Raw genomic sequence first — 57,671 nt, forward strand, 5'->3', positions numbered from 1 at the left:
TCCAGAATCGTCGTTAAATGTGATATCAACATCTGCATCTTCACCAGTATAAAGATAAACTTCTTTTTTGTTTGGAGTTGGATCTGAATAAGGAATCTCTACTGTTGGAGCTACGTTATCACGTGCAGGAGTTACAACTACAGTAACTTCAATCTCACCTGACTCTTTACCTTGGCTATCAACAGCTTTATACTTAACTGTGTAAGTGCCTTGGGTATTTGTATCAACTGTCTTAGTTGCAGTGTTTCCATTTACTGAGACAACTTCAGCATGAACCTTATCACCTAGGGTTGCTTGGGCATCATCTTCTTTATCTGCTACTGTAACAAGAGATGCAAGGTCAAGTTGAGCACCTTGTTGAACAGTTTTTGTGTTTCCTTCAACTGCTGATGCAATAGTTGGAGCTTGGTTTTCTACTGAGCGTGATTGCCAGTCAGCCACACTTGAGAAGCCACCTTCTACCACGTTTGAAATAGCTGCTACTTCAACACCTGCAATCTTGTCAGCCATTGTAAGGACAATCGTGTCTTGGAACTTACCGTGCTCAACTGATTTGACAGTTGCTTTGTCTGATTTTTGTGATGTCCATGCAGCTGAGGCACTGTCACGTTTAACTGGGATTTCTAGAACTTGACCTGAAGTATCTGTGTAGCGGAAGTAAGCGATCCCTGCATCGTGAGGAACCTTAAGAGTCACTTCTTTTTGTCCTGCAATAACAGCGTCTTGATTAGTAGACAAGCTTGAAGGTTCAACAGTTGTCACACCGACAGATACTGGTACTGTACGACGGCCACTTTCAGTACCGTTGACAGTTTGACTCACCTGTACTAGTTGACGTGGTTTAATAGTTGTACCATCACCTTGGTTGTTGTTCAAGGCTGTTGGAAGCTCACCAGTAGTCCAGTTTCCAGCGCTGTCAACAGTGACATTTCCGATATTTTGCTCCTGACCATCTACATAAAGCTTGATAGTTGCACCTGGAACCCCTGTTCCTGAAAGAGTGCTTGAAGTTGAAGCTACTGTTTGAACAGGAACATTAACAGAAGTTTTGCTCAAGTTTGGAGTCACACTTGGTGCATCAACCTGACTAACCAACTGCTTGTCATACTTACCTGAGATCGCATACCAGTTGTACATCGCTAAGTTTTTTACAGATTGCACACCTGCAATATAAGAAATCGTTTGTGATGGGTCTTCAACCACTGTACGGTAACGAACAGTGAACTTGCGAATACCTGAATAAATACTTGTATCAAGAAGGTAGAGTTTCTTAGAGTTATCCTTGACACCGTTCAAACCAGGAATCTTATTGTATTCACTGCCACCAGTAGTACCTATTACATATTTCTCAACCTGACTGTTATCATAAATATACTGCGTACCTTCTGCTTTTGCGTTTCCGTTACCATTACTCCATTCAGTTCGAGTATTATAAACGCCATCATACTCTGTTACTACATTATATGGGTCAGATACGTTTTTAGGAATTGAGAAATACCAGAAGGCACCTGCTTTATCGTATTGAGCCTCGTTAAAGGTTACCGTCCATTCCAAGACTGGACGTCCTTGACCGGATGGGTCTGTAGGAACTGTTTTCCCATTGACAACTTCATAGTCATCCAGCTGTCTGTACTCAATCTTAGCACGCTGAGTTGGATCTCCGTTCTCAATTTTTTTACCACCCTTGTATTCGAACTTAATATCCTGCCCTTCCATAGAGCGATCTTGAGCACGTTCTTGTCCTGCTGCTCGACGGCTTCTTGACTTAGGTTGAGTGGCTGAAGTTTCTGCTGGAGCTGCCACTTTGACAGTTTGAGCTGCTGACAAGTTTGCACTTGAACCATCTGCAAAAGTCACAACTACTGATCCGTCTGCTTGGATTTGAACATCAGTCGCAGTAGGATTTACCCCCTTAACAGCTTCCACTACATTTGCTTTTTCTTCATCTGTCAAAGCTGAAGAATTTGCAACTACTGTCAATGAAGGAAGCTGAACTCCATCTGCTTCCTTAGCTGTTTTTGCTGAAGTAGCTTCTGAACTTGTAGGATTTTCAGCAACCACAGGTGAAGTTGTTGACACCTCCACTGCTGGTGCTTTATACGTTCCTACTTCGTCACTAGAGCTTGCTTCAGCAGCTGAGTTGGCAGTTTTAGTCTCTACCTCCCCAGTATCAGCTGTGTCGGCCTTAACCGTTGGAGCTACCAAGGCTGCACCAACTGCAAAGACAAGCGAACAACCAAAAAGGAAATGTTTTCCTTTTTTAATCATACGCCAGTTCTTCTGCTCTGCATTTTTACGATTAAAATACATCACATTATCTCCTTTGTTTAAAAATAACTGCATGTCTTTTACATACAATTCAATTATACATCTCTTCTAGAAAATAGTCAATTAAAACAATTTTTGAACTTTCAAGTATTTTATAAACCCAAAACTACATATACACTGCCTTTTATCACTTAATATAGTTATCTAAAAATTAAGTAAAACAGGATTCTACACACACAGTTTTCTTCACTGGACCTTTTAAGACACAAAATTTCAAAAAAACAGAAAATTTACATTAAGTTTTCAGAATGAAAGAAAAAATATATGAATGGAGTTTTTATCAAAGAACATGAGTAACCCTAAATATTCTTGAATCTTTTACTACTCAAGAAAAATCAACCTACACTTTTTATTGACAAACCACTTAAGAAAGATGCTAGTCCAAGTATATATTTTTAACAAGACAATCGATAGACCTTCTTATGTTCTAGGAGGGTAAGGAAAGAGTTTTTAATGAATCCCATACTATAGGTGATCGCACACTAAAAATTTTTGCTTTTTTTGATTTTATAGGCTTAAAATGGTGTTTTCTTTTAAAAATTATGAGATAGCACCGAGGGATGCCATCGATTACACCTGTGAGAGTCAAATATAGTAGATTGAAATAAGATATGAACAAAGAGATTAGAAAAGTCAAAGTAATTTCTAGAAATATTTTTAGCAGTCATAGTGTACTATTCCAGATTCAATCCACTATAAAAGGACTTATACTCTTCGAAAATCTCTTCAAACCACGTCAGCTTCACCTTGCCGTAGGTATGGTTACTGACTTCGTCAGTTCTATCCACAACCTCAAAACAGTGTTTTGAGCTGACTTCGTCAGTTCTATCTGCAACCTCAAAGCAGTGCTTTGAGCAACCTGCGGCTAGCTTCCTAGTTTGCTCTTTGATTTTCATTGAGTATTAGTCTTCTAGCATACTGAACTAAATCCTTGGTCTAAATCATTTGTCTCTTTTTGCAGTCTGAACAACAGCGCTAGGCTCATTTGACAGACATCCTTCTCGAGATGATACTCTCTACTATTCTTGTTGTTAACAAGTTCTACTAGCTACCGCCTATTATGGTTTTTTCAAGTCAGAACCGAGTTTTCAGGACTACTTGAGATACTTGATGTACTTGTTAATCCTAAATTACTGTTTTTTGCTAAAAGTATCCAATTTACCGAATAAACCTTAGTTTGGCTCCAAAAGATGCATCTAGAAGTTCTCCTGCCCTACCAAGTGATGTTGAAAGGCATAAACTGCTGCCTGGGTGCGGTCGCTAACCTGAAGTTTAGCAAGAATGTTGGAGACGTGGGTTTTAACTGTCTTAAGGGAGATGAAAAGTTCATCAGCAATACGCTGATTTTCATAGCCCTTGGCGATTAGTTGAAGGACATCTCGTTCACGCGCAGTCAGCTCTTCATGTAATTCAATATGATTGCGGTTGTATTCTACCTTTTTACTCACCTCTTGTTCAATAGCGAACTCACCGGCTGCTACCTTACGAACAGCGTGTAACAATTCATCTGCGCTCGAAGTCTTAAGCATATATCCTCTAGCTCCAGCATTCAAGACTGGCATGATTTTTTCATTATCTAGGTAAGATGTCACAATCAAGATTTTAGCCTCTGGCCATTCTTTGAGAATAGCTAGTGTCGCATCAATCCCATTGACTTCAGGCATGACAATATCCATGACAATCACATCTGGACGAAGCTCCAAGGCCATGGAAATTCCTTCCGCACCATTGGTTGCTTCTCCTACAACCTCTACATCATCTTGTAATTCAAAATAACTTTTCAAACCAAGACGCACCATTTGGTGGTCATCTACCAATAATAGTTTCATCTTACTTCCTCTTATCTATCCAAATCAAGCAAGGGAATACGAATATCCACTGCCAAACCTTGCTTGGGAGCTGTTAATAATTGTATAGTCCCAGCCATATCTTCCACTCGTTCTTTGATATTTCGCAGACCATAGCTCAGTTCATCAACATCATCCAGCTGAAAACCACGACCATTGTCTGCAACCTTCAACTGTAATTCCGTTTCCGTTTGATAAAGGTAAACATCTAGACATGAAGCTTGTGCATGCCGAAGTGTATTACTAATCAATTCTTGTACAATTCGGAAGACATGCTCCTCAATCTTTTTAGGTAGTGCAGTTACCTGATATTTAAAACTTACCTTCAGCTCACTTTTTTCTTCTAGCTCTTTGAGGAGTAGCTGAATCCCCTCCACCAAGCTTGTTTGTTCCAGTTCAATTGGACGTAAATGCAAAAGAAGAATACGCAAGTCTCTTTGGGCTGTCTCCAAAATGGCAGTCACACTTTGGAGTTGTGTTTGCATCTTCTCTCTGTCTAATTTGGAAGCTTGTTGACTGAGTCCCGATAAAATCATATGGGCAGCAAAAATTTCTTGGCTGACCGTATCATGCAAGTCACGTGCGATTCGCTTGCGCTCCTTTTCAACAATTTCTTCTTCTTTGACCAAGGCCTGATTGTCTGCTTTTTGAATAGCTTCTGTCAACAAACCAAGCTTTCCTGACAAGTTTCTAAAACTTGCGTCTAAGTCAGCATCTCCTAGACTTTCAATATCTTTGCCAGCTAGCAGACGTTTGAGATTTGCTTGGATTCTTCTTTTTGAAATTTCATCAACAATTGTCCAGAATAGGACTAATAAAAAGGCCAGGGCAAGACTAAACATTAAAGCCAGAAATAAGACTTTTTCTGTCTTTTCTAAATCTTGGAAGAGAGAAGTCCACTCCAAATCTAAGACCTTAAAAAGGCTTCGAAATAGAAAAGCAACAAAGAGAAATGAGGTGAGTCCAATTAAAATATAGGGTTGCTTTTTCATCCTCTCACCACCTCAACATCTCCAACCATAGTTGTCAAAAGAATCTTAACACTCTTTGGACTCTTGAGATAATCTCTGGTTTCTTGATGAAATTGCTCATTACGTAAAGCACGTTTAGGCTGGTCAAAAAAGGTTAAATCTCCGTACAGAGAATTAACACTAAGACTGACTTCTACATCCACTGGTACAATAATTCTAGTAGTGCCGACTAGCTTTCTCAAGATGATGACATTATCATGATTGCTCAAAATCACGTGCTCTAGATGAATGGTATCCTTCCCCATGAGACGAAAAAGATTGATATCATCAAAGCGACAAGTCTGGTAGCTTGAGAAGTGGTGGAGATTTCCAAACCAGCGATTTTTCTCCCTCTTCACCGTCACTACTTCTTCAAAAATCAGATTGGTGTCTTCTCTTTCCTGGTTCATCATAGGATAAAGCAAGAACAGGCTGTATATCAAGGCCACAAAGATAGCCATAATGACAAAGGGATTGAGCATGATGATAAAGAAAAATAGGATGCTCACTGCCACTAATATGAGGTTATTTCCCTGTCTTCCAGTATAGTATCGAATCATCAGTAAAAACAAGAGCAAGATCAGCAGAAAACGGGAAAAATGCTCTGATACCATCATAATCAGAGCTCCTGTTAATAAACAAGCTTCAATAAATAGAAAAATTTGAAATTTTCGCATGTATCCGTCCTCTCTATTTTATTGTATCACAAAACCAAAAAGTCACATCAGTCTGAGGAATGATAAAAAGACCGGGACCAAAATCCCGACCTCCTTATAGTTGATCTTTTGCTTCTTTTAATTTTCCATACAGGAGATAGTCGACCTCTTGCAAATCCTCAATTTTTGAACAATTAAGGGCACACATAATCAAGCGTAGGTCTTCCTTCCAACCTTCAACAATGGAAATAACGACATCCACTGGGTAGTTTTCAACCAACTCTAACATGGTACGTGATAGTCCAACAGCCTTGGCTCCAAAGACCAAGCATTTGATGATATCTAGTGGATTGCGCACCCCTCCACTTACCAAAAGCTCCATCTTATCTTTCCAGTCTTGGGCATTGATAAGAACCTGCATGGTTGATTGCCCCCAATCATTGAGGTAGTCCCGTTGACCGCTACGACGATTTTCGATATAGGCAAAGCTAGTTCCCCCACGACCAGACAAATCAACCGTACGTATCCCCATCTCATATGCCTTAGCAATAGTCTTAACATCCATACCAAAGCCGACTTCTTTTAAAACAAGAGGAACAGAGATTTGCTTAGCATAATCTTTCAGATTGCTTTGCCACAATCTAAATTGACGTTCACCCTCTGGCATAAGTAATTCCTGCATGACATTAACATGAACTTGCAAGAGGAGAGGATTCATCTCTTTGACCGTTTGTAATCCTAGTTCAACAGGTTTGTCCAAGCCAATATTGGTTCCAAGTAGTAGGTCAGGATGATTTGACTTGACAGAGAAAGAGTCATCCGCTGGATCCTTGAGCGCCGCACTGTAGGAACCCGTCACAAATAAAATTCCACATGCCTCTGCCACCTGAGCCAATTTTTGATTGATTTCTCTGCCCTTGTCACTACCGCCTGTCATAGCATTTATATAAAAAGGAAAGTCCCATTTGCGCTCTGCAAATTCTGTCGAAAGATCAATCTCATCTAAGTCATATAAGGGTAGTGAGGAGTGGATTAACTCCACCTCATCAAAACTATTATAAGTACTTTTTTGTTCAAGGGCATAGTGGATGTGCTCAGCCTTCCGATTCGTCGTCATGTCCTATCCTTTCTTGATACAAGAGCTCAATCCCTAGATCAGCCCAGCGTTTTTTCAGTAATGTGGTCGAATCTTGGTCAAAACTGAGGGCTATCCCACAGTCTCCACCACCAGCACCACTACTTTTTGCAACAGCTTTTAAGTCTCGGCTGGCATCTTTTAATTGTCTGAGCGAAGGTGTGTAAATATCTGAACTCAAGCCTTCTAAAAGTTGGCTGGCTTGTTCTAGCAAGTCAATAATGGTTTCTTCTTGACCTTTCTGCAAAGCCTTTACCAAGTTAGCTACTGTTTCTTTTGAAGCTTGCAAGAAGCTAGCGTTCATATTATCCTTGATTTGCTTGACCATGTGACTAGACACCGCTACTTCCTTGGTCCAACCAACCAAAAAATCAAATTTCAATGCTGGTTCAACACTAGAAATAGAAAAGCCCCAATCACGTGCCAATACAGTTGGCAAGTCTTCCTTTTCTAGCCATTGTGCAACTTTTTCCCGATCAAACGACTGATAGAGGACTAGATCCTCTGAAACGATACAGGCAATGTCACCCATGGAACCATTGTCTCCACGTTTGAGAAGGACTGCACTCGCCAGTTTAAACAAAAGGTCTCTATCGGCTGGTCTTTCATAAAAAGCAAGCATGGCCTTGATAACCAAGACAACAACGCTGCCACTAGAACCCAGTCCAAACTTCTTGCCTTCACGTTCCATTTTCCCACGAATGTCTATGGAAAAAGGACGCAAGTCAACTCCTTGGGCAGTTAGATACTCCTCCACCAAGGCAACTGTTTCTTGAATCAAGGCATACGAAGAATCCGGTTGCAAGTCTACACTATAGAAAAACATATCTGAGTAGAGTCGATAATCATCAGACGCTTTAATCTCAGCCGTCATATAGATGGGAATAGCTTTTATTAGTGCCAACTGTCCTGGTTCTAAAATGGCATACTCCCCAGCCCAATAGAGCTTCCCACAAGTTTTAACAATCGTCATCTTGGCTCAAATCCTTTGTCTTTGAAACGATTAAGCGATAGCGTTGACCTAAGAGTTCTGATAGATGTTCCAAGTCTTTTTCTAAACAAAGAACCTTGACATTGGGCCCCGCATCCATGGTGAAGTAACAAGATTCTCCTTGTTCTCTAAGTTGACGAACGAAATCCATAGCCTCATAACTCGCATCTGTCAGATAAGAGAACGGCGGATTGGCAGTTTTTGTCGTAGCATGCATGGCAAGAGCGTTCTTTTCTGTTAATACTCCAACTTTCTTAAAGTCATTCTCCTTGAGGTAGACCAGCATATCCTTGTAGTCTTGTTCAGACTGACGAATCCACTCATCAAATGTTGTCGAAGTTTCCACACAGAGTTTCATACCATCCCGACTAGAGATTGGTTTTTTCTGGTCTTCCAAGACCAACATGATCATAGCTAGTTTCAAGTCAGTCTCGACTGGATAAATCTCTCCACTATCCTTGTCCCAAGCTGCTAAGGGACCATAAAAACTACGAGACGAAGATCCTGATGCAAATTTAGCTTCCAAAGCCAATTCTTTACGATCTAATCCTAATTGGAAATAGGCATTACAAGCTTTGACCAAGGCAGACAAACCGCTAGAACTTGAGGACAAGCCTGCTGCCGTAGGCATATTATTTTGAGTATCAATACGAACAAAACCCTCACCAGCTGGACGGTAACGGTCAATAATCTTGCTCATCTTGGCATGCTCCGCCTCATTTTGTAGCTGACCATTGATATAAAAGGCATCAGCTGTCGCATCCGTCGGTAGAGATGACAAAGTCGTCTCCGTGTACATATTTTCCAAAGTCAAAGAAATACTGCTAGTAGCAGGCACCATCTCTTTTTCTTTTTTCTTTCCCCAATATTTGATAATGGCAATATTGGCATAGGAACGTACTGTTACAGGCTTTCGATCCATGTCTGAACAGCTCCTTTCTCTTCTAATCTTTCTGCTAGTTCTTGCGCTTGGCTCTCATTAGCAACCAAGGCAATGATACAGCCACCTAGACCACCACCACTCATCTTGGCACCTAGAGCTCCATGTGCAAGAGCAGTTTCAACCAAGGCATCTGCCTCAGGACTGCTAACTCCAATTTCCTTTAGATTTCCATGAGCTTTGGTAAGAATCTCTCCCAGCTTCACGGCATCTTTTGTTTTTATCGCTTCTTCTGCTTCTTGGGTCAACTCTCCTAGCGCATGCAAGAAAGGTAAGGCATCCTTGCCCTTGCTCTCAACAACTTGGATAGCTTCACGAGTATGTCCATAAACTCCAGTATCTGCAATAACCAGATAAGCTGACAAATCCATGGTTAATTCTTCAAAACCAACATTCTTGATAAAACGAATAGGCTGGTCACTAAGACAGGTCTTGGCATCTAAACCACTAGGATTCATATGGGCAATCATCTCCGCCCGATTGACCAAAATTTCTAAAACATCATGTGGAAGTTCTGCTTGGTAATAATCAAATACCGCTCGAATGGCCGCAATACTTATGGCTGCTGAAGAACCCATCCCACGTTTTTCAGGAATAGCCGAGTCAATTTGACAACGGATGCAAGCATCCTGGATATTTAAATACTCAAGAGAAGCATACACAGCCATAGACAAGGTGTCCTCTTCAAACAGACGCCATGGTGTCGCTGCTGGAACCACCCGACAAGTCACCTCCACCTCTAAAAGAGGTAAAGAGATGGCTGGGTAGCCATAAACCACCGCATGCTCTCCTATTAAAATAATTTTACTATGTGCCTGACCGACACCAACTTCTTTTGTCATTTAATCCTACTATCAGATGAAAATCATCTTTTTCTAGATAAAATTTTAGAACTTTATTCCTTTCTATTTTATTATATTTTCACAAAAAAAGCGATTGTTTCCTTCACAATCGCTTGTTTTCATTACTGAACCCACTCGCCATTATAGTTGACGTAGTAGCCACCTACAGTAGTATTCACAGCCAAGGCACCTGAACTATAGGCATAGTACCATTTACCATTAACTTGGAACCAGCCTGTCACCATAGATCCTGACGAACGAAGATAATACCAAGCATTATCGACATAAATCCAGCCAGTTTTCATATCACCGTTTTGAGCATCTAAATAATACCAAGTTGAACCTTCTTGATACCAACCTGTAGCCATAGCACCTGATGAACGGAGATAATACCATTTATTACCGACATAAATCCAATCTGTTTTCATATCACCGTTTTGAGCATCTAGGTAATACCAAGTTGAACCTTCTTGATACCAACCTGTCGCCATAGCACCTGATGAACGAAGGTAGTACCATTTGTTACCAAGATATTGCCAACCTGTTTGCATTGCAGCAGTTGTTGGATCGAGATAGTACCAAGTTGAATTGTCGTTAATCCAACCAGAACGTTTCTCACCACCAAGGTAGTCTTTCCCTGAAGAACCTGTTTTTGCTAGGTAATACCAGTTAGACTGATCGTAAAGCCAACCTGTTTTTAAAGAATGGTCTTGGTCAAAGTAATAGTTTGCTAATTTAAGAACTTCTGGGCCTTCAAATCCTTCACCATGTTTTTTGCCAACATTTAACGAATCCTTAGCCTCTAATTGTTGCCAACCAACAAATTCTTGTAGGACCCCATCTTGATTAAAGTAATACCATTTTGACATTGGCATATATTCTAATCTGATACCATTGGGGTAAGGACCAATGGTACTACCTTCATCTGGCATAGGAATATACTGCCAACCTACTACCATTTCTCCCATATAGTCAAAAAAGTAGGTTTTCCCATCAATCACTCGCCAGGCCGTTTCTTTGATGTCACCCTTCTTGTAGTAGGTTCTACCATTTTCTTGAACAAATTTCCAGCCTTCAGAATCTGAATCATCCGCAAATACTGTACTTGTTGCTAACAGACCAAAGAAGAAGACTGCGAGTCCAACTTGCATCATTTTTTTCAGAAATTTCATTCTTGTTTCCTCCAAAATGATTCTAGCAAAGTTCAAATCATATGTCAACATTTCAACGACTCAAAAAAAAGCAGTTACAAAACTGCAACTGCTTTTCTATTCTTGCATGGTATAACCAACACCACGCACGGTTTTAATGTAGCTTTTCTGACCTTTTACATCCAGCTTGCTACGTAGATAACGGATATAGACATCCACGATATTGGTTTCGGTCGCACTTTCATACTTCCAGACACTTTCCAACAACTGCTCACGAGTCAGAACTTTCTTGCTTCCCATTAGAGTAGCCAAAAGGTCATACTCACGACGCGTCAGAGCAATCATCTCTTCGCCACGATAAACGGTATGATGTTCTACATCCATACGCAGATTTCGGTAAGACGTTGGAACCTTCATCTGACTACAGTGTTGGTCGATAAAGTCCCGACCTCGGAAAATGGCTGAAATACGAGCTACCAGATTCTCAATAATAACTGGCTTATAGATGTAAGAAACGGCAAAGCGTTGGATTGCCTCAATCTGATTTTGCAAGTCTTCGCGATGGTCCAAGACCATGATCACTGAGGCTGGCTTAGTCCGACTCAGCTTGTCTGCAAAATCCTGGGCTGTCATATCCCCCAGATGAGCATTCAATAAAATCAAGTCATAGTCTGTCTGAAGAGCCATGGAGAGGGCTTTTTGCCCCTCCTCAACCTGATCAACTCGGTATTGCTCTTTTTGGAGTTCCAAACTTAAAAAATGAGCTAGATTTCGTTCTTTCTCAAGTAATAAAATCCGTTTCCCCATGGCAGACCTACTTATTTTTCGTCATACCAAGAGTAGTGGAAGGTTCCTTCTTTGTCTTTACGTTGGTAAGTGTGGGCACCAAAGTAGTCACGTTGCGCTTGGATCAAGTTAGCTGGAAGGTCAGCTGAACGGTAGCTATCAAAGTAAGTAATAGCTGCTGAGAAGGTTGGTACTGGCACACCAGCTTGAACAGCAAGGGCTACGATATCACGTACTGCTTGTTGGTACTTAGCAGTAACATCCAAGAAGTACTCATCCAAAAGAAGGTTGGCAAGGTCTGCATCACGATTGTAAGCATCTGTAATCTTTTGCAAGAAACGAGAACGGATGATACAGCCATCACGCCAGATAGATGCGATGTCCGCAAATGGCAAGTTCCAGTTGTTTTCTTTAGAAGCTACACGCAATTGAGCAAAACCTTGTGCGTATGAAATGATTTTTGAGAAGTAAAGGGCTTGACGGATTTTTTCAATCAATTCAGCCTTGTCTCCTTCAAATTTGAAGGCAGCTGGTTTTGGAAGAACCTTGCTTGCATGTACACGTTCTTCTTTGTAAGTTGAAATGTAACGTGCAAATACTGACTCAGTGATGAGTGACAAAGGCACACCGAGGTCAAGTGATGATTGGCTAGTCCATTTACCAGTTCCCTTGTTTCCTGCAGCATCCAGGATGTAGTCTACGATTGGTCCATCTTGACCTTCATCATCTTTACGTCCAAGGATATCAGCAGTGATTTCGATCAAGTAGCTGTCCAATTCACCCTTGTTCCACTCAGTAAAGATTTCAGCCATGTCTTCTGCAGAAAGACCAAGCAAGTGTTGCATAAGATCGTAGCTTTCTGCGATCAATTGCATATCACCGTACTCGATACCATTGTGGACCATTTTTACATAGTGACCAGCTCCATCAGGACCGATGTAAGTTACACATGGTTTACCATCTTCTGGAGCTTTAGCAGAGATTTCTTCAAGAACATCTGCTACCAAGTCATAAGCTTCTTTTTGTCCGCCAGGCATGATAGATGGTCCTTCAAGGGCACCTTTTTCACCACCAGAAACACCTGTACCGATAAAGTTGATACCTGAGTTAGCCAACTCTTCATTACGACGAATAGTATCTTTATAGAAAGTATTTCCTCCATCGATCAAGATATCACCTTTATCCAAGTGTGGAAGAAGGGCTTGAATGGTCGCATCTGTACCAGGTCCTGCTTGAACCATAAGCATGATACGACGTGGTTTTTCAATTGAGTTTACGAAGCTTTCGATATCATAGCTTGGCACGAAGTTTTTATCAGGGTGGCAAGCAATCACATCTTCAGTTTTTTCTTTACTACGGTTATAAATAGCAACTGTATAACCACGAGATTCAATATTAAGGGCAAGGTTACGACCCATTACGGCCATACCAACAACACCAAAGTTAGCTTTTGTCATGTGACACTCCTCTTGTTTAATATGTTTTATTTTATCATGTTTATCTGTGAAAAGAAAGAATTTTGTAACAATTTGACTAGTAGTCTAAATCATCCGCATGTCCAGAACCATTCCCTACAAAGTAACCTGTCTTACAATTAAGGGTAAAGAGATAGGTTCCATCTGGTTTATAAAGATTATAGTAGCCATTGCCATTAACAATATTCACAGGTTCCAAAATGTATTGGTTACCCGTAATGTAGCCACGCGCACGTGAGGTCGCAAGGATTTGCTCCAGAACACCATCCGTAAATTCCCAAGCAGGATTACTGCTATCATTAATAGCTGATTGGTTATAAGGAACACGACTGACACTTCTTTGTAGATTCACACCATTGCTTGCTAGTCCACTATTAAGGATATTATTTGCTGAGGCTGTTTCACCCGCTGAAGTTGATGCATTAGCAGAGCTGCTAGCATTGCTTTCAGTTGCTGAGTTTGACTCTGTTTGGTTTGATGAACTTGATTGACTACTGCTTGAGCTTGTAGAACTTGAAAGTTGACTCTTACCGAGACTAATGGCCTTATCTAGCAGTTTATCAATTTCAGTATTCCCAGTCTTAACTTCGGTAAATTTAGCATCTGCCTTTACTTTAGCATTTGTATTTAGAACACCATCTGTGATAGCTGGTGTTTCAAATTGAGCATTAACATCTTGTACCGCTTTGATTTGTGTTTCAAGACTATCGTATTTTGATTTGGCAAGAGTATGCTCACTAGCTCCCTCAAGTTTATCTAAAAGTTCTTTGAGCTGACTCAGCTGACTAAACTGACTATTTTTTAGGGCAGTTTTATTCTCATCAGTATAAAAAGTATCATAGAGACTGTTAAATTGATTGAGAATTGCTTGATTACTTACCAAACCTGCATCAGATGACTGAGACTGAATTTCTTGGGAAGAACGCGTAATTTGACGATAAACATAGTAGCTACCCCCAATAATCAAGACAACAATCGCTAAAAGAGCTGACAAGATGACCCACAGCTTTTTGTTTTGTGGCTCATCTTCTGCTTGAGCAGAGCGAGATAAGGATTGATGTTCCTCTTGCAAAGCTTCATCATCGTCTGCAACAAGGGGCTCAGTTACAGGTTCCACTAGATTTTTATCCATAACCAAGGTTTCTTCAAGGGGTGGAAGGAGAAATTCTTCCATTGCTACTCCCTCTTCTTCAGCAGCAATCTCTAAGTCAGGGACTTCTTCTACTGGTTCAACCTCTTCATCAATTGTTTCTTTGGCGTCTTGAAGCAAATCATCTAGACTTCGAAGTTCCTCTTTCTTCGCCTGAATGTTAGTAAATTTATCAGCTTCGATTTCTTCACGGTGTTGTTTAATGTATTTGTCCAAAATCGTATCATCAGGAGTTACTCCTGCTTCGATTTCTTCATTTTTTCGAATAACTTGTCCAACCGTTAGATCCTTAGCTTCCTCAAAATCAAACTGAGGTTCCTGAGATATTTTCTCAGGTTCTAACAACTCTTCTTTTTTATCCTTTGGATCCATGGCAACTCCTTTCTAATCTGTCAAATTTCTTTTGACACGTTGACCAAAATATTGATATAAATCAACTTTCAAAGTACCATTGTAGAGTTTTCGTTTTTTGTCCGCCTGACTACCATATTTGCTTTCAAAGGCTTCATCACTAGTCAGGATAAACTTACTCCAAGTCTTGAGTGGTTCAAAAACCTCACCCATTTCAGCATAAAGTTTAGTTACTCCTGCATCATCTGACAGACGTTCACCATAAGGCGGGTTAGAGATAATAACTCCATTAATCTTATCCGTACGCAAATCCTGTACACGCATCTGCTTAAAGAGAATATCTCCAGATACTCCTGCAGCCTGGGCATTGGCCTTGGCAATTTCCACCATGCGTCCATCGATATCACATCCCATAATATCCAGTTCCAACTCACGATCCACTTTCTTAGCTGCCTCTGTGCGAACTTCTTGAATCAAACGATCGCTAATCCAGTTCCATTCCTCAAATGCAAAGGAACGGCGCAGACCAGGCGCCATCTTTCTAGCAATCATAACTGCCTCGATACAGAAAGTTCCTGAACCACAGGTTGGATCAATCAAAGGCTTATCAGGGTACCAGTTAGAAAGTTGCAAAATCGCAGCTGCCATATTTTCTTTGATCGGAGCTCCACCTTTTTCAGTACGATAACCACGTTTAAAGAGACTTGAACCAGTTGTATCAATCATAACAGTCGCTATATCTTTCAAAATGGAAACTTCAATCTTGAACTCTGGACCATTCTCCATCAGGGGAACACCTTCTGGTCGGGCATAGTGTCTTTGTAGTTTCTTAACAACTGCCTTCTTAGAAATCGCCTGCACACTTGGCTCATTGTGTAATTTTGACTTAACACACTTAGCCTTGGCAATTGGGAAACGGGCTCCAAGTGGGAGATAGTTCTCCCAATCTAGAGCAAAAACACCTTGGAAGAGTTCTTCAAATGTTTTTGCAGGAAAAGTTCCCACAACGATTTTGATTCTATCCGCAGCTCTTAGCCACAGGTTAGTTTGGATAATCGCTTTAACATCGCCTTGAAAACGAACACGCCCATTTTCAACTTGACAATCATAACCCAAATCTCTTACTTCACGTCCAACTACAGCTTCCAAACCCGCTGCAGCAGTCGCAATTAAATTAAATGTTGTTTTCATTTCAGTCTTTTATAGACCTTTCTTTATTCACTTTAAAAAATGAGGTTGAGAATATATCTCAGCCCCAACCTATATGCAATTTTCTATAAGCCATGTTTTGTTCCAGAAGTGACTAGGACCACTTCCTTCGATAATCATCTGTCTACCACTAGCAGCTCTAGCTGATAGCAGTCAGAGTACTACGTTCGTTTCCGCGCACTCCATGCCCCGACCAAAATTTGGGTTGCTAGCTTGAGGGGTTTACCGCGTTCCACTCTCTCCGTTTCCAGAGAGACTCCGTCACTGTGGCACTTTCAAGCCTACTCTGACCTATCAAAAGACTTAGCCATTTCAACTGCCGTAACGATTTCTCGTCCCTAGGCTTATGGTTTCGCCTAGCACAAACACTACAGGCATCACAGCCTGTGCTAGCATGGACTTTCCTCATGAAAAGAAATTCTCTTCACGCGATTATCCAAAAATTGCACAACAAAATCATTCTTAGAAATCAGAATTATCCAAGATTTGTTTGCCAAATACTTCTTTTTCAAGACGATTCAAACGTTTCAAAATATCAAAGTTTGTCATAGAAGTCGTACTTCCATGATCTGCTGATTCAGAAGTTGCTGGTGCCACTTGAGGTTTTTTCGCCAATTCTTCTTTGAGCTCCGCGATTTCTGAACGCAATGATTTTACTAATGCTGCATAAGTTTCATAATCCTTGATGACATCATCCAAGAATTCATCAACCTCTGCTTTACTATATCCACGTACTTCTCTTCCAAAATCCTGTTCAAAAATATCTTTTGCTGTAAAAATAATACTTGCCATGTCTCTCTCCATTCTCAGTTGCTAGTATTATTATATAAAAAAAGGCAAACAAAAAGCAAGGTCAAAGGCTCAATTTTCGGAAAAATTTTCAGCTACTTCGTTTAATTCCTCAAATGTTAATCTTTTTGTAATATAGTTGTCTTTCTTTTTCATCAGTTCGTAAAAATACTTCAGTTTTGTTTCATTTTCTTCATCATAAAAAAGATAGGCTCCATCTGTATTTTCAAGTAAGAAAAGTTGATAATCTCGTAATTGACCCTTGTGTTCATAGTTTGGATAGGCGTATTTTACAAAATCAACTTGTTTAAATTCACTAAGTTTAACCTGATTTCCCTCATTCCAGTTTTCCCCATGAGTCTCGAAATCAAAGATAGTTGCAAGTTGGAAACCAAAGTCATCTTTCATATCTCTGGCCACCTCTAAAACCCAGTGTTCAAATCCCAGTGTTCCCGTAAATACCAACCATTTCAAACCTTCGTCAGCCATTTTTTCCAAATCACTACGAATGGCTTTTTTAATAATTTTTAAACGAATATCTTTATCATTAAACAATCCTAAATCAAAGCTAGAATAGCCTAAAACCAAGGCTGTATGCATTTTTTCACCCTTTCTGTGCACTTTTATGGTATAATAGAGTGATGTTATTGTACCAATAAGGAGAATTATGGTCAACTATCCTCATAAACTTTCATCGAAAAAAAAACAAGAAGTCACCTCACAAACTAAAAATTTCGCAAATCGTGGGATGACCTTTGAAAAGATGATCAATGCTACAAACGATTATTATCTGACACACGGTTTAGCTGTTATCCATAAGAAACCAACTCCTGTTCAGATTGTCCGCGTAGACTATCCGCAGCGTAGTCGGGCTAAGATTGTTGAAGCTTATTTTAGACAAGCATCGACTACCGATTATTCTGGAGTTTATGAAGGGTTTTACATCGATTTCGAAGCCAAGGAAACCAAGCAAAAACATGCGATTCCGATGAAGAACTTCCATCCTCATCAGATTCGGCATATGGAACAAGTCCTTGAACAAAAAGGAATTTGCTTTGTCCTTCTTCATTTTTCTTCTTATCAAGAAACGTATTTATTGCCGGCACTTGACCTCGTCCGTTTTTATCATCAGGATATGGGAAAAAAGTCAATGCCGCTTGACTATATCAAAGAATTCGGTTATGTGATTGAGCAGTCTGCTTTTCCACAAATTCCTTACCTTGATACAGTCAAACAACATTTACTAGGTGGTAAAACAATATGAACAAACAAACTATCTTGCGCATCGTTAAATACCTCAGCATTGTTACGATTAGCTTATTTATCGTAGCTTTCCTACTTGGCGGTGGTGTATTTCTTTACTATGCAAACAAGGCTCCTGAACTCTCTGAAAGCAAACTTGTTGCAACCACATCAAGTAAAATTTATGATAGCAAAAATGAACTCATCGCAGATTTAGGTGCTGAACGTCGTGTCAATGCTCAAAGTAGTGACATCCCTACTGATCTTGTCAATGCGATTGTCTCTATCGAGGATCATCGCTTCTTTAACCACAGAGGAATTGATAGCATTCGAATAGCAGGAGCTTTCCTACGTAACCTTAGTAGTAATGGTGGTCTTCAAGGGGGATCAACCTTGACCCAGCAGTTGATTAAGCTGACTTATTTCTCAACATCAACAGCTGATCAAACCCTATCCCGTAAAGTTCAAGAGGCTTGGTTGGCTATCCAGCTAGAGCGAACTGCAACTAAGCAAGAAATATTGACCTATTACGTCAATAAGGTCTACATGTCAAATGGTAACTATGGTATGCAGACAGCTGCGGAAAACTATTATGGTAAGGACCTCAAAGACTTGTCCATTCCACAGCTTGCACTCTTAGCAGGTATGCCACAGGCTCCAAACCAATACGATCCCTATTCTCATCCTGAAGCAGCCCTTGAAAGACGAAACCTCGTTTTGTCAGAAATGCAAAAACAAGGCTACCTTACAGCCGAGCAATATGAAACAGCCATCAATACTCCAATCACAGATGGACTTCAAAGCCTGAAATCTGTTAATAGCTATCCACAGTACATGGATAACTATCTTAAAGAGGTTATTGACCAAGTGGAGCAAGAGACAGGTTATAATCTATTAACAACAGGTATGGAAGTCTATACAAACGTCGACCAAGAGGTACAAAAACGCCTTTGGGATGTTTACAATACAGACGAATACGTTGACTATCCAGATGATGACCTTCAAGCTGCTTCTACTATCGTTGATGTTACAAATGGTAAAGTCATCGCTCAACTTGGTTCTAGACACCAATCAAGTAATGTTTCATTCGGTATCAACCAAGCCGTCGAAACAAACCGTGACTGGGGTTCTACTATGAAACCAATCACAGACTACGCTCCTGCACTTGAGTACGGAATCTTCGACTCTACTGCAGCAACGATTAATGATGCCCCTTATAACTATCCTGGAACAGACATTCCTGTCTATAACTGGGATAAAGCCTACTTTGGAAATATCACTCTCCAGTACGCAATTCAACAATCTCGTAACGTACCAGCCGTTAAAACACTTGAAAAAGTTGGATTAGACCATGCCAAGACCTTCTTGAATGGTTTAGGAATTGATTACCCATCAATGGTATACGCAAATGCTATCTCAAGTAATACAGTTGAATCTCATAAACAGTACGGAGCAAGCAGTGAAAAAATGGCTGCTGCCTATGCTGCCTTTGCCAACGGTGGTATCTACCACAAACCAATGTATATCAATAAAGTTGTCTTTAGCGATGGCAGTTCAAAAGAGTTTTCAGATCAAGGTACTCGCGCCATGAAGGAAACAACCGCCTACATGATGACAGAAATGATGAAAACCGTATTAACTTACGGAACTGGTCGTGGAGCCTACATGTCATGGCTTCCACAAGCTGGTAAAACTGGTACTTCAAACTATACAGACGATGAAATTGAGAACTACATTAAGAACACTGGGTATGTTGCTCCAGATGAAATGTTCGTAGGATATACTCGTAAGTATTCAATGGCCGTTTGGACTGGTTACTCAAACCGTCTTACTCCAATCGTAGGAGATGGATTTAGAGTCGCTGCAAATATCTACCGCTCAATGATGGGATATCTGTCAGAGGATGATCATCCTGGTGATTGGACAATGCCTGAAGGTTTGTATCGTAACGGAGAATACGTCTTTAAGAACGGTGCTCGTAACAACTGGATTCCACAGTCAACTCAAGCAAGTTCGACAACAGAGAGCTCAAGTTCAAGTACAACTTCAACAACTGAAAGTCCAAGCTCTTCGAATGATAATACGAATGGCACTACCAATCCAAATGCCTCAGTACCAAACACAACTACAAATAGTCAACAACAAAATCCAGCCCCACAAAATACACAAGGGCAGCAATAAAATATAAAAAACTGAGGATTTATTCTCAGTTTTTTGTATGCAGTTTTTTATGGTGGAATCTTAATGTCTACTAGTTCAAACTTTTTAAAAATATGTAGAGAAACAACTGAACAGGTTAAATATTTCAATCGCAACCTTATCCCCAACACAAATCAAATAGTCGGGAAAACTGTTTAAAATTATAGATAAAAGATACCTTGTGTTTATGTAGTTTATCTATGAACTGGGGCGTGACTTAGAAAGTCTGTTCTACTACTTCAATGCAGTGCTTAAACCAATAACCAAAATGTCAAACTGATGTCTCAGGAATGATATCAAAAGGCCAGACTTTTTGTCCGGCCTCTTTTTTCTTATTTGACATGATTTGCAAGATCTTCTTGCGCTTTTTTATTAGATTCTTCTTTTTCTTTCTTCCATTTATCTTGAGCTTTTTGATATTCATCAGCAGTTACTGGCTTATCTTGAAGGTCAAGGTATTTGTACAAGAGTGCTTCACTTGTTCCCTTGTTACCTGAGTAAGCAAATGGAAGTGTGAATGGCACCATCTTAGACAACATTGGACGTCCAGTTTTAGAAGTTGTTGGAATAATCAATGCACTATCTGTCAACCAAGCTTGGGCAGCAGCATATTTATCATAACGTTTTGAAACGTCAGTGTCTTCATTTCCAGCTTCAACAACCATCTTTTCGTAATCTTCTAAACCAACTTGTTTAGCAGCTGCATTGTTTGTGCCTGAATCAAATCCTAGGTAAGTCTTAGTATTTTCACCTACTGATGGTTTGATGATATCAAGGTAAGTAGATGGGTCGATATAGTCTGGAGACCAACCAACGTTATCTGAAAGGTCCCAATCTTCACCGGCAGCCGTCTCAGCAAAGTAAGTAACATTGAGGACTTCATCTTTTTGAAGTTGTTGAATGTCAATGACAACATTGTCAGTTCCTAACGTTGCTTCAAGTGATTGTTTCAATGATTGAACACGTTGAACTTTTGTAGTATTAGTTTGGTCAACTGGCATATCCAAGTGGATTGGGAATTGAACACCCTCTGCTTGGAGAGCTGTCTTAGCCTTAGCAAATTCTGCTTTCGCTTTTTCGGGATTGTAAAGACCATCTTGGGCGTCGTCTAGATTAACATCTTTCCATTCATCACCATAGGTCACCAATTTTTCCTTAACTAATTCACCAAAGTTTTTACCATCTGCTTGAACAAATGTTGGTGGTACGAACAAGTTACGAAGGAGTTTGCTTGCTCCACTTGCTCCATTAACTTGAGAAGCATAAGCTGTTCTATCAAAACCAAAGGCGATGGCTTGACGGAAGTCTTTGTTAAGAAGAGCTTTCTTAGTTGAAGTCTTTTGCTCGTCTGTAGTCTTAGAAGTATATTTGTAAGACTGACGGTCAATATTCGTACCGACTAAGAAAGTTGTAGAATCTTGTGTTGTATAAACGATGTTATCCTTAAACTCTTTTTCAAGTTCAGAGTAGCTTCCACTTGTTGGGAAGAGAAGGGCCATTGAGAAACCACCATCTTTAAAGGTTTCTGCAAGTTTGTTATTGTCTTGACCATCCCAGAATGAAAGTTTTACTTTATCAATATGAACATTGTCCTTATCCCAGTAGTTTGGATTCTTTTCAAATTCTACTGAAGATTTTGCTACTAATGATTTCAACAAGAAAGGACCATTATAAAGGATACTGCTTGGATCTGTTGCTTTAGCAAAGTCACTTCCTTTAGAAGTAAGGAATTCTTCATTGACTGGTGCAAGAATTCCCATGGTTGTCTTAGAATTCCAGAAGCTTTCTGGTTTGTTCAAAGTGTATTGAACTGTTTGATCATCTACAGCCTTGATTCCAACTTCTGAGAAGTCTTTGACTTCACCTTTTACATAAGCATCAAGACCTTTAATAGATTCTTGAACAAGATAAAGGGCTTCTGACTTATTGTCAGCAGCATACTTAAGACCTGTTACAAAGTCTTGAGCTTTCACAGGTGCATACTCTTCGCCTTCAGAAGTGTACCACTTAGCATCTTTACGGATTGTATAAGTGTAAGTCAAACCATCTTTAGAAACTGACCAGTCCTCTGCCAAAGATGGCACGAAGTTGCCATAGCGGTCGTTTTCCATCAAACCATCAACAACATTACTTGTGATATTAGCAACCGCAGCCTTACCAGTTGTCAGATAGTTGAGGCTATCTGGATCTGTTTCATAAACATAAGAAAAAGTTTTCTCACCCTTTGCACTAGAGCCTGAACCTGAACAAGCCGCCAAAACACCAGACGCTAACAGAGTCACCCCTGCTAGGGCCATTACTTTTGAAAATTTCATAATAAACTCCTTTATGACTTTTTATACATTATAATCCCTTTTCAGCCAAGTGTCAATACAATTTTCAGAATTTTTCAAATTGATTTAAAAACATTTTTATGAGAAACTTTTCTAAAAACCAGCTGAGAAAAAGTTCTTTTATTGACAGTTCTCAAACAAATCTTTATGATATAATGAAAGAAGAAAAATGAAAGGAAATACCATGTCAAAAGAAGTTATTGTTGAAAGTTTTGAACTCGATCACACCATTGTTAAAGCACCGTATGTCCGTTTAATCGGAGAAGAAACAGGTCCTAAAGGAGATATCATTTCTAACTTTGATATTCGCTTGGTTCAACCAAATGAAGATTCTATCCCTACTGCGGGGCTCCATACTATCGAGCACCTCTTGGCTAAGCTGATTCGTACTCGTATTGATGGAATGATTGACTGTTCACCATTTGGATGTCGTACAGGTTTTCACATGATTATGTGGGGGCGTCACACTAGCTCTGAAATCGCAGCAGTCATCAAGGATTCACTGAAGGAAATCGCTGAAACGACAACTTGGGAAGATGTCCCAGGAACAACTATTGAATCTTGCGGAAACTACAAGGATCACAGCCTATTTTCAGCCAAAGAATGGGCAAAATTGATTCTCCAACAAGGAATCTCAGACGATGCCTTTGAACGTCATGTCATCTAATAATAAAAAAAGAAACCAGCTTTTGAACTGGTTCCTTTTTATTTTCAAATTTTTGATTTAAGCTTTTTCACGAATGACCAAGACACCATCTTCCATATCGGCTTCAAGGTGTTTAGAATCCAAATTATCTAAGTGGAAGTCTGTTACTTTGTCACGAATTTGTTGTTCAACTACACGACGGAGAGGACGAACACCCATGACTTCATCGTAACCTTCCTCAGTCATGTATTCTTTGGCTGATTCGCTCACTGCCAAATCGATCTCTTTCTTGGCAAGTGTCTTATTGACATCAACCAACATCAAATCAACAATCTTAGAAAGGTCTTCCTTGCTCAAATGTGAGAATTCGATAACAGCATTGAAACGGTTGAGGAACTCTGGACGGAAGTATGGTTTCAAACGATCCATGAGCTCTGGTTTGTCCGCATCTTCTGTCAAGTTAGCTTCATAACCAAATCCTGCATTTGAAGTTGCGATAATCACCGTATTCTTGAAGTTGACAGTATTCCCTTGACCGTCTGTCAAACGACCATCATCCAATACTTGGAGAAGAAGAGTAATCACTTGAGGATCTGCCTTTTCAATCTCGTCAAGAAGGACAATTGAGTATGGATTACGACGAACACGCTCAGTCAAGGTATTGTTGTTGTCATCGTAACCAACATAACCTGCAGTAGTACCAATCAATTTAGAAACGGCTGTACGATCGCTGTATTCTGACATATCCAAACGGATGATAGCATCCTTAGTTCCGAACATATCAAGAGCCAATTGTTTAGCCAACTCAGTCTTACCAACACCAGTAGGTCCTACAAAGAGGAAGCTACCGATAGGACGGTTTCCTTCGTCAAAGCCTGCACGATTCCGACGGATTGCACGTGCCACTGCTTCAACAGCCTTATCTTGACCGATAACCTTAGTTTGCAAACGGTGACCCATATCTTTCAAACGTTCGATATCAGTTGCACCCATTTGTGACACTGGAATACCAGTCATACGTTCTACAGATTCAGCCACATCGTTGATTGTTGCTGTTACTTTATGGTCTTCAGTATGGTTAGCAATTTGCTTTTCAAGCTCTTCGATACGAATTTTTGCATTAAGGGCTGCTTCGTAATCTTCTTTAGCAGCTGCAGCTTCTTGTTTAGCTTTTTCTTCTTCAATTTCATGTTCCACAGCATGTACATCTGTCACTGGGTGTTGTGCTGCCAAGTGAGCAGCTGTCACATCGACCAAGTCGATAGCCTTATCTGGCAAGCTACGTTGTGGAATATATTGAACAGAGTAATCAACAGCCGCTTTCAATACTTCATCTGGCAAGATAACATTGTGGTGTTGTTGATAAAGATCACGGATCCCTTGGAGAATCTTGAAAGTATCTTCAGCAGATGGTGCATTAACTTTTACTTCGTTGAAACGACGAGCAAGAGCAGCATTTTTCAAAATAGTGTTGCGATATTCATCTTGAGTTGTTGCACCAATCACTGTCAATTCCCCACGTGAAAGAGCAGGCTTCAAGATATCCGCAAGACCTTTAGATCCTTGACCATCCCCTGTGCTACCAGCACCAAGGATTTGATGAATTTCGTCGAAGAAAAGGATAATATTTCCAGCTTCTTTAACTTCTTTTACCAAGTTTTGAATATTTTCTTCAAAGCTACCACGGTATTGCGTACCAGCTTCAAGTCCAGAAATATCAATTGAAATGATTTCTTTGTTCTTGATTGCTGCTGGAACATCACCATTCACGATAGCTTGGGCAAGACCTTCTACTACTGCCGTTTTACCAACACCAGCATCACCGACTAGAACTGGGTTATTCTTTGTACGACGAGAAAGGATTTCAGATGTTTCTTGAATCTCCTTATTACGTCCAATAACCGGATCTAGCTTGCCTTCACGTGCTTCTGCTGTTAAGTTACGTCCAAGTTTCGCAAGAATCCCATCTTGTTTCATGGCTTTACCTTGAACGTACTGAGCTTGGTCACTTCCTTCACTTGGAAGTTGCCCTGTTTGACGATAAATAGCAAATTCTTCAGGTGTTACTTCACGACCGTTAATCAAGTAACGACGGTTTTCTGAACTGTATCCACGCATACCGCCCATTAATTGGTTAAATAAATCATCCATGTTGTTAAAGTTATTAAAGTTGTTGTTCATATTTCATACCTCGTTTGTTTTCAAAATTAGTTAGTCAAATTAATTTGACTTTCTCTGACCTTTGTTTTAAAAAATTTAGACTAGCTATTTGCTACTCTACGTATAATTTCAGGTTTTTCTTTATCCAATACAGGTTTTGTGATTGGACTTCTAAAAATACTAATGTTCATCATAGGTTGTACCTCTTTTCTAGGTTTTACCCATACTTTGACCTTAAGATAAATTACACAATCACCTTAAAATCAAGGTTTTCTAAGGATTTCCTTATCCTTATGTTCTTAGTATATCACTTTGGTCAGTATTAGTCAATAAATTTGACCAATTTTGACCAACTTTTTTTAAATATTTTTTTATACCAAAAAACCAGTCAAAATGACTGGTTTTTATTTACTATTTATGAATCTTAGCTCAATGCATCATCCATTGAAAGAACTTCGTGGAAGACACGTTGTGTCAATTCAGTTTTTTGTTCTGGAGTGAGGTACTTAGTATTTACACAGTATCCTGATATACGTACGATTACGTCTTCACCTGACATGATCTTTTCGTAAACATCGTTCAAGTCCATAACGTTCAAGTTAACGTGTTGTCCACCATTTTCGAAGTAACCATCAAGAATTGTTACCAAGTTATCAACTTGTTCGTCACGAGTTTTACCAAGAGCACGAGGTGAAACTTGAGTTGTCAATGAGATACCATCAGCTGCGTAACCAAAGTCAAGGCTAGCAAGTGAGTTCAAGTTTTGCAACCATCCACCTTTAGCTTTGTTAGATGGGTTAGCACCTGGTGAGAAGAATTCAAGTTTAGACAAGTTCACTGAACCATCTTCGTTGAGGTATACACCTTTGTGGACTGGTGAGTTACCAGTTTGTTTAGAGTAAGCAACGTTAGATGTGATTGTCAAAAGTGAAACTGTAGCTTCTGCGTTCTTGTATAGTTTGTGGCTACGTAGACGAGTTGTGTAAGCTTCGATCAACCATTCTGCCAATTCGTTTGAACGTGGGTCATCTTCACCCCAACGTGGGTATTCACCGATTGTTTCGTAATCGTAGATGTAGCCATTTTCGTCACGGATTGGTTTAACTGTAGCGTATTTGATAGCTGACAATGTGTCAACAGTGTTAGCGAATCCACAGATACCGAATCCCATGTTAGCACGTTGTTTAGTTGGCAAGAAGGCCATTTGAACAGCTTCGTAGTTGTACTTGTCAGTCATGTAGTGGATGATGTTCAAAGCATCTACGTAAGTGTCAGTCAACCAGTCAAGAGATTTTTCAAAGTTAGCTTTAACTGATTCGAATTCAAGAACTTCATCACGGATTGGTTCGATGTCAAATACTTTGTAGTCTTTATGAACATCATCGTAACCACCGTTCAAACCAGTAAGAAGAGCTTTAAGAACGTTAACGCGAGCACCGAAGTACTGGATGTTGTGACGTTGTTCTTCGTTTTCTGGGTCAAGTGGAGATACACAACATGAGATACAGCTCATTTCACCATATCCATCTTTAGCCATTGTTGTAACACCTTCGTATTGGATTGAAGAGTGTTTGTGGCTCATGTGCATACAGTAGCGACGGAAGTTGTATGGCAATTTGTCAGTCCAAAGAACTGTCAAGTTTGGTTCTGGAGAGTTACCGATGTTGTCAAGAGTGTTCAAGAAACGGTAGTCCATCTTAGTAACACGGTGACGACCGTCGTTACCCATACCAGCCATTGAAGTTGTGATGAAGGTTGGGTCACCTGAGTACAATTGGTCGTAAGCTTTTGTACGAGCAAATTTAACTGTACGAAGTTTCATAACGAAATCATCAACAAATTCTTGGATTTCTGATTCAGTAAATGTACCACGAGCAAGGTCACGTTCTGCAAAGATATCCAATACGATTGGCACACGTCCAAGAGATGTAGCCGCACCGTTGATAACACGGCAGACAGCCATAAAGGCAATGTTTACCCATTGGATAGCTTCTTTAACGTTCATCGCTGGTTTACGAACATCAACTCCGTAAAGGTCACCTAAGCGTACAACTTGTTGCAATGCTTGATATTGAAGGTTGATTTCTTCACGAAGACGGATTGTTTCTTCATCGATTTCTTCGATTGAGTTCCAGTCGTTAACTTTTTCTTGCATCAAGTAGTCTGCACCGTAAAGAGCAAGACGTGCATAAACACCGATGATACGTCCACGTGAGTATGCATCTGGAAGACCAGTTACAGTGTGAGCGTGACGAGCACGACGAATGTTTGAAGTGTAAGCACGGAAGATACCATCGTTAACAGTTGTTACGTATTTAGTGAAAATTTCGTGAACAGCTGGATCTGGTTCGTATCCATTTTCTTTCAAAGTAGTTTCAGCCATACGGATACCACCTTTTGGCATGAAGTTCAATTTGAAGAGTTCATCGTTTTGGATACCATAAATCAATTCGTTTTCTTTGTCGATAAATCCAGCAGGAATATCAGCAATAGAAGTTGGACGAGTGTCCATTGGGAAACGAGTTTCTTCGTAGTGTGCTTTAGTTTCTTCTACGATTTTTTTGATGTGGAGTGAACGTTCTGTTGGTCCTGCAAGGAAGCTTTCATCTCCATCATAAGGTGTGTAGTTAGCTTGTACAAAGCGTGATACACTTGCTTTTTCTTTCCAGTCAACACCTTTAAAGCCTTCCCAGGCTTTGTCAAAAATGTCCTGTGCTTCAACAACTGTCTTAACAACCATGTTAATTCCTCTTTTTTCTTTCTAGTAACAGTCATCTGTTACATTCATGTATTCAGTATAACACACAGTAAACGATTTCAACAACTAAAAACTCACTTTTTTAACACTTTCTTTTCTAATACAGTTCAAAATTTGCTACAAACTGTATTATATTTTTGAAAGAGGTTATTTTGATTTTCATTTTTTCAGAAAAAGAGTATAATAAAATTAAACAAACTAGCACTGAGAGGTTTCTCCATGTTGATTTTTCCACTAATGAATGATTTATCTCGTAAAATCATCCATATTGACATGGATGCCTTTTTTGCTGCTGTTGAAATTCGCGACAATCCCAAACTTAAAGGGAAGCCAGTTGTGATTGGCAGTGACCCTAGAAAAACTGGTGGTCGAGGAGTTGTTTCTACCTGTAGTTATGAAGCGCGAGTCTTTGGCATCCACTCAGCTATGAGTTCTAAAGAAGCCTATGAACGTTGCCCTCAAGCTGTTTTCATTTCTGGAAACTACGAAAAATATACTGCTGTCGGTCAACAGATTCGAGCTATTTTCAAACGTTATACGGATAATATCGAGCCTATGAGTATTGATGAAGCTTATCTAGACGTGACTGAAAACAAACTCGGTATCAAGTCAGCTGTTAAAATCGCTCGACTAATTCAACAAGATATTTGGCAAGAACTTCATCTGACCGCTTCTGCTGGTGTGTCTTATAATAAATTCTTAGCTAAAATAGCCAGCGATTACCAAAAACCTCGAGGTCTGACAATTATTCTCCCTGATGAAGCTGAAGATTTTCTCAAACAAATGGATATCGCTAAATTCCATGGTGTAGGTAAGAAAACAGTTGAGAAATTGCATCAAATGGGGGTATTTACAGGTGCTGATCTTTTAAATATTTCTGAAATTAGTCTCATTGATCGTTTTGGTCGACTCGGTTTTGACCTGTATCGCAAGGCTCGTGGCATTGATAATTCTCCCGTCAAATCCAATCGCATTCGTAAGTCTATCGGAAAAGAAAAAACTTATAGTAAGATTCTCAATCTAGAAGAGGATATCAAAAAAGAGCTAACTCTCCTTTCGGAAAGAGTTGCCCTAAGTCTTCAAAAACATGAAAAATCTGGAAAGATTATTATTTTAAAAATCCGCTATGCTGACTTCTCTACAATGACTAAGCGGAAAAGCTTATCTCAAAAGATCCAAGATGCTGAAACTATTTCACAAATGGCTATCCAACTTTACGAATCTCTGACAGATAAAGATAAAGACGTTCGCTTATTGGGTATCACTGTGACTGGATTTTAAAACCTTGAAGGAAGCTTCCCTCAAGGTTTTTTTCTTATACAAATAATCGTACAAAGCTATAAAGTATCAAGATACTACCAAGGACAATACGGTATTTACCAAACATCGTAAAGTCGTGTTTTTTCACATAGCTGGTCAAGAAACGAATAGCGATCATGCTGACTGCAAAAGCGACTACCATGGCAACTAAAAGTAAGAAAAATTGACCAAAGCTCAAGACTTCTCCTGCTTTGATGAATTTAAAAATCTTCAAAGCACTGGCTCCAAACATAACTGGAATTCCTAGGTAGAAGGTAAACTCAGTTACCACCGAACGACTGGTTCCATTTAACAAACCACCGACGATAGTTGCTCCCGAACGGCTAGTCCCTGGTAAAAGAGCCAAGACTTGGAAAAGTCCGATATAGAGGGCCGTTTTATAAGGCAACTTGTCTAGCTCTGTGACTGTTGGCTCAATTGCTTGCGCTTTGTTGCGTTTTTCAAGATAAATAAAGGCAACCCCATAAACAATCAACATAATGGCTACTGAAACCATATTATGGAAGTGAGTATCAAACCAATCATCAAACTTAAAGACTAAAAGAAGAGGAAGAGTCGCTACAAAAACTTTGGACCATAACTGCCAAGTTCTACGGATTTCCACTTTATCCTTACCTGGTTTGAAAGGATTAAGTTTGTTAAAGTAGATAACCATAACGGCTAGGATAGCACCCAGTTGAATCACTACGTTAAACATAGACATGAAGGCTTCACTCTGGTCTTTATATTGGATAAATTCTTCTGCTAAAATCAAGTGACCTGTACTTGAAATCGGCAACCATTCCGTAATTCCTTCAACAATACCAAAAAAGATAGATTTTAAAATTTCAATAAGATACATAGATAACTCCTTTTTCTATCCTCCATTATATCATACTTTTATAAACTGTGTTTAGTTTTCTTTAAAAGGCACCGATGCTACCGCCACCACCGCCTCCAGAGAATCCACCACCAGAACTTCCACTACTAGAAGATACTGAGTAAGTACTTGCCGTATTTGCGACACTGGCATAATGGCTCATTTGCGCTGTTGAATGATAAAACATACTGTGCCAGCCATAAGCTACATAGAGATTGATATCTGGATTTTCCACTTGAATCTGATGCACCTTCATCAAACGGCTAACCTTATCAGCATAGCCAAATAAGGTTGCATATACCAATAGGCGATTCCAGACAACAATACTTTCCAATTCAACCTGATCAAGTTGTGCAATCTCACGTAACATATTTTCAAAACTGGTCCAGAGATAGTAGACTTCTGCTCCTGCTTCATTTAGGACACCATCACGATTATCTAGTCGAATCTTCCAATAGTAGAAAGCAGCCAAAACTAAACCTATTAAGCCAAGTATTGGCAAGGGGAAATAAAGATAGCCATGAACGTCCAAGCTGTACAAGAACAAACCAAATCCGATGATTAGTGGGAAAATAGTAGAAACACCCATGCTCACTTGTAAGACCTTTTCCACGCTAGTCAAGGGACGATAATAAGCTGGTAGCCCCAAGAAAGAGACTCGGTCCTTCACCCCTTCTTGCATCTCTTTCAATGCTCTTTCAAAAGAATATTTGAGCTTACAGCCTTTTGTTTGAATCCGTTTTTCATCAGTAGCTTTCGCTCCACGGTAAAGGCTCTCAGAGACCCTATAATCTGCAAACAAATCGGAAACAGCAACGTCTTTTTTACCTGAAAAGGCCAGATTTAGACAGGTCCTCTCAAAGCTTGCCAAGCCATCTTCTTTTACCAACCTTAAAGTAACTGCATCTCCTTCTGAAATAATAGAGACATTACCACGGTCGATTACATCTAGTAAGGTAGCCTGAATAAGTTGGTCAAAGGTGAATTTTCCTGCTCCTTTGGTTAGAGGACTCACTTCCTCCAAGGAGGTCGAGTAAACGGCTTCAGATAAAACCATAGGCTCTAATTCCATCGGCGGTTCATAGAGACGATGATTCTTGGCATATTTGACGGAAGGAGTGGTTTTTCTTCTATAGATAAAATAGAAGCAGATACTCAATAACAAGGAGATGGAAAGTATTGAAGGAAACACCCAAGTAACGAGTTGTTTACTCTGATCTTTTTCTCTAACAATCGAGTCTTCTATCTTATTAAACTCTTCTAAACGATTCCCTTTTAAGCCCTGATCTGTAGCGCTAGCAAAATCAGTTCGAGGCCAGTAGGCATGCAACTCAACTCCGCGCTTAGACGGAAGATTGTCGAAACGAATCGTATAGTCATGACCACTCTGTTCAATCCTTCCCTCTCTATAGAGTTGCCCTGTGTGGAAAAAGAGTTTTTCGGCCCCATTATCTCCCATCACATGAAACTCAAATTTTTCAATAGATTCTGAACTATCTGTTAAGGGTTGCCAATTTAATTCAGCGATATCATCATATAAAAAAAGAAGATTTTTCAATTGCCAGGTAAGTTCCACTTCGACCCTATCCCCTTCCTGACCTGGATTATAGACTTTAGCAGTATAACCATTCGTTTCTTCTGTCACTTCGCTAGTAAGATTTTCGATTTTATGACCATTTTTAGATGCCTCAACCTTTGGCTGAGGATCAATATAAAATCCGCTAGGCATCTTGCCAGCACGTCCAAGTCCCACGATTTGGCCCTTAAAGTCCTCCTCAAACTGGTAAACTATCTTCTGCCTAAATTCCGCTGTATTGTCTGCATGAATATACAGTTCTCCTTTATAGGATGGAATGCTATAATCCAAGGCAAAAACCAGTTTGGGAACAATTATCAGACAAGTAAATATAAGTACTATTAACCATCTTTTTTTCATAATATAGCCTCTTTTGACCTTTTTCTCATTATATCATTTTTTTACAAGTAAGGGTTTACTAAGATTGAAAAAGTTCCGCTTTTTCGATACAATAGAGAGAAGCAATTTTAGACTAGAGATAGGAGAAATCATGAAAAAATTATGCTTAACTATCCTTGCTAGCCTGGCCCTTACTTTAGGACTAGTTAGCCAGGTCCAAGCCGATGAATATTTGCGCATCGGTATGGAGGCAGCCTACGCACCTTTTAACTGGACTCAAGATGACGACAGTAACGGCGCTGTCAAAATCGATGGAACCAACCAATATGCTAATGGTTACGACGTCCAAATAGCTAAAAAGATTGCTAAGGACCTAGGTAAAGAGCCCTTGGTTGTTAAAACCAAGTGGGAAGGACTTGTTCCAGCCCTTACTTCTGGTAAGATTGATATGATCATTGCAGGTATGAGCCCAACTGCTGAACGCAAACAAGAAATTGCATTTTCAAGCAGCTACTATACTAGCGAACCAGTACTTTTGGTCAAAAAGGATTCTGCCTATGCAAACGCCAAATCACTAGAGGACTTTAGCGGAGCAAAAATCACTTCTCAACAAGGTGTTTACCTTTACGACTTGATTTCTCAAATTCCAGGCGCTAAAAAAGAAACTGCCATGGGAGATTTCGCTCAAATGCGTCAAGCTCTTGAAGCTGGTGTCATTGATGCCTATGTTTCTGAACGACCAGAAGCCCTAACTGCCGAATCAGCAAACGCTAAGTTCAAAATGATTCAGCCTGAACCTGGTTTTAAAACTGGAGAAGAGGATACCTCTATCGCTATCGGTCTTCGTAAAGACGACGAACGTATCAGCCAAATCAATGCCAGTATTGAAACCATTTCTAAAGATGAACAAGTTGCTCTCATGGATCGTATGATCAAAGAGCAACCAGCAGAATCTACAACTACAGAAGAAAGCAACAGTAATTTCTTTGGCCAAGTCGCTAAAATTCTAACTGAAAACTGGCAACAACTCTTGCGTGGTGCTGGTATTACCCTTCTCATTTCAATTATCGGTACCATCGTTGGTCTCGCTATCGGTCTTGCTATCGGTGTTTTCCGTACTGCACCTCTATCTGAAAACCAATTTATCTTTGGAATCCAAAAACTAATCGGTTGGATTCTCAATATCTATATTGAAATTTTCCGTGGAACACCTATGATTGTACAATCTATGGTTATCTACTATGGAACTGCCCAAGCTTTCGGGATCAACCTAGACCGTACGCTAGCTGCTATCTTTATTGTTTCTATCAATACCGGTGCCTACATGACCGAAATCGTTCGTGGTGGTATTTTGTCTGTTGATAAGGGACAATTTGAAGCGGCAACTGCACTTGGTATGACTCATAACCAGACCATGCGTAAGATCGTTTTGCCTCAAGTTGTTAGAAATATTCTACCAGCGACTGGTAATGAGTTCGTCATCAACATCAAGGATACTTCTGTATTGAACGTTATCTCTGTAGTAGAACTTTACTTCTCAGGAAATACAGTAGCAACACAAACCTACCAGTACTTCCAAACCTTTACCATCATAGCAGTTATCTACTTTGTCCTCACCTTCACAGTAACGCGTATCCTCCGCTTCATCGAAAAACGTATGGATATGGATACCTACACGACAGGTGCTAACCAAATGCAAACGGAGGATTTGAAATAATGAGTCAACCAATCCTTGAAATCAAACACCTCAAAAAATCCTACGGGCAAAACGAGGTCCTAAAAGATATCTCTCTCACTATTCACAAAGGTGAAGTGATTTCTATCATCGGTAGTTCTGGTAGCGGTAAATCAACCTTCCTACGTTCTATCAATCTTCTCGAAACACCAACTGAAGGTGAAATCCTTTATCACGGTGAAAATGTCCTCGAGAAAGGCTATAATCTCACTCACTATCGTGAAAAACTAGGTATGGTTTTCCAATCCTTTAACCTCTTTGAAAATCTCAATGTTCTTGAAAATACGATTGTTGCACAGACAACCGTTCTCAAACGTGAACGATCAGAAGCAGAGAAAATTGCTAAAGAAAACCTTGAAAAAGTTGGAATGGGAGAGCGCTACTGGCAAGCTAAACCTAAGCAACTTTCAGGTGGTCAAAAGCAACGTGTCGCCATTGCTCGCGCACTTTCTATGAACCCTGATGCCATTCTCTTTGATGAGCCAACCTCAGCCCTTGATCCTGAAATGGTCGGTGAAGTTCTAAAAATCATGCAAGAACTAGCTCAAGAAGGCTTGACAATGATCGTTGTAACCCACGAAATGGAATTTGCTCGTGACGTATCACACCGTGTCATCTTTATGGACAAAGGTGTGATTGCAGAAGAAGGCAAACCTGAAGATTTATTTACAAATCCTAAAGAGGAACGTACAAGAGAATTTTTACAACGCTATTTAGGATAAGACAAAAGTGGTTGAAAACACCTCTTAAACTAAGAGTTGTTTTCCTATTCAATCCCAATCACCATTGAGTCAAAGGCTCATGAACATAAAAATCAAGGTCGGAGTTTTTTATCCCGACCTCTTTTTATACTTTAAAAATCACTTTTATCCCTTCCTATGTTTCCTGAGCAAGTATTGCTTGTAGCTATATTCCTAATCTTTTATTTGATTTTCATGAGTGATACTCAATGAAAATCAAAGAGCAAACTAGGAAGCGAGCCGCAGGCTGTACTTGAGTACGGCAAGGCGAAGCTGACGTGGTTTGAATTTGATTTTCGAAGAGTATGAGATTACTCAGCTCCCTGTCAACCTACTTCATTCTAACAAATAGATTTGTTGAGTAGGTCATAGCATGGCTATTTCTCCATTCCATAAATAAAAGCAGACCCTAATTAGAGTCTGCTTGTATCCAAAGATTAATCTTCAAATTTTTCATGATTTTTTTCATAGAAATCAATTAATCCAAGGGCTGTTTCAAAGGAAATATTTTTAACTTTTGCACGTCCTTGAGCTAGAGCAATGATAGACATTTCACGTGCATTCGTTTCTTTAGAAATACGATAACCAGTGATCTTCTTATCACGAACCCAGCTAACAACTGATTCTACTTTTTCAAAGTTAGTCTTAGCCATGTTTTTCTCCTATTTTATTCTTTACGATATTTAATTGTATACGTTTTTATGGCATTTGTCAATAAAAAAACATATATCCAATCAAATAAGACGTTAAGATTTAGTTTACTTGGCTTTTAAAGCCGATAATATATGGGTTCGTATATCTTCAACTCCGTTAGGATTTGCTGGTAAGAAAATTGCATTATTACCTTGTTTTTCTGCAAAATTATTCAATGTATCTAAATACTGGTTAGTTAACAAGATTGACATGATTTGCTCTTCAGTTAATTCAACATTGGCCCCTTTTAACTCTTTAATAGAATCAGCAAGTCCATCAACAATTGCTTTTCGTTGCTCTGCGATCCCTACACCATGTAGGCGATCCTTTTCTGCCTCTGCTTCGGCCGCTGTTACGATCTTAATTTTATCTGCTTCGGCCAATTCTTGTGCTGCTACTCTCTTACGTTGAGCAGCATTGATTTCATTCATTGATTGCTTGACTTCCGCATCCGGCTCTACTTTGGTAATGAGCGTTTTGACGATAATGTACCCATACGTTGACATTTCTTCCGCTACTTGTTTTTGAACTTCTAATGCAATTTCATCCTTTTTCTCAAACAATTCATCCAAAGTTAACTTAGGAACTGATGAGCGCAATGCGTCTTCAATATAAGATTTGATTTGAGCCTCAGGTCTCATTAGTTTATAGTAAGCATCTGTAACATTTTGTTCATTTACTCGGTACTGTGTCGCAACATTCATCGTCACAAATACGTTATCTTGAGTCTTGGTTTCCACAACGATTTCACTTTGCAAGAGACGCAGTTGGACACGAGCTGCAATTTTATCAATCCCAAATGGTGCTCTTAGGTGAATACCACTATTGCTCAATTTTTGATACTTACCAAATCGTTCAATGATAGCTACTGATTGTTGTCGAACAACATAGATTGAGCTCATTAATATAGCTCCTACAATAAGCATTAGAATAATTAGAACAAGTATAACTTTTAAAACCATGGGAATCTCCCCCTTTCTTCACTTACATTATAGCACTAGTAAATAGGTTAGGCAAATAATATGATAAAAATTTCATAGCATATTAAACAAGCATATTATATAAGGTCTCATTCCCATTCAAGTTAATATAAGACGGGTCGAATTTTTCCATCCGGTGAATCAATCCCGCATAATCATGTTTATCAGCAAGTGCAATCCCTATTAGTACTGGACCAGTTCCCTTGCTAGCTCGTTTGATATATTCAAAACGAGTAATATCATCATGAGGTCCTAAGATATCATTTACAAACTCTCGAAGTGCTCCCGGACGTTGTGGGAAATTCACTACAAAGTAATGCTTGATACCATCATAAATCAAGGCACGTTCTTCCATCTCTGGCATACGGTTAATGTCATTATTCCCTCCAGAAATGATACAACAAATAGTCTTGCCTTTAATATAATCGGATAATACTTCTAGAGCTGCAACACTAGCAGCACCCGCAGGTTCTGCTACGATACCTTGTTTAGAGTAGAGATCAATTAAGGTCTCAGAAATCAAGCCTTCATCTACTCCGATAAGAGTTTCTACATGTTTGCGTGTTGCTTCATAGGTCAACTGTCCTACCTTTTGCACAGCAATTCCATCCGCAAACTTGTCAATTTCTTTAAGTTTAACCGGTCCCCCAGCTTCAAAGGCAGCCTTCATAGAACGAGCACCTTCAGCCTCTACTCCAATGACCTCAATCTGAGGATTTGTTTCTTTAATATAAGTAGAAACACCTGAAATGAGACCTCCGCCTCCAACAGGTACCAAGACAGTATCAAATTCAATAGATTCTTTACGAGCTTCTTCTAAAATTTCATAGGCTACCGTACCCTGACCAGCTTGAACATAGGGATCATCAAAGGGGTCAATAAAAGTACGATTTTCAGCTACGGTAAAGTCTTGAGCAGCCTTGGCTGAAGCATCAAAAGTATCCCCTACTAATTTGATCGTAACAAAATCTCCTCCAAAGAAACGAACCTGACCAATTTTCTGTTGAGGTGTCGTAATTGGCATAAAGATTGTTGCAGGAATCTTCATCTCATTACATGTGTAGGCAACTCCTTGAGCGTGATTTCCCGCTGAAGCACACACTACACCACGTTCACGTTCCTCTTTTGTCAATTGGGAAATTGCGTAATAAGCCCCACGAATTTTAAAAGAACGGACACGTTGAGCATTTTCCTTTTTAAGATAAATTTTCGCTCCGTATTTTTCGGATAAATAATGATCGTAGTCAAGTGGCGTATTGGCTACTACACCACTCAAAACCTTGTGGGCTTTCACCACATCTTTTGCACTTAGCATAATCTCCTCCTAGATGAGTTTTCAAGATAAAAAGCGAGTTAGGTTCCCCCCAACTCGCCTTCTGTTTATATTCTTAAAAATTAGTTGTAGATCTTGAATGCATCATCGTCGTTTTTACCGACAAATGGCATTGCTTTACGCAATTCTGCACCAACTTTTTCAATTTCAAGGTTAGCTGCTTGTTCACGGTAGGCAGTCAATTTTGGACGTCCAGCTTTGTAGTCATTTACAAAGTCGTTGGCAAATTTACCATTTTGGATGTCCGCAAGAACTGCTTTCATATTTTCTTTGACTTGTTCAGTGATTACACGTGGACCTGAAACATAGTCACCATATTCAGCAGTGTTTGAAATTGATTGACGCATTTTCTTGAATCCACCTTCATAGATCAAGTCAACGATCAATTTCATTTCGTGAAGAACTTCAAAGTAAGCCAATTCTGGAGCATAACCAGCTTCTGTCAAGACTTCAAAACCAGCTTCAATAAGGGCAGTCAAACCACCACAAAGTACTGCTTGTTCACCAAACAAATCTTCTTCAGTTTCTTCTTTGTAAGTTGTTTCAAGAAGACCTACACGAGCTGCACCAACACCTTTACACCAGTCCATAGCGATGTCTTTAGCATTTCCTGTTGCATCTTGGTAGACAGCGTAAAGCGCTGGAACACCAAATCCTTCTTCGTAAGTACGACGTACCAAGTGTCCTGGTCCTTTAGGAGCACACATGAAGACATCAACATCTGCAGGAACTTTGATGAATTCGAAGTGGATGTTGAAACCATGTGCAAAACCAACTGCATTTCCAGCTTCCAAGTTTGGTGCAATTTCTGCTTCGTACAATTCTTGTTGGATTTCGTCTGGAGCCAAGATCATGATAACATCAGCCAACTTAGTTGCTTCTGCTACTGTGTATGTATCAAAACCATCTTCTTTTGCTTTGTCAAAAGATTTACCTGGGCGTACACCGATGATCACATCACGACCTGAATCACGCAAGTTTTGAGCGTGAGCATGACCTTGTGAACCATAACCGATAACGGCGATTTTTTTACCGTCAAGTGCTGCTACTTTTACATCTTTTTCGTATTCCATTTGAACTGCCATAGTTTTTTCTCTCTTTTCTATTTTTATTGCCTATTAAGCTAGTTTAACAAATTGAGGTTGGATTTTTAGTCGCGGGTAAATCCAGTTGCACCCGTACGAGCGATATTCTTAATACCATATGGTCGAATCACTCGAATTAAGGCTTCACTCTTTTCAGCATTCCCAGTCATCTGAATGGTAATGGAACTTGGAGCTACATCGACTACTGTTGCACGGAAAGGTTGGATAATAGCCAAAATTTCTGCACGTTTTTCAGCAGGCGCTGAAACCTTTATAAGAATTACTTCTCGTTCTAAGTGGGGCTGATCCGTGATATCACGAATGCGAATCACATCAATCTGACGATTAAGTTGTTTGATGATTTGCTCAACTTCATCATGTGAGGCAACATCAATGATAATGGTAATTCGTGATACATTAGGATTTTCCGTTGCGCCCACAGAAATGCTTTCAATATTGACTTGACGTCTCGATAAGACTCCTGTAAAGCGATTGAGAACTCCTGACCGGTTTTGAAGTTTGGCTGTTAACATTCTACGCATTAAACTTCACCCCCAACATCTCATGATTACTCTTACCAGCTGGTACCATCGGTAAAACATGTTCTTTCCGAGAAATATCTACTTCGATGAACATTGGTACATCTTCCATGATGACTTCCAAATCCTTCTCAAGAGTTTCAGGATTATCGAACTTATAATTTTTAATCCCGTAGGCTTGAGCCATCAATTGAAAGTCTGGCAAGCTTTCAAATACCGACTCTGAAGTTCGACCATCATAGAAGGCTTCTTGCCACTGGCGGACCATTCCAAGTGAGTGGTTGTTAAGCATGATGACCTTGATTGGAATCTTGTAAATATTTAAGATTGCTAATTCTTGATTGGTCATCTGGAAACCACCATCTCCGACAAAGAGAACAACTTCTTTATCTGGATTGGCAATCTTAGCACCAATAGCTGCAGGGACTCCGAATCCCATAGTTCCTAAACCACCTGACGTAACCAATTGACGCTCGTTTTGGTAAGGATAGTATTGAGCCGTCCACATTTGGTGTTGCCCAACGTCTGTTACGACAATGGCGTCACCATTGGTCAACTCACCGATACGTTCAATAACTGCTTGGGGTTGTACAACACGTTCTTTCTTATCATATGAACGAACACGATTCTTATCTTTGGTAACTTTTTCAATCCATTTTTCAGTATTGTTTCGAACAATTGGCTCAGCTAGCAACTGCTGCAAAGCCTTTTTCGCATCACCAACAACCGGAATATCAACTGCGATAATCTTACCAATCTCTGCAGGATCGATATCAATATGCGCTACTTTAGCATTCTTAGCAAAGGTCTTAGGATTTCCAGTCAAACGGTCATCAAAACGACAACCAATTGAAATCATGAAATCTGCTTCTGTCATGGCAATGTTAGCTGCAAAGGAACCATGCATTCCACCCATTCCCAAAAACAGTGGATGGCTAGTTGCGATTGTTCCCTGTCCCAAAAGACTGGTAACAACAGGAATTTGATAACGCTCTGCGAATTCATTTAACTCTGCTGCAGCCTCAGCATAACTAATCCCACCACCAGCTAGCAAAACTGGCTTTTTAGCCTTAGACAACTGTTTCAAGATTTTCTTGATTTGCATATCATTTGGCTCAAGTGTTGGCTGATAACTTGGTAAATCTATCTCTGGAGAGTAAATAAAGTCTGTCTCAAGCGCAGAAACATCTTTTGGTAGGTCAATGACGACTGGCCCTGGACGACCTGTAGTCGCAATATGTACCGCCTCTGTAATAATTCGTGGAATATCCGCAGTTTCTCGAACCTGATAATTATACTTAGTGATTGGCATGGTAATACCAACAATATCAGCTTCTTGAAAAGCATCTTTCCCAATTCCAGCACGTGCCACTTGGCCAGTAAAGACTAAAAGGGGAACACTATCGCTCATAGCATCTGCGATCCCTGTAATGGCATTTGTAGCTCCTGGTCCGCTTGTGACGACTGCTACACCCAGTTTTCCTGTTGACTTAGCATAACCTTCAGCTTCGTGAAGACAGCCCTGCTCATGGCGACCTAGAATATGGCGGATTCCCTTAAAATTATAAATAGCATCATATAAAGGAAGTACCGCTCCACCAGGATAACCAAAAATCGTATCGATTCCTAAGTCACGAAGTGTTTCCAAAACAAGATCCGATCCCGACTTAGGTGAGTCTAAAATGATTTTCTCCATCGTTCCCCTTTCTTTTCTCTTAAAAATAGCTTGTTACTATGATACCATTTTTTCAAAAATTTTCAAGAGAAAAGAGCAAATTTTCTGAATTTTCTATCTAGATACTTTACAATATCAAATAGATTAGAAAGTTTATACGTATTTTTATTTTTTTAATAGAAAAAAGGTTGAGACAAACTTGTCTTCAACCTTTTATGTTCAATCATTACTAATTAAAGTGAGTTAACGTCAACCTTGATACCAACACCTTGAGTAGTTGTGATTGTCAAGCTTGTTACGTAAGTTCCTTTAGCAGTAGCTGGTTTAGCTTTTTGGATTGTTTCGTTGAATGCTTTGAAGTTTTCAACCAACTTGTCAGCTTCAAATGAAACTTTACCGATGATGGCTTGTACGATACCTGCACGGTCTGCACGGTAAGTGATTTTACCACCTTTAGACTCTTCAACTGCTTTAGCAACATCCATTGTTACAGTACCAGTTTTAGGGTTTGGCATCAAGTTACGTGGTCCAAGGACACGTCCAAGACGTCCAACAAGAGCCATCATATCAGGTGTAGCGATAACTACGTCGAAGTCCAACCAACCGTCGTTGATTTTAGCAACAAGGTCGTCTTCACCAACGAAGTCTGCACCAGCAGCTTTAGCTTCTTCAGCTTTTGCACCACGTGCAAATACAAGAACGCGAGCTGTTTTACCAGTACCGTTTGGCAATACCATTGCTCCACGGATTTGTTGGTCAGCTTTTTTAACGTCGATGTTCAAGTTGTAAGCAACTTCTACAGTTGCGTCAAATTTTGCGAAGTTAGTTTCTTTTGCAAGAGCTACAGCTTCTTCTACGCTGTATGCTTTTGTGCTGTCGATCTTCTCAAGAGCAGCACGAAGTTGTTTGCTTTTTTTAGCCATTTTCTATTCTCCTTGTAAGTGGTTCAATCGATTTTCATCTCCCACGTCACTTCTCGAAATGATGAAGTCTTGCGGGTTATATAGGGATGTTATTGATTAGTCAACAACAGTGAATCCCATAGAACGAGCAGTACCTTCGATCATACGCATTGCAGACTCAATGTTTGCAGCGTTCAAATCTGGCATCTTAGTTTCTGCAATTTCTTGTACTTGTGCACGAGTAACTGTAGCAACTTTAGTTTTGTTAGGTGTACCTGATCCTTTTTCAACACCTGCAGCTTTTTTCAAAAGAACAGCAGCTGGTGGTGTTTTTGTAACGAAAGTAAATGATTTGTCTTCGTATACAGAGATAACAACTGGAATGATCATACCAGCTTGGTCAGCAGTACGAGCGTTGAACTCTTTTGTGAATCCCATGATGTTGATACCAGCTTGACCAAGAGCAGGTCCAACCGGTGGAGCTGGTGTAGCTTTACCAGCAGGGATTTGCAATTTTACAAGTTTTTCGACTTTTTTAGCCATTTTTAAATCCTCCTTTGTGGTTTTGGCGGTAATTAGAGATTTTCACCTCCCACAAGTATGCTTTACACATACCCATCTATTATACACTATTTTTTAAAAAATGCAAGAGAAATTTTTATTTTTGATATTTCTTTCTGTTACACTTTTTTTGTGAAATCAATCTTCAGAATCTTCTACCACAATGGAGTGAGTTCATTCGCCCAAAGTTAGTACAAAACTCACTCCATTTTCAGTAGTACCACTTTCCACAAATCCAAGAAACTCAAAGCATCTTCTAGAAATACGATTGAAAGTATAGATTTCTTGAACTTTCAATTGTTTCCAACCCTTTTGCCGAGCTAGATCAATCAAAGCCTTCAAAACCTTGCGTCCAAGTCCTTGATGTTGATAAGTTGGATTGCCAATCACAATAGGAAGATTCTCCTGAGATAAGGTGACATCCCCAATTGGAAGCCACTCTCCCTTTTCTCGAAACTCAATCCAGAACAAATCCCCGTGACTCTCTAAATAGGAATACATAGCATTTAATTTTTCTGAACTATAAGGTATTCTAATACCGTCTACAAGTTCCACCAAATCCACATCTTGATACCAGGCCAAAGCTTCATCCTGATGATCTGCTAAAAAATAGGGAACTAAACGTAAGGAATCATCTATCTGAATGATTTTTGTCATCATTTTCTACTCCTAATACTAGCTCCGCTGCTTGATTAAAACCATCACACCAGTTATACCATTTTGCTTCATACTCATCTTGAGGTAAGATATGATTTTTTAAATCAAGAACAGAGTATATCTTTCTTTTCTCACAAGCTTGCGCATAGAGATGATATAGTTCATCACCTCCATCTCGATCAAACTCAGCAGAAATTGTATCCTGGCCTACCAACAAAGCCTGATAAGCCCTGTGATGGCCATCTGTAATCAAGAAGCAATTTCCAAATACAAGAACGCTAATTGGATTGATATTGGGCTTTTCTTTCGACTGATAAAGCATCTGGATATCTTGTAACTTCTTTTCTGATAAGTATAGTTGAGTCGGATGAAGATTTTTTATGTTGACTTCCATTTTTATCTCCTCAAGAAGGGTCAATTCCTACTTCTGCTTTCCTTTGAAGCGCCATTGAAAACGCAGTTTATCGTAGAAAGGAAACTCCATAAACAAAACTCCTAGGCCTACACAAAGGCTGGCAATCACATCTGATGGGTAGTGAACTCCCAGATAGACCCTGGATACCAATACACTAACGAGATATAGACTTAGCAAGATTTGCACTACTTTTCTCCAAGTTGTATTCTTAATCCGTTGGCTCAAAATCACAATCAAAGATCCTACCATGAGCGTCACAGCTAGAGAATGTCCACTAGGAAAAGAAAAACCTTTTTCCTCTACTAGATGTACTATTTCTGGTCTAGGTCGTTGGTAGATATTTTTAAAGGTTACGATTAAGATTCCAGCTAAAGTCAAATTCCCCAGCATGAGATAACTTTCCAGTTTCCATTGCTTACGGTAAAAAATAAAAGCTACAATGAGAACCCAAGTGATAATGACTGGGATATCAATTAAATGTGTGATTGTTCTGAAAAGGAAGGTCAAGGAATCAGGTAAGTCACCTCGAATAGCAGTCTGGATTGGTTGATCAAAGCCAATCAGCATATTAGGGTAAAACTTGACAATATAACCTAAAATTACAAAAAGCAAAAGGGCAAAAGAGCCCTTCATCATAAATGTTTGTTTATCTTTCATAGTATTTTAAAGTTGGTTTCAAAAGGACAAACAACAACCAGAAAGAGATGGCAAAGATAATACCTTCAATCAGATTAAAAGGCAAAACCATAGTCATCAGGTAGTTGCTCAATCCTAAGATTTTCTCAATATCAAAATTAGCAAACTTAGCGTACAAAGGAACAGCATAAACATAGTTTAGAACTAGCATAGCTAGAGTTAAACCAAGCGTACCAGCTAGTGAAGCTAGGACGAAACGCATGGTTGTTCGCTCTTTTTCCCAAATCAAACCAAAAGCAAGTACAAAGACTCCCAAGGCAACAATATTCATCGGTAAACCAATATAGGTACTAACCCCTTGATTGTTCAGAAGGATTTTCAACAAGGACCGAAGGAAAAGCACTCCAAAAGCTGCTGGTAAATCCAAGACTACCAAGCCCACAAGGACCGGTAAAATACTGAACTCAATCCTCAAAAAGGATGCCGCTGGCAAAAGCGGAAAGTCAAAGTACATCAACACAAATGAAAGTGCTGATAGAATTGCAATGGTCGAAAGTCGACGTGTGTTTGTCATAACAGGTTCCTCCAATTTTCTATAAAATCAGAAGAAGTTGGAAAGGATTCCTCTATCTATCCTTTATTTTTATATTCCAAAAGTTCCCCCTCACTCTTTTTTTAGCAAGCGGTTGCAATTTACCTATAAAAAATCAATTAGAATAGACAAAGCCATTCTTTCGTCTTCTCCCATCCAGACTATACTGTCGGTTGTGGAATCTCACCACATCAGCTTGCGCTCGCGGACTTATTTGGCTAAGATATTTTAGATTTATCTAGGCGTCGTAGTCGAAGATAATACTTAAAGTATATCGAGACAAGACAACGACGAGAAAGCTAAAATAGCTAGTCAAATTTACCGCCGGTCGGGAATTTCACCCTGCCCTGAAGACCCCTTTATGATAACAAAAAAAGCTTGCAAGCGCAAGCATTTTATCTAAGTGTTTATTTCAACTTATCTGTTTCATAAGTGTGAACCAGTTCGAGGCCCGCAAAGTTTTGTTGACGAAGTGCCTCATAAACAATCATACAAACTGTATTTGAAACATTGAGACTACGAACATGCTCATCATTCATGGGAATGCGGAGAGCTTTTTCTGGATGCTCACGCATAAATTCCTCAGGCAATCCCTTATCTTCTCTCCCAAAAAGAAAATAATGATCTCCTTCTGTCGTGAAATCTGCATCTGAATAGACTTTTTCTGCAAACTTGGAAATCAAGTAGAGCTGACCATCCATTTTTTCCATAAAATCAGCCAAACTATCATAAAAATGAATCTCAAGCTTGTCCCAATAATCTAGACCTGCTCGCTTCATCTTACGGTCATCGATAGGAAAGCCCATCGGTTTAATAATATGAAGGGGCGCATTCGTTGCTGCGCAGGTACGAGCAATATTACCCGTATTTTGTGGAATTTGGGGTTCAAATAATACAATGTGATTTGCCATGCCTTGTTTCCTCTCACTAGTGCAAAAAAATAGCCACACTGCCCGGAGTCAAGCTCAGCAAACAGCGTGGTTAAGGCATCGTTAACTTACCTCACAACAGGTTTGAAGTAAATCAGCGAAACTACTGTTTTAGTATATCACTTTCAGCTTGATTGTCAATAGAAATGACTTGATTTTTTCATTTTTTTTACAAACATATTTACATTAGTTAAAAATGCTTCTGTATTCATTAGAATTAGACGAAAATAGCTGATTTATATCTTAAATTTTTAATAAGTAAGATTATCAATAGGACAATTTCCCACCCCAATAATGAAAAGAGTCGGTTGCCGAGTGCATTTTATTCTAAAAAAGAGTATGATAGATACATATTGAAAAAGTAGGTTATATAACATGAAGATTATTCTTGTCGGAGGGGGGAAAGTTGGTTCTGCCCTTTGTCGTTCACTTGTCGCTGACAATCATGATGTTGTCTTAATTGAACAGAACGAAACAGTTCTTAATTACATGACAAGCCGTTTTGATATTATTGGAATTGCAGGTAATGGAGCTGACTTTGCCATGCTAGAAGCTGCCAATGTTCAAGACTGCGATATTTTCATTGCTATGACTCAATATGACGAGGTCAATATGGTCTCTGCTGTCTTAGCTAAAAAGATGGGGGCTAAAGAAACTATCGTCCGTGTCCGCAATCCTGAGTATTCCAACCCTTACTTTAAAGAAAAAAATATTCTCGGATTTTCTCTCATTGTCAATCCAGAACTCCTAGCGGCTCGTGCTATTGCTAACATCATCGACTTCCCAAACGCTCTTTCTGTTGAGCGTTTTGCAGGTGGTTTGGTTAGTTTGATGGAATTTGTTGTCCGTAAGGATAGCAATATCTGTCAGATGTCTATCGCAGACTTCCGGAAAAAGTTTGGCAATGTGATTGTCTGTGCTATTGAGAGAGATCATAAGCTCATGATTCCAAGTGGAGACATGGTCCTCCAAGACAAGGATCGGATTTTTGTTACTGGCAATCGTGTAGACATGATGCTTTTTCATAACTATGTCAAATCTCGTGTCGTTAAGAGTTTACTCATTATCGGAGCCGGAAAAATCGCCTACTACCTTGTTGGTATTTTGAAAGATAGCCGTATTGATACCAAGGTCATTGAACTCAATCCAGATCGCGCAGCATTTTTCAGTCAAAAATATCCAAAACTCTATATTGTACAAGGGGACGGAACTGCAAAAGATATTCTCCTAGAAGAAAGTGCCCAACACTACGATGCGGTCGCAACCCTTACTGGAGTTGACGAAGAAAACATTATTACATCTATGTTCTTGGATAGTGTGGGTGTTCAGAAAAACATCACTAAGGTCAATCGAACTAGTCTCTTAGAGATTATCCATGCGCCTGAGTTTTCTAGTATCATCACACCAAAAACCATCGCTGTTGATACGATTATGCACTTTATCCATGGTCGTGCCAATGCTCAATATTCAGATCTTCAAGCCATGCACCACCTAGCAAATGGACAGGTTGAGACTCTTCAATTCCTTATCAAGGAAGCTAACAAGATGACTGGCAAACCCTTGTCTCAATTGAAACTCAAAAAAGATATTTTAATTGCTGCTATTATCCGTAATGGGAAAACCATCTTCCCAACTGGTGAAGATAGCCTTCAAGTCGGTGATAAGTTAGTTGTCATCACACTACTATCAAATATCACCAAGATCTATGATCTGTTAGAGAGGTAAGCTATGAATAGAAGTATGGTACGATTTCTTCTTGCAAAGCTACTCTTGATCGAGGCTGGTCTACTCTTAGTTCCAGTTAGCATTGCTCTTTATTATCGAGAATCGAGTCAAGTTTTTACAGCTCTTTTCTCTACCATCGGAATCCTTGTTGTTCTAGGTCTTCTGGGAATTATCAGTAAGCCCAAAAAACAGCGAATCTATGCAAAAGAAGGGGTCTTAATTGTAGCTCTCTGTTGGATTCTCTGGTCATTCTTTGGTGCCCTTCCCTTTGTCTTTTCAGGACAAATTCCCAATATGATAGACGCCTTCTTTGAGATTAGTTCTGGCTTCACAACAACGGGAGCAACCATTTTAAATGATGTTTCTGTCTTAAGCCGTTCCCTTCTATTTTGGAGGAGTTTTACTCACCTTATCGGAGGGATGGGGGTGCTGGTTTTTGCCCTAGCTATCATGGACAATGCAAAAAACAGTCACTTAGAGGTTATGAAGGCAGAGGTTCCTGGACCAGTATTTGGTAAGGTTGTATCTAAGCTAAAAAATACAGCCCAAATCCTCTATATCCTATATCTCGCTATGTTCGCCCTTTTTGTGGTTATTTATTACCTTGCTGGAATGCCACTCTACGATAGTTTTGTTATCGCTATGGGTACTGCTGGTACTGGTGGCTTTACTGTTTATAATGACGGAATTGCCCACTATCACAGTTCTCTCATCACCTATCTGACAAGTATCGGGGTTTTAATGTTTGGTGTCAATTTCAACCTTTACTACTACCTCATGCTCCGTCGTATCAAGGAATTCTTTTTTGATGAAGAACTCCGAGCCTATCTCTTGATTGTAGCCATATCAACTGGCTTAATCACGCTTAACACACTCCACCTCTACAGCGGAGTTTCACAAAGCTTTGAGATGGCCTTCTTCCAAGTATCTAACATCATTACCACTACCGGTTTTGGATATGGAGATATCACGAACTGGCCTTTGTTCTCTCAATACATCTTGCTAATGCTGATGGCAATCGGTGGTTCTGCCGGCTCCACTGCAGGTGGTCTCAAGGTCATCCGCGGAGTCATCCTATCTAAAATTGCTAAAAATCAAGTCTTGTCTACCATATCACCTCACCGCGTTTTAACACTTCAGGTTAATCAAACGGTTATTGATAAGGATACTCAGCACAAGATTCTGAAGTACTTTGTGGTTTATATCATGATTCTACTCAGTTTGATTTTCATCGTCAGTTTAGATACCAATAATTTAATGGTTGTCACGAGTGCTGTTTTCAGTTGTTTTAACAATATCGGTCCTATTTTAGGAACAACTGCAAGTTTCTCAATTTTTAGTCCATTTTCAAAACTTCTACTATCTTTTGCAATGATTGCAGGACGTCTGGAAATCTATCCAATCATACTGCTCTTTATGAAGCGAACCTGGTCTAAACGTTAGAACAATCAACTGTACACCCTATCTTCTCTCTTCAAGGAACCCTTGAAGGGGGATTTTTTAGTTTCAAAAGACAAGACAGCTCTAAAAATCGACAATTGGGAATTTAAGGATTTTTCTCTCCTATCTTTTAGCTATAATAAGAAAAAAATATAGGGGATACTTTATGGAAAAAGTCATGAAATCAATTCGACTACTCTTATTCTTTGCCTTAATCCAACTGGCACTTTGTAGTTGTATCTTTTGGTCTGGAACCTCTCTAGCCCTCAAACAATCCTGTTTTTATTTTCTACTAGCTTTATTGGGCTTATCTGGGTCTTGTGCCTTTATGCATTATTTATCTAGTCACAACCTGAAAAGAGATAGACTGATTGATAGGAGTCGCTTTATCTTTTTATTGTATAGTATGATGGTTATTGTCAATCTCTGTGGTGTCGGACTTGTTCTGTCAGAGAGTATCGTCACTGTTAACTTACTTCAAAAAGAAGCTGTAGAACTCATCCTTCCCTCCTTCTTTTTTCTCTTTGGAGTTGATCTCGTTACCTTTCTCCCCTTGAAAAAATGGAGAAGGTTACAAAAAGATTCCAGTAGCAAGGAAGTGAGATTTTCCGTCATCATCATTTCTATTTTAATCTTCCTACGTAATCCAATCACCATTTTATCGATTGCTTTTTATATTGGCCTTGGTGCTCTATTTCTCAGTTTTTTATTCCCAAAAAATTTGAGACAGGAGGTATCATTCTACGGTCATTTGATTCGGGATATTCTATTTGTCGTCTGTACTTTGCTCTTATGGTAACAAATAGAATCTTCTCAGCAATTGTGCTATAATTAGATAAAATTTTTTAGGAGACATATCAATGAACTTTTTTAAGGATTTTCGTAAACGACTCGCTTGGTTTGGGATCTTGTTAGTAGCTATCTTTCTCTCTCAAATCCCGATGCAAACTCTAGCTCTACTAGCACTAAGTCAGATCGATCCTATCTGGTCAACACTTATCGTAGCTCTTATTTCGATTCTTGTCATCGCCATCTTTTTGTTCGGTGCCCATAAGAGCAAGTTGCTGGTATTTAAACCTAAACTCTTAGCGATTAATGATGTCCCTCGTATTGTTTTGAGTTATTTGACAATCTTTGTTGGAAATCTTGTAGGTGGCATCTGGCTACAACTCATAAAACAAACAACAACTTCTAATCAGCAAGTAATTAACAACCTTATTTCTGAAAGCTCTCTGATTAGCAGTTTCTTCCTCATCGTTTTAATCGCACCTATTTGTGAAGAAATTATTTGTCGCGGGATTATTCCTACCAAACTCTTCCAAGGCTACGAAAAGTTTGGCTATGTCATTGGTTGGTTGATTTTCCTCCTTGCGCACAGACCTTCTAATCTCCCTTCCTTCTTGATTTATGGCTGGATGTCTGCCGTCCTCACTTGGACTGCTTATCGTACACGACGTTTGGAAATGTCTATCTCGGTCCATATGCTACTTAATAGTATCAGCTTCATCTTACTGGCACTCTTCACAATTTTTATGAAGAATTTCGGTATCTAATACCCAACTATCCATTCCCTTAGACTAGAATGTTTCGTTCCAGTCTAAGGGATTTTTTTATTTCAACAAACTTTTCACCTCAAAAAATCCACCTTTTTCTACTATCTCAAAAATTTTTTTAAAAAATTTTAAAAATATTTTTATGCATAAATTTTATAGAATATAAAAATAAGTTAACTTAACATGTATATTTGTGAATATTCTTATAAAAAAATGTAAGAAATCCTTTAAAATAGCCATTTTAAAGCCTTTTAGGCCTTATCATATCCCTTGTAATGCATATTAATTTGTGATACTATTAGCTTGTAAGCGATACCAATATCATTTGGTACACACGAGAAAAAAAGGAGGATCCACATGTCTTCACATCCAATTCATGTTTTCTCAGAAATTGGGAAACTGAAAAAAGTTATGTTGCACCGTCCGGGTCAAGAATTAGAAAACTTGATGCCAGATCACCTTGAGAGGTTGCTCTTTGATGACATCCCATTTTTAGCAGATGCCCAAAGTGAACACGACGCCTTTGCTCAAGCACTCCGTGACGAAGGAATCGAAGTGCTCTATCTTGAACAGTTAGCTGCTGAATCATTAACTTCTCCAGAAATACGCGACCAGTTCATCGAAGAATATCTCAACGAAGCAAATATTCGTGGTCGACAAACTAAAAATGCCATCCGAAAACTGCTTCATGATATTGACGACAATCTTGAACTGATCAAGAAAACAATGGCAGGTGTTCAAAAAGTTGAATTGCCTGACATCCCTGAAGAAGGCAAAGGATTAACTGACTTGGTTGAATCTGACTATCCATTTGCCATCGATCCAATGCCAAACCTTTACTTCACCCGCGACCCATTTGCGACTATCGGGAATGCAGTATCACTTAATCACATGTACGCCGATACACGCAATCGCGAAACACTTTATGGTAAGTACATCTTCAAGCATCACCCAATTTATGGTGGCAAAGTAGAGCTCATCTATAACCGTGAAGAAACTACTCGGATTGAAGGTGGAGATGAACTTGTTCTTTCAAAAGATGTCCTAGCAGTTGGGATCTCTCAACGGACTGATGCCGCTTCTATCGAAAAACTTTTGGTTAATATCTTCAAAAAGAATGTTGGCTTCAAGAAAGTTTTGGCTTTTGAATTTTCAAACAGCCGTAAGTTCATGCACTTGGATACTGTCTTCACCATGGTAGACTATGACAAATTTACAATCCACCCAGAAATCCAAGGCAATCTTCGCGTCTATTCCGTCACTTACGAAAATGAAGAACTCAAGATTGTTGAAGAAAAAGGAGATTTGGCAGAACTTCTTGCTCAAAACCTTGGTTTAGAAAAAGTTACACTCATTCCTTGTGGTGATGGTAATATTGTTGCAGCTGCTCGTGAACAATGGAATGATGGCTCTAACACACTCGCTATCGCACCAGGTGTCGTAGTCGTTTATGAACGCAACACTGTGACCAATAAGAAACTTGAAGAATATGGACTTCGTCTCATTAAGATTCGCGGCAGGGAGTTGGTACGCGGTCGTGGTGGACCTCGTTGTATGTCAATGCCGTTTGAACGCGAAGACATTTAGATTCTTCCTATTTCTGCCTAGCATCTGCTAGCAGAATCATGCTTGTTAGAAAAGGATATATAGAATGATACATTCAGTATTTCAAGGAAGAAGTTTTCTAGCTGAAAAAGATTTTACTCGTGCAGAGCTCGAATATTTGATTGGACTTTCAGCTCACTTGAAGGATCTTAAAAAACGAAACATCGAACACCGCTATCTAGCTGGTAAAAATATTGCTCTTTTATTTGAAAAAACTTCTACCCGTACACGCGCAGCATTCACAACTGCTGCAATCGATCTTGGTGCACATCCAGAATACCTGGGGGCAAACGATATTCAACTAGGTAAAAAAGAAACTACGGAAGATACCGCAAAAGTTTTGGGACGTATGTTTGATGGTATTGAATTCCGTGGTTTTAGTCAAGATATGGTTGAAGAATTAGCTGAATTCTCTGGTGTTCCTGTTTGGAATGGCTTGACGGATAAATGGCACCCAACTCAAATGCTTGCAGACTACTTGACAGTACTAGAAAATTTCGGACATCTTGAAGGTTTGACATTGGTTTACTGTGGTGACGGTCGTAACAATGTTGCCAATAGCCTTCTAGTAACAGGAGCCATCCTTGGTGTGAACGTTCATGTCTTTTCACCAAAAGAACTCTTCCCAGATCAAGCAGTTGTTGCACTGGCTGAGGGATATGCCAAAGAAAGTGGGGCTCACATCCTCATCACAGAAGATGCTGATCAAGCTGTAAAAGGGGCTGATGTCCTTTACACTGATGTTTGGGTATCTATGGGCGAAGAAGATAAGTTTGCAGAACGCGTCGCTTTGCTAAAACCTTATCAAGTCAATATGGATCTTGTTAAGAAAGCAGGCAATGAAAACTTAATCTTCCTCCACTGCTTACCAGCCTTTCATGATACAAACACAATCTATGGCAGACAAGTAGCTGAGAAATTTGGTGTAAAAGAAATGGAAGTAACTGATGAGGTCTTCCATAGCAAATATGCTCGTCAGTTTGATCAAGCAGAAAATCGTATGCACACCATCAAAGCCGTTATGGCTGCTACACTAGGAAATCTCTACATTCCTAAAGTGTGATACAAACTATAAGAAACAGCTTAGGGGCTGAGACTAGTGTTTTAGTCCAGTCCCTTTTTGTAATAGTTACGAGCTCTGAATTGGAATTCCCCAATAGTCACCATTCAAGCAAAAAGCTCACAATAAGTAACTGCCTTCCAGTTATTCGCATTTCGAAATTCCAACTCAACTCGTCCCTACAAAGTCTTTCTTCTCAACTTCCAAATCCAAGCCTTTAACCAAAATTGGTTTTTGTTCATCCAAAAGAAAGGAGCGCTCATGTCTCATCGTAAAATCGTTGTCGCTCTTGGAGGAAATGCCATTCTTTCCACAGATCCATCTGCTCAAGCTCAAGAAGCTGCTCTGGCAGAAACAGCACGCCATCTGGTAAAACTCATCCAAAATGGTGATGAATTGATTATCACCCATGGCAATGGACCGCAAGTTGGTAACCTTCTCCTCCAACACCTAGCAGCGAATTCCGAAAAAAATCCTGCCTTTCCTCTCGATTCACTTGTTGCTATGACTGAGGGTAGCATCGGTTTTTGGCTCCAGAATGCTCTGGAAAATGCTTTACAGGATATTCATCTTGATAAAACTGTCGTTTCTGTTGTCACACAAGTTGTCGTGGACAAGAATGATCCTGCCTTTCTCAATCCAAGTAAACCCATTGGTCCATTCTACTCAGAAGAAGAGGCTAAAGCAGAAAGCGAAAAAACTGGGGCTAACTTTAAAGAAGATGCAGGACGTGGCTGGCGTAAGGTAGTGGCTTCTCCAAAACCTGTTTATATCAAAGAAATCGATAGTATACGCGCACTCTTAGATAAGGGACAAATTGTCATCGCAGCAGGCGGTGGAGGTATTCCTGTAACCAAAAATGAAAACGGTTACTTCTCAGGAGTAGAAGCTGTCATCGATAAGGATTTTGCATCGCAATGCTTGGCAGAGCTAGTCGAAGCAGATCTCTTCATCATTTTAACTGGCGTCGATTATGCCTATATCAACTATAACAAACCAAATCAAGAAAAATTGGAGCAGGTAACTGTTAACCAGCTTCAAGAATACATCAAAGAGGGGCAATTTGCTCCTGGTAGTATGCTACCAAAAATCCAAGCTGCCATTGATTTTGTGACCAATCGTCCAGCAGGAAAAGCCGTCATCACTTCCCTCAGCAATTTGGGAGCCTTGATTGAATCTGATAGCGGAACAATCATCGTGAAAGAATAATAGTTTAGTCATACCTTTCAAGAAAGTTTAGTCAGCACTCTTGCCACATCATTCGTTTTTATACTGTGTGACATAGTTTAGGAGGAAAAACAAATGAGTGAAAATAAAAAAAGGTTTCAAATGCCTTCATCATACACTGTTTTGATCATCATCATTGCCATTATGGCATTCTTGACCTGGGTCATCCCTGCAGGTAAGTATGATACCAACGAAGCAGGTAACCTCATCGCGGGTACCTATCAAACTGTTGACTCTAATCCTCAAGGGATTTACGATGTCTTTATGGCGCCAATTCGTGCCATGCTCGGTCACGAACCAACTAGCGCAGCAATCGACGTTGCCTTCTTTATCCTTATGGTAGGAGGTTTCCTTGGTGTCGTAAACGCTACTGGTACACTCGATGTAGGGATTGCCTCCATCGTTAAAAAATACAAGGGCCGCGAAAAAATGTTGATTCTCATCCTCATGCCCCTCTTCGCACTTGGAGGAACTACCTATGGTATGGGTGAAGAAACCATGGCCTTCTATCCCCTTCTTGTCCCTGTAATGATGGCAGTTGGTTTTGACAGTATCACTGCCGTAGCCATCATCTTACTAGGTTCTCAAGTTGGTTGTTTGGCATCTACATTGAATCCATTTGCTACTGTTATCGCCTCTGATACTGCGGGAATCTCTTCTATGGATGGGGTTATTCTCCGTGTTATCTTCTGGTTTGTAATGACAGGTATCAGCACTTACTTTGTCTATCGTTATGCAGAAAAGATTCAAAAAGATCCTACTAAATCACTCGTTTACGCTCAACGCGAAGAAGATATCAAACACTTTAATATTTCAGAAAACGATGATGCACCATCTACTTTGAGCAAGAAACAAAAACATGTCCTCGCTTTATTTGTATTAACCTTTATCATTATGATTGCAAGTTTCATCCCTTGGGTTGATTTGCATGTTACTATATTTGAAGACTTCAAGAATTGGTTAACCGGCCTTCCTGTAATTGGAGGAGTTATCGGTTCAGATGCTCTACCATTTGGTAGCTGGTACTTCCCAGAAGGCGCTATGCTCTTTGCCGTTATGGGGATTTTGATCGGTGTTGTCTATGGTCTCAAAGAAAGCAAGATTGTCTCAACCTTCCTAACTGGTGCTGCAGATTTGCTTTCAGTAGCCTTGATTTGTGCGGTTGCTCGTGGTATCCAAGTTATCATGAACGATGGTATGATTACTGCAACCATCCTACACTGGGGTGAAGTTGGCCTTCAAGGTCTTTCTCCTCAAATCTTCATCGTATTGACCTATATCTTCTACCTACCTATGTCCTTCCTTATTCCTTCTTCATCTGGTCTTGCTAGTGCAACTATGGGTATCATGGCTCCTCTTGGAGAGTTCGTCAATGTTAAAGCAAGCCTTATCGTCACTGCCTACCAATCTGCATCTGGTGTTCTTAACCTTGTGACTCCTACTTCAGGTATTGTCATGGGGGCTCTTGCTCTTGGTCGTGTCAGCCTTGGAACTTGGTGGAAATTTGTTGGAAAACTTGTCATCTCAATTGTCATTGCAAGTATTCTACTTCTTATCTTGGGTACCCTAGTGCCATTCTTATAGTAAAGAGGGAAATACGGATGAAATCCTATATTACAGAATCAATCAAAGATGATTTTCTTCAGAGTTTGAAAACAATCATCTCTTATCCTTCTGTTCTCAATGAAGGTGAAAATGGCACTCCCTTTGGTCAAGCCATTCAAGATGTCCTGAAAAAAACTCTGGACTTGTGTCAAGAACTTGGTTTTAAAACCTATCTGGATCCTCAAGGATATTATGGTTATGCAGAAGTTGGTGAGGGGGATCTCCTTGCCATCCTCTGCCACCTAGATGTCGTTCCTGCAGGCGATTTGACAGACTGGGAAACTCCTCCATTTGAAGCTAATATCAGAGATGGACGGATTTATGGTCGGGGTGCGCAGGATGATAAAGGACCTTCTCTTGCAGCCCTTTACGCAGTCAAAAGCTTGCTTGACCAAGGAATTCAATTCAAAAAACGGGTTCGTTTCATATTTGGTACTGATGAAGAAACCCTTTGGCGTTGTATGGCAAGATATAATGCCATTGAAGAACAAGCCAGCATGGGATTTGCTCCTGACTCATCATTCCCATTAACCTATGCAGAAAAAGGGCTCCTTCAGGTCAAACTTCATGGACCTGGATCAGAACAACTCGCCTTAGATATAGGTGGAGCCTTTAATGTCGTACCTGATAAGGCAACCTATCAAGGACCACTTATGGAGCAGATCCAGGCAGGCCTCATATCTGCTGACTACGATTATCAACAAAATGATCAGAACCTTACTGTTCTAGGACTATCTAAGCATGCCAAGGATGCTGGCCAGGGGATTAATGCAGTCATTCGATTAGCCACCGTGCTTGATTCCATTCAATCCCATCCTGCACTGACATTTCTTGCCAAAGAAGTTGGTCAAGATGGTCAAGGAAAAGGAATCTTTGGTGATATCAGCGACCAGCCTTCTGGACATTTATCCTTTAATGTGGCCGCCTTAACCATTACTCCCGAAAGTTCTGAGATTCGAATTGATATCCGAATCCCAGTCCTTGCAGACAAGGATGCCCTTGTTCATCAGCTGATAGAGTGTGCAAAATCTTACCAACTTAGCTACCAAGAATTTGACTACCTGGCACCACTTTACGTTGCAAGAGATAGCACACTCGTCACTACTCTCATGCAGGTTTATGAAGAAAAAACTGGTGACAAGAGTCCCGCTCTATCATCTGGCGGTGCAACCTTTGCACGTACCATGCCAAACTGTGTCGCTTTTGGCGCCCTCTTCCCAGGAAGAGAGCAAACAGAACACCAAGCAAATGAATATGCTATCTTAGATGATCTCTATCATGCTATGGATATCTATGCTGAAGCTGTTTACCGATTAGCGACCTAAAAGACCTCCTAAACTCCGTCCCAAATCGGGACGGAGTTTTAGGAAAATTCTAAACAGCAAGCTACAACAAAAGCCAAGGAAGGGATTTTCTTGGCTTTTTGCAATAGTTTTAAGGTTAGTTACCAACTAGGCACTCTTTTTTCATTAGGACACACAGTTTTACAAATCAATTCTATTTGCCAAACGCAGTTAGAAAGGCAGGCAGCTAGACCGCTTCCTTTCTGTTACTAGGCAAACTGCCATAGCGGTTACCGATTGTTACACTACAACACGGAGTTTAGCAAATCGATCATATTTGCCAAACGAAGTTAGTGAGATAGGCAGACACTTTGCTTCCTTGCCATTACGACGGAAAAATCCACGAATCAAAACCATTCGCGGGTTTTGCCTAGTGAAGCGTTTAGGCAAATCGCCTTAACGGTTACCAATTGATAGATTACGACACGAAGAGGAGAAAACGATTATTTTTCGTCGATGAGTTAGTAAGGCAATCAGGCCACTTTCTACCCATCACGATGTAAAGTTTTACGAATCGATAATATTCGTAAAACTTTACTAGTGGAGCGC

General features: G+C 39.8%; 49 protein-coding genes, 1 other RNA gene and 1 riboswitch. Of the genes, 15 read left to right on the forward strand and 35 right to left on the reverse strand.

Translation table 11 applies throughout. The features are described 5' to 3' along the window. The 17 genes from QEZ38_RS04135 to QEZ38_RS04215 all read right to left on the reverse strand — a co-directional run. Window positions 1-2,310: MiiA motif-containing surface protein (locus QEZ38_RS04135; RefSeq protein ID WP_483887399.1), on the reverse strand; the 2,310-nt coding region annotated here is incomplete at its 3' end. 692 nt (window positions 2,311-3,002) lie between these two features. Then, window positions 3,003-3,224 (reverse strand): hypothetical protein, encoded by a 222-nt coding sequence (locus QEZ38_RS04140; protein ID WP_049549518.1) that lies wholly within the window; start codon window positions 3,222-3,224, stop codon window positions 3,003-3,005. Window positions 3,225-3,524: 300 nt separating this feature from the next. Continuing rightward, the gene (locus QEZ38_RS04145; protein WP_281335122.1) at window positions 3,525-4,157 is read right to left on the reverse strand and encodes a response regulator transcription factor; all 633 of its coding nucleotides are present in this window, start codon (window positions 4,155-4,157) and stop codon (window positions 3,525-3,527) included. Window positions 4,158-4,168: 11 nt separating this feature from the next. Continuing rightward, on the reverse strand, window positions 4,169-5,167 hold the full coding sequence (locus tag QEZ38_RS04150) for an envelope stress sensor histidine kinase LiaS (protein ID WP_281335123.1): 999 nt from the start codon (window positions 5,165-5,167) through the stop codon (window positions 4,169-4,171). After that, a complete protein-coding gene (liaF, locus tag QEZ38_RS04155) occupies window positions 5,164-5,862 on the reverse strand; it encodes a cell wall-active antibiotics response protein LiaF (RefSeq protein WP_281335124.1) in 699 nt (232 codons plus the stop codon). Before liaF ends, QEZ38_RS04150 begins: the two co-directional genes overlap by 4 nt. A gap of 94 nt (window positions 5,863-5,956) precedes the next feature. Then, window positions 5,957-6,958, reverse strand: coding sequence for a type 2 isopentenyl-diphosphate Delta-isomerase (gene fni / locus QEZ38_RS04160; protein ID WP_281335125.1), 1,002 nt, complete (start codon window positions 6,956-6,958; stop codon window positions 5,957-5,959). After that, complete coding sequence (locus tag QEZ38_RS04165) at window positions 6,936-7,949, reverse strand: phosphomevalonate kinase (RefSeq protein WP_281335126.1); 1,014 nt, start codon at window positions 7,947-7,949, stop codon at window positions 6,936-6,938. The genes fni and QEZ38_RS04165 overlap by 23 nt, the downstream gene beginning before the upstream one ends. Then, the gene (mvaD, locus tag QEZ38_RS04170) at window positions 7,936-8,889 is read right to left on the reverse strand and encodes a diphosphomevalonate decarboxylase (RefSeq protein WP_281335127.1); all 954 of its coding nucleotides are present in this window, start codon (window positions 8,887-8,889) and stop codon (window positions 7,936-7,938) included. Before mvaD ends, QEZ38_RS04165 begins: the two co-directional genes overlap by 14 nt. Then, window positions 8,871-9,749 (reverse strand): mevalonate kinase, encoded by an 879-nt coding sequence (gene mvk, locus QEZ38_RS04175; RefSeq protein WP_281335128.1) that lies wholly within the window; start codon window positions 9,747-9,749, stop codon window positions 8,871-8,873. The genes mvaD and mvk overlap by 19 nt, the downstream gene beginning before the upstream one ends. Before the next feature lie 122 nt (window positions 9,750-9,871). Next, on the reverse strand, window positions 9,872-10,921 hold the full coding sequence (gene cbpJ / locus QEZ38_RS04180; protein ID WP_281335129.1) for a choline-binding protein CbpJ: 1,050 nt from the start codon (window positions 10,919-10,921) through the stop codon (window positions 9,872-9,874). Window positions 10,922-11,017: 96 nt separating this feature from the next. Then, on the reverse strand, window positions 11,018-11,707 hold the full coding sequence (locus tag QEZ38_RS04185; RefSeq protein ID WP_281335130.1) for a response regulator transcription factor: 690 nt from the start codon (window positions 11,705-11,707) through the stop codon (window positions 11,018-11,020). 11 nt (window positions 11,708-11,718) lie between these two features. Beyond that, window positions 11,719-13,143 (reverse strand): NADP-dependent phosphogluconate dehydrogenase, encoded by a 1,425-nt coding sequence (gene gndA, locus QEZ38_RS04190; protein WP_281335131.1) that lies wholly within the window; start codon window positions 13,141-13,143, stop codon window positions 11,719-11,721. A 76-nt stretch (window positions 13,144-13,219) separates the two neighbouring features. After that, the gene (mapZ, locus tag QEZ38_RS04195; RefSeq protein ID WP_281335132.1) at window positions 13,220-14,683 is read right to left on the reverse strand and encodes a cell division site-positioning protein MapZ; all 1,464 of its coding nucleotides are present in this window, start codon (window positions 14,681-14,683) and stop codon (window positions 13,220-13,222) included. Between the two features lie 12 nt (window positions 14,684-14,695). Continuing rightward, on the reverse strand, window positions 14,696-15,853 hold the full coding sequence (locus QEZ38_RS04200) for a THUMP domain-containing class I SAM-dependent RNA methyltransferase (protein ID WP_153225682.1): 1,158 nt from the start codon (window positions 15,851-15,853) through the stop codon (window positions 14,696-14,698). An 81-nt stretch (window positions 15,854-15,934) separates the two neighbouring features. Then, window positions 15,935-16,315, reverse strand: an RNA gene (gene rnpB, locus QEZ38_RS04205) — RNase P RNA component class B. Window positions 16,316-16,333: 18 nt separating this feature from the next. After that, entirely contained in the window at window positions 16,334-16,663 is a 330-nt protein-coding gene (gene gpsB / locus QEZ38_RS04210) for a cell division regulator GpsB (protein WP_311522587.1), read from the reverse strand. A 69-nt stretch (window positions 16,664-16,732) separates the two neighbouring features. After that, the gene (locus QEZ38_RS04215; protein WP_248034644.1) at window positions 16,733-17,260 is read right to left on the reverse strand and encodes an SLOG family protein; all 528 of its coding nucleotides are present in this window, start codon (window positions 17,258-17,260) and stop codon (window positions 16,733-16,735) included. 67 nt (window positions 17,261-17,327) lie between these two features. Here QEZ38_RS04215 and recU point away from each other — a divergent pair, with 67 nt between their 5' ends. After that, window positions 17,328-17,924: a Holliday junction resolvase RecU gene (recU, locus tag QEZ38_RS04220; RefSeq protein WP_281335134.1), complete on the forward strand. Its 597-nt coding sequence runs from the start codon at window positions 17,328-17,330 to the stop codon at window positions 17,922-17,924. Then, window positions 17,921-20,083 carry a penicillin-binding protein PBP1A gene (gene pbp1a, locus QEZ38_RS04225; RefSeq protein ID WP_281335135.1) on the forward strand — a complete coding sequence of 721 codons (2,163 nt, stop codon included), beginning with the start codon at window positions 17,921-17,923 and terminating at the stop codon, window positions 20,081-20,083. The genes recU and pbp1a overlap by 4 nt, the downstream gene beginning before the upstream one ends. Before the next feature lie 350 nt (window positions 20,084-20,433). Here the strand turns inward: pbp1a and QEZ38_RS04230 are convergent, their stop codons facing one another. Next, window positions 20,434-22,416 (reverse strand): peptide ABC transporter substrate-binding protein, encoded by a 1,983-nt coding sequence (locus QEZ38_RS04230; protein WP_281335136.1) that lies wholly within the window; start codon window positions 22,414-22,416, stop codon window positions 20,434-20,436. A 202-nt stretch (window positions 22,417-22,618) separates the two neighbouring features. On the opposite strand from QEZ38_RS04230, the gene QEZ38_RS04235 reads away from it, so the two are divergent. Next, a complete protein-coding gene (locus QEZ38_RS04235) occupies window positions 22,619-23,101 on the forward strand; it encodes an S-ribosylhomocysteine lyase (RefSeq protein WP_281335137.1) in 483 nt (160 codons plus the stop codon). 57 nt (window positions 23,102-23,158) lie between these two features. On the opposite strand, the gene QEZ38_RS04240 is transcribed toward QEZ38_RS04235, so the two are convergent. Together QEZ38_RS04240 and pflB are read right to left on the reverse strand one after the other, a co-directional pair. Continuing rightward, window positions 23,159-25,261 (reverse strand): AAA family ATPase, encoded by a 2,103-nt coding sequence (locus tag QEZ38_RS04240; RefSeq protein ID WP_153225773.1) that lies wholly within the window; start codon window positions 25,259-25,261, stop codon window positions 23,159-23,161. A gap of 403 nt (window positions 25,262-25,664) precedes the next feature. Beyond that, window positions 25,665-27,980 carry a formate C-acetyltransferase gene (gene pflB / locus QEZ38_RS04245; protein WP_153225774.1) on the reverse strand — a complete coding sequence of 772 codons (2,316 nt, stop codon included), beginning with the start codon at window positions 27,978-27,980 and terminating at the stop codon, window positions 25,665-25,667. A 237-nt stretch (window positions 27,981-28,217) separates the two neighbouring features. On the opposite strand from pflB, the gene dinB reads away from it, so the two are divergent. Then, entirely contained in the window at window positions 28,218-29,279 is a 1,062-nt protein-coding gene (dinB, locus tag QEZ38_RS04250) for a DNA polymerase IV (RefSeq protein ID WP_153225775.1), read from the forward strand. A 34-nt stretch (window positions 29,280-29,313) separates the two neighbouring features. On the opposite strand, the gene QEZ38_RS04255 is transcribed toward dinB, so the two are convergent. Together QEZ38_RS04255 and QEZ38_RS04260 are read right to left on the reverse strand one after the other, a co-directional pair. After that, window positions 29,314-30,159 carry an undecaprenyl-diphosphate phosphatase gene (locus tag QEZ38_RS04255; RefSeq protein WP_153225776.1) on the reverse strand — a complete coding sequence of 282 codons (846 nt, stop codon included), beginning with the start codon at window positions 30,157-30,159 and terminating at the stop codon, window positions 29,314-29,316. 61 nt (window positions 30,160-30,220) lie between these two features. After that, window positions 30,221-32,113 (reverse strand): DUF2207 domain-containing protein, encoded by a 1,893-nt coding sequence (locus QEZ38_RS04260; protein WP_153225777.1) that lies wholly within the window; start codon window positions 32,111-32,113, stop codon window positions 30,221-30,223. Window positions 32,114-32,243: 130 nt separating this feature from the next. On the opposite strand from QEZ38_RS04260, the gene QEZ38_RS04265 reads away from it, so the two are divergent. Continuing rightward, entirely contained in the window at window positions 32,244-33,809 is a 1,566-nt protein-coding gene (locus tag QEZ38_RS04265; protein ID WP_153225778.1) for an ABC transporter substrate-binding protein/permease, read from the forward strand. Then, window positions 33,809-34,549, forward strand: coding sequence for an amino acid ABC transporter ATP-binding protein (locus QEZ38_RS04270; protein ID WP_000081949.1), 741 nt, complete (start codon window positions 33,809-33,811; stop codon window positions 34,547-34,549). The genes QEZ38_RS04265 and QEZ38_RS04270 overlap by 1 nt, the downstream gene beginning before the upstream one ends. A gap of 455 nt (window positions 34,550-35,004) precedes the next feature. On the opposite strand, the gene QEZ38_RS04275 is transcribed toward QEZ38_RS04270, so the two are convergent. The 13 genes from QEZ38_RS04275 to QEZ38_RS04335 all read right to left on the reverse strand — a co-directional run bounded on the left by QEZ38_RS04275 (window position 35,005) and on the right by QEZ38_RS04335 (window position 45,546). Beyond that, window positions 35,005-35,220: a capsule biosynthesis transcriptional regulator gene (locus QEZ38_RS04275; RefSeq protein ID WP_001140700.1), complete on the reverse strand. Its 216-nt coding sequence runs from the start codon at window positions 35,218-35,220 to the stop codon at window positions 35,005-35,007. Window positions 35,221-35,325: 105 nt separating this feature from the next. After that, window positions 35,326-36,222, reverse strand: coding sequence for an SPFH domain-containing protein (locus QEZ38_RS04280; RefSeq protein WP_281335138.1), 897 nt, complete (start codon window positions 36,220-36,222; stop codon window positions 35,326-35,328). 82 nt (window positions 36,223-36,304) lie between these two features. Then, entirely contained in the window at window positions 36,305-37,555 is a 1,251-nt protein-coding gene (gene ilvA, locus QEZ38_RS04285) for a threonine ammonia-lyase IlvA (RefSeq protein ID WP_045763620.1), read from the reverse strand. An 80-nt stretch (window positions 37,556-37,635) separates the two neighbouring features. Continuing rightward, window positions 37,636-38,658 carry a ketol-acid reductoisomerase gene (gene ilvC / locus QEZ38_RS04290; RefSeq protein WP_045763621.1) on the reverse strand — a complete coding sequence of 341 codons (1,023 nt, stop codon included), beginning with the start codon at window positions 38,656-38,658 and terminating at the stop codon, window positions 37,636-37,638. Window positions 38,659-38,723: 65 nt separating this feature from the next. Continuing rightward, the gene (ilvN, locus tag QEZ38_RS04295) at window positions 38,724-39,200 is read right to left on the reverse strand and encodes an acetolactate synthase small subunit (RefSeq protein WP_001253809.1); all 477 of its coding nucleotides are present in this window, start codon (window positions 39,198-39,200) and stop codon (window positions 38,724-38,726) included. After that, window positions 39,193-40,893 (reverse strand): acetolactate synthase large subunit, encoded by a 1,701-nt coding sequence (locus QEZ38_RS04300; RefSeq protein ID WP_281335139.1) that lies wholly within the window; start codon window positions 40,891-40,893, stop codon window positions 39,193-39,195. The genes ilvN and QEZ38_RS04300 overlap by 8 nt, the downstream gene beginning before the upstream one ends. A gap of 212 nt (window positions 40,894-41,105) precedes the next feature. Beyond that, on the reverse strand, window positions 41,106-41,795 hold the full coding sequence (rplA, locus tag QEZ38_RS04305; protein WP_001085672.1) for a 50S ribosomal protein L1: 690 nt from the start codon (window positions 41,793-41,795) through the stop codon (window positions 41,106-41,108). A gap of 96 nt (window positions 41,796-41,891) precedes the next feature. Continuing rightward, complete coding sequence (gene rplK, locus QEZ38_RS04310) at window positions 41,892-42,317, reverse strand: 50S ribosomal protein L11 (protein WP_001085808.1); 426 nt, start codon at window positions 42,315-42,317, stop codon at window positions 41,892-41,894. A 192-nt stretch (window positions 42,318-42,509) separates the two neighbouring features. Next, a complete protein-coding gene (locus QEZ38_RS04315) occupies window positions 42,510-42,992 on the reverse strand; it encodes a GNAT family N-acetyltransferase (protein WP_281335190.1) in 483 nt (160 codons plus the stop codon). Then, complete coding sequence (locus QEZ38_RS04320) at window positions 42,967-43,386, reverse strand: chromosome partitioning protein ParB (protein ID WP_281335140.1); 420 nt, start codon at window positions 43,384-43,386, stop codon at window positions 42,967-42,969. The genes QEZ38_RS04315 and QEZ38_RS04320 overlap by 26 nt, the downstream gene beginning before the upstream one ends. A 27-nt stretch (window positions 43,387-43,413) precedes the next feature. Continuing rightward, the gene (locus QEZ38_RS04325; RefSeq protein WP_281335141.1) at window positions 43,414-44,064 is read right to left on the reverse strand and encodes a phosphatase PAP2 family protein; all 651 of its coding nucleotides are present in this window, start codon (window positions 44,062-44,064) and stop codon (window positions 43,414-43,416) included. Beyond that, on the reverse strand, window positions 44,054-44,617 hold the full coding sequence (locus tag QEZ38_RS04330; RefSeq protein ID WP_248034657.1) for an ECF transporter S component: 564 nt from the start codon (window positions 44,615-44,617) through the stop codon (window positions 44,054-44,056). Before QEZ38_RS04330 ends, QEZ38_RS04325 begins: the two co-directional genes overlap by 11 nt. 158 nt (window positions 44,618-44,775) lie before the next feature. Then, a riboswitch (FMN riboswitch) is annotated at window positions 44,776-44,994 on the reverse strand. 48 nt (window positions 44,995-45,042) lie between these two features. Continuing rightward, window positions 45,043-45,546 (reverse strand): tRNA (cytidine(34)-2'-O)-methyltransferase, encoded by a 504-nt coding sequence (locus QEZ38_RS04335; RefSeq protein WP_045763706.1) that lies wholly within the window; start codon window positions 45,544-45,546, stop codon window positions 45,043-45,045. Window positions 45,547-45,939: 393 nt separating this feature from the next. Between QEZ38_RS04335 and trkA the strand changes: the two genes are divergently transcribed. From trkA to QEZ38_RS04380, 9 genes are all read left to right on the forward strand, one after another. Further along, window positions 45,940-47,289 carry a Trk system potassium transporter TrkA gene (gene trkA / locus QEZ38_RS04340; protein ID WP_281335142.1) on the forward strand — a complete coding sequence of 450 codons (1,350 nt, stop codon included), beginning with the start codon at window positions 45,940-45,942 and terminating at the stop codon, window positions 47,287-47,289. A 3-nt stretch (window positions 47,290-47,292) separates the two neighbouring features. Further along, window positions 47,293-48,732, forward strand: coding sequence for a TrkH family potassium uptake protein (locus QEZ38_RS04345; RefSeq protein ID WP_045763704.1), 1,440 nt, complete (start codon window positions 47,293-47,295; stop codon window positions 48,730-48,732). A 163-nt stretch (window positions 48,733-48,895) separates the two neighbouring features. Further along, the gene (locus QEZ38_RS04350) at window positions 48,896-49,528 is read left to right on the forward strand and encodes a hypothetical protein (protein WP_281335143.1); all 633 of its coding nucleotides are present in this window, start codon (window positions 48,896-48,898) and stop codon (window positions 49,526-49,528) included. Between the two features lie 61 nt (window positions 49,529-49,589). Further along, complete coding sequence (locus QEZ38_RS04355; RefSeq protein WP_075232049.1) at window positions 49,590-50,282, forward strand: CPBP family intramembrane glutamic endopeptidase; 693 nt, start codon at window positions 49,590-49,592, stop codon at window positions 50,280-50,282. 357 nt (window positions 50,283-50,639) lie between these two features. Further along, window positions 50,640-51,869, forward strand: coding sequence for an arginine deiminase (gene arcA, locus QEZ38_RS04360; RefSeq protein WP_049549003.1), 1,230 nt, complete (start codon window positions 50,640-50,642; stop codon window positions 51,867-51,869). 67 nt (window positions 51,870-51,936) lie between these two features. Beyond that, window positions 51,937-52,950, forward strand: coding sequence for an ornithine carbamoyltransferase (gene argF / locus QEZ38_RS04365; protein ID WP_248034733.1), 1,014 nt, complete (start codon window positions 51,937-51,939; stop codon window positions 52,948-52,950). 258 nt (window positions 52,951-53,208) lie between these two features. Continuing rightward, window positions 53,209-54,156: a carbamate kinase gene (gene arcC / locus QEZ38_RS04370; RefSeq protein ID WP_281335144.1), complete on the forward strand. Its 948-nt coding sequence runs from the start codon at window positions 53,209-53,211 to the stop codon at window positions 54,154-54,156. Window positions 54,157-54,249: 93 nt separating this feature from the next. After that, window positions 54,250-55,758 (forward strand): YfcC family protein, encoded by a 1,509-nt coding sequence (locus QEZ38_RS04375; RefSeq protein WP_281335145.1) that lies wholly within the window; start codon window positions 54,250-54,252, stop codon window positions 55,756-55,758. A 17-nt stretch (window positions 55,759-55,775) separates the two neighbouring features. Beyond that, entirely contained in the window at window positions 55,776-57,104 is a 1,329-nt protein-coding gene (locus QEZ38_RS04380) for a dipeptidase (protein ID WP_281335146.1), read from the forward strand. The last annotated feature ends 567 nt before the right edge of the window (window positions 57,105-57,671 follow it).

The organism is Streptococcus taonis (assembly GCF_029948085.1).
Lineage (GTDB): Bacteria > Bacillota > Bacilli > Lactobacillales > Streptococcaceae > Streptococcus > Streptococcus taonis.

Bases quoted from the DNA above. Each gene is read 5' to 3' on its own strand.
- QEZ38_RS04380 (WP_281335146.1), top strand. From the start codon at position 55,776: ATGAAATCCTATATTACAGAATCAATCAAAGATGATTTTCTTCAGAGT.
- QEZ38_RS04200 (WP_153225682.1), bottom strand. From the start codon at position 15,853: ATGAAAACAACATTTAATTTAATTGCGACTGCTGCAGCGGGTTTGGAA.
- fni (WP_281335125.1), bottom strand. From the start codon at position 6,958: ATGACGACGAATCGGAAGGCTGAGCACATCCACTATGCCCTTGAACAA.
- mapZ (WP_281335132.1), bottom strand. From the start codon at position 14,683: ATGGATCCAAAGGATAAAAAAGAAGAGTTGTTAGAACCTGAGAAAATA.
- QEZ38_RS04335 (WP_045763706.1), bottom strand. From the start codon at position 45,546: ATGGCAAATCACATTGTATTATTTGAACCCCAAATTCCACAAAATACG.
- dinB (WP_153225775.1), top strand. From the start codon at position 28,218: ATGTTGATTTTTCCACTAATGAATGATTTATCTCGTAAAATCATCCAT.
- arcA (WP_049549003.1), top strand. From the start codon at position 50,640: ATGTCTTCACATCCAATTCATGTTTTCTCAGAAATTGGGAAACTGAAA.
- QEZ38_RS04270 (WP_000081949.1), top strand. From the start codon at position 33,809: ATGAGTCAACCAATCCTTGAAATCAAACACCTCAAAAAATCCTACGGG.
- cbpJ (WP_281335129.1), bottom strand. From the start codon at position 10,921: ATGAAATTTCTGAAAAAAATGATGCAAGTTGGACTCGCAGTCTTCTTC.
- QEZ38_RS04255 (WP_153225776.1), bottom strand. From the start codon at position 30,159: ATGTATCTTATTGAAATTTTAAAATCTATCTTTTTTGGTATTGTTGAA.
- recU (WP_281335134.1), top strand. From the start codon at position 17,328: ATGGTCAACTATCCTCATAAACTTTCATCGAAAAAAAAACAAGAAGTC.
- QEZ38_RS04185 (WP_281335130.1), bottom strand. From the start codon at position 11,707: ATGGGGAAACGGATTTTATTACTTGAGAAAGAACGAAATCTAGCTCAT.
- pbp1a (WP_281335135.1), top strand. From the start codon at position 17,921: ATGAACAAACAAACTATCTTGCGCATCGTTAAATACCTCAGCATTGTT.
- QEZ38_RS04265 (WP_153225778.1), top strand. From the start codon at position 32,244: ATGAAAAAATTATGCTTAACTATCCTTGCTAGCCTGGCCCTTACTTTA.
- QEZ38_RS04325 (WP_281335141.1), bottom strand. From the start codon at position 44,064: ATGAAAGATAAACAAACATTTATGATGAAGGGCTCTTTTGCCCTTTTG.
- QEZ38_RS04355 (WP_075232049.1), top strand. From the start codon at position 49,590: ATGAACTTTTTTAAGGATTTTCGTAAACGACTCGCTTGGTTTGGGATC.
- QEZ38_RS04280 (WP_281335138.1), bottom strand. From the start codon at position 36,222: ATGGTTTTAAAAGTTATACTTGTTCTAATTATTCTAATGCTTATTGTA.
- gpsB (WP_311522587.1), bottom strand. From the start codon at position 16,663: ATGGCAAGTATTATTTTTACAGCAAAAGATATTTTTGAACAGGATTTT.
- ilvC (WP_045763621.1), bottom strand. From the start codon at position 38,658: ATGGCAGTTCAAATGGAATACGAAAAAGATGTAAAAGTAGCAGCACTT.
- QEZ38_RS04345 (WP_045763704.1), top strand. From the start codon at position 47,293: ATGAATAGAAGTATGGTACGATTTCTTCTTGCAAAGCTACTCTTGATC.
- trkA (WP_281335142.1), top strand. From the start codon at position 45,940: ATGAAGATTATTCTTGTCGGAGGGGGGAAAGTTGGTTCTGCCCTTTGT.
- ilvA (WP_045763620.1), bottom strand. From the start codon at position 37,555: ATGCTAAGTGCAAAAGATGTGGTGAAAGCCCACAAGGTTTTGAGTGGT.
- mvaD (WP_281335127.1), bottom strand. From the start codon at position 8,889: ATGGATCGAAAGCCTGTAACAGTACGTTCCTATGCCAATATTGCCATT.
- liaF (WP_281335124.1), bottom strand. From the start codon at position 5,862: ATGCGAAAATTTCAAATTTTTCTATTTATTGAAGCTTGTTTATTAACA.
- QEZ38_RS04140 (WP_049549518.1), bottom strand. From the start codon at position 3,224: ATGAAAATCAAAGAGCAAACTAGGAAGCTAGCCGCAGGTTGCTCAAAG.
- QEZ38_RS04300 (WP_281335139.1), bottom strand. From the start codon at position 40,893: ATGGAGAAAATCATTTTAGACTCACCTAAGTCGGGATCGGATCTTGTT.
- rplK (WP_001085808.1), bottom strand. From the start codon at position 42,317: ATGGCTAAAAAAGTCGAAAAACTTGTAAAATTGCAAATCCCTGCTGGT.
- gndA (WP_281335131.1), bottom strand. From the start codon at position 13,143: ATGACAAAAGCTAACTTTGGTGTTGTTGGTATGGCCGTAATGGGTCGT.
- QEZ38_RS04315 (WP_281335190.1), bottom strand. From the start codon at position 42,992: ATGACAAAAATCATTCAGATAGATGATTCCTTACGTTTAGTTCCCTAT.
- QEZ38_RS04275 (WP_001140700.1), bottom strand. From the start codon at position 35,220: ATGGCTAAGACTAACTTTGAAAAAGTAGAATCAGTTGTTAGCTGGGTT.
- ilvN (WP_001253809.1), bottom strand. From the start codon at position 39,200: ATGCGTAGAATGTTAACAGCCAAACTTCAAAACCGGTCAGGAGTTCTC.
- QEZ38_RS04150 (WP_281335123.1), bottom strand. From the start codon at position 5,167: ATGAAAAAGCAACCCTATATTTTAATTGGACTCACCTCATTTCTCTTT.
- QEZ38_RS04145 (WP_281335122.1), bottom strand. From the start codon at position 4,157: ATGAAACTATTATTGGTAGATGACCACCAAATGGTGCGTCTTGGTTTG.
- QEZ38_RS04165 (WP_281335126.1), bottom strand. From the start codon at position 7,949: ATGACGATTGTTAAAACTTGTGGGAAGCTCTATTGGGCTGGGGAGTAT.
- QEZ38_RS04240 (WP_153225773.1), bottom strand. From the start codon at position 25,261: ATGAACAACAACTTTAATAACTTTAACAACATGGATGATTTATTTAAC.
- QEZ38_RS04215 (WP_248034644.1), bottom strand. From the start codon at position 17,260: ATGCATACAGCCTTGGTTTTAGGCTATTCTAGCTTTGATTTAGGATTG.
- QEZ38_RS04320 (WP_281335140.1), bottom strand. From the start codon at position 43,386: ATGGAAGTCAACATAAAAAATCTTCATCCGACTCAACTATACTTATCA.
- QEZ38_RS04350 (WP_281335143.1), top strand. From the start codon at position 48,896: ATGGAAAAAGTCATGAAATCAATTCGACTACTCTTATTCTTTGCCTTA.
- QEZ38_RS04260 (WP_153225777.1), bottom strand. From the start codon at position 32,113: ATGAAAAAAAGATGGTTAATAGTACTTATATTTACTTGTCTGATAATT.
- QEZ38_RS04330 (WP_248034657.1), bottom strand. From the start codon at position 44,617: ATGACAAACACACGTCGACTTTCGACCATTGCAATTCTATCAGCACTT.
- rplA (WP_001085672.1), bottom strand. From the start codon at position 41,795: ATGGCTAAAAAAAGCAAACAACTTCGTGCTGCTCTTGAGAAGATCGAC.
- QEZ38_RS04235 (WP_281335137.1), top strand. From the start codon at position 22,619: ATGTCAAAAGAAGTTATTGTTGAAAGTTTTGAACTCGATCACACCATT.
- pflB (WP_153225774.1), bottom strand. From the start codon at position 27,980: ATGGTTGTTAAGACAGTTGTTGAAGCACAGGACATTTTTGACAAAGCC.
- arcC (WP_281335144.1), top strand. From the start codon at position 53,209: ATGTCTCATCGTAAAATCGTTGTCGCTCTTGGAGGAAATGCCATTCTT.
- QEZ38_RS04375 (WP_281335145.1), top strand. From the start codon at position 54,250: ATGAGTGAAAATAAAAAAAGGTTTCAAATGCCTTCATCATACACTGTT.
- QEZ38_RS04230 (WP_281335136.1), bottom strand. From the start codon at position 22,416: ATGAAATTTTCAAAAGTAATGGCCCTAGCAGGGGTGACTCTGTTAGCG.
- mvk (WP_281335128.1), bottom strand. From the start codon at position 9,749: ATGACAAAAGAAGTTGGTGTCGGTCAGGCACATAGTAAAATTATTTTA.